This window comes from Pseudomonas petrae (genome assembly GCF_021728295.1).
Lineage (GTDB): Bacteria > Pseudomonadota > Gammaproteobacteria > Pseudomonadales > Pseudomonadaceae > Aquipseudomonas > Aquipseudomonas petrae.
This window is the reverse complement of sequence record NZ_JAKJXE010000012.1, coordinates 1-57671: the sequence shown is the minus strand read 5'-3', so window position 1 is coordinate 57671 and position 57671 is coordinate 1. Positions and strand designations below refer to the sequence as shown.

Genomic DNA, 57671 nt, shown 5'->3' with positions numbered 1-57671 from the left:
CGCCGCCGACCAGGGTTTCGTTCCAGGTGTTGCCGAATTCCTTGCCATCGCCGGTATGGCCGATGACTGGCGCGTCGTTCACGGCGGTGACCGAGATCTTGCTGCCGGCAACCAGCGAATCCTGCGTACCGGTACCGTCACCTTTCGCGCCGGAGTCGGTCACTTGAACCGTCACGGCACGGTCACCCGCCTGAGGGTTGTCGCCCGGGCTGTTGAAGGTGATCGACTGGATCAGCGCTTTGTACTGGTCAACGGTCGCGATGCCGGTGATCTTGAAGCCGTTCACCAGGCCTGCATCGTTGTGGGTTTCTACCACGCTGACGCCTTTCGGCGCAGTGCCGGTGAAGGTCAGTACGTCGCCCGCCTTCACGTCGACCGACACCACGGCCTTGCTCAGGGTGGTGTTGTCGACGTCGGCCAGGTTCAGGTTCTTGACGATCGAGACCGCCGCGTCGTTTTCAGTGAAACCAACCGATGCAGTGCTCACGGTCGGTACATCGTTGACCGTGGTGATGTGGATCGTCGAGGTCGTGGACGCGATGTTGTTGACCGTGCTGCCGTCGTCGATGCTGATGTTGATGATGCGGTCGACTTTCGACGGGTCATGGGAGGTGTTGTCGAAGGTGATCGACTGAATCGCCGTCTGGTACTGGGCGGCTGTGCCTGCGCCGAACGTGATGGTCTTGCCGGTCACTGCACCGGAAGCGTCTTTTACATCACTGACGGTGTAGGTCAGGGCGCCCGGTTTGCCGACATTCAGGACATCGCCGTCCTTGAAGTTGGTCAGCGTGACGGTCGCGCTTTTCAGCGTGGTGCTGTCAGCGTCGTTCAGGGTGAAATCGCGAGCGATCTGACCTGGGCCTTTGCCCGGCGCGGTGACATCGCCGCCGACCAGGGTTTCGTTCCAGGTGTTGCCGAACTCTTTGCCCGTCCCGGTATGGCCGATGACTGGCGCATCGTTCACGGCAATCACGTTGATCTGGCTGTTGTGGACCACAGTCAGGTTGTCAGTGCCGTTGGCATCGGCGTCAGTCACGGCGATGGTCACGCCGCGTGGCGCGGTGTTCGGGTTGTCGCTGTTGTCGGCGTAAGTAATCGACTTGATCAGGGTTTCGTAATTGGCAACCGAAGCCTTGCCGGTCAGATCGATAACGATGTTGCCGTTGGCGTCGTTGCTCAGTGTGTACTTGATGCCCAGATCGGTGGTGCCGTCAGTGCCGCCTTTGTAGTACTGGGACACCACCAGGTCTTCAGCCTGAATGCCGGTCAGCGTGATTTTCGCGCTGCTCAGCTGGGTGCTGTCGATGTCGGCGATGCTGAAGTCTTTGACAATCGCGATCGGCGCGCCGTTTTCGGTGTAGGTGATGCTGCCGAAATTCACGACCGGTGCGTCGTTCACTGGCGTCACGGTAACGGTCAGCGGCTGTTGGGTCGTCGCGGACGGGCCGTTCAGTTCGGTGGACGTCGAGTTGACGATCAGGTTGATCTGGCCGTTGAAGTTCTCCGGTGGCGTGATGGTCACCTTGGTCAGGTCCCAGCCGTCGAGCGCTGCAGTGCCGTTGCCGCCGGCAGTTGACGTGTAGCTGTGAGTGCCATCAGTGACGACGGCACCGACCGGAACGCCGGAAACAGTCAGGTGGGTCAGGCTTTCGGAACCGTCGTTATCGACCAGCGTGGTGCCGATGTTCAGGTGGATGGCCGTGTCTTCCGGGCCGGTGACGGCAGGGGCGATCACGGTCGGGGCGTCTGCAACCGCCGCCACATGGACGTTGAACGTCAGGTCTTTGCTGACCGGAGCCGCAGCGCCGTCTTGCGCGGTAGCAGTGACGGTCAGAGCGATGTCACCGCTGAAGTTGGCAGGCGGGGTGAGCTTGAGTTTGCTCAGGTCCCAATCGGTCACGTCCGTGGCGGTTGCCCCGGCGGTGGCGTTGAAGGTGTGCGTGCCGTCGCTCAGGGAAGCGCCAACCGGGATGCCCTTCATGCTGACGGTCAGGCTTTCGGAACCGTCGACGTCAGTGGTCGCTGCCTTGATGGTCGACAGCAGAATCGCGTTGTCTTCCAGGCCGCTGTTCAGGTGCTCGGTGACGCTGATGTTGTTGACCACGCCGCCCAAGGAGTTCGCGTCGCCGGCCTTGAATTCCAGCTTCGCGCTGCCGTCGGTGGTGACCGGCACGTCGAAGGTGTAGGTCTTCAGACCTACCATGGTATTGCTCAGCGTGCCGACCAGCTTGCCGCCCCAGAAGACGTTGATCAGTGAGTTGTCGACCGCGCCTGCACGGACCGAATAATCGACCGAAACGGAGTAGGTCGCGCCGGCTTTGGCATTGATGTTGGTGTACAGGTTGCTCGGGTCACCGCTGTTGCGCTCCAGCTCCAGCACTTGGCTGTTGTTGCTGTTGCCGGCAACGCCGTAGGTGCCCGGGGTGCGGATTTCAACGGTGCCGCCGCTGTTGTCGGTGTGCCACGCGCCGCTGCCGATGTTGCCGATCACGGTTGTGGTCGCGCCGTTCACGTTCAGCGAAGCAACGGTCTGGTCGTCCACAAGAGACAGGGCAGGGGTGTCGGTGACCGGGTTGACCGTGATGGTGCCGGTGGCCGGTGTGGTGTCTGCCTGCCCCTGATTGTCGACGGCGGTGTAGGTGAACTTGGTGCTGCCGCTCCAGTCGCCGTCCGGCTTGAAGTAAACGGTTGCGCTGTTGCCGGTCGCCTTGATGACGCTGGTGCCGTCCAGTGCCTGAGTGCCTGCGGTATCGGCGTAGAACGTGCCGTGCTGACCCAGGTTGACCAGGTTGAAGTGGTCGATGGTGCCGTCGACATCGGTGCCGGTCAGTTTGACCGCGATGGTGTTGTCTTCATCGCCCGTGGCCGCTGCTGGCTTGGTCACCGGCGCATCGTTGACGGCAATCACGTTGATCTGGCTGTCGTGAACGACGGTCAGGTTATTGGTGCCATTGGCATCAGCGTCAGTAACCGCGATGGTCACGCCACGTGGCGTGGTGCTTGGGTTCTCGCTGTTGTCGGCGTAGGTGATCGACTTGATCAGGGTTTCGTAATTGGCAACCGAAGCCTTGCCGGTCAGGTCGATAACGATGTTGCCGTTGGCGTCGTTGCTCAGCGTGTACTTGATGCCCAGATCGGTGGAGCCGTCGGTGCCACCTTTGTAGTACTGGGAAACGATCAGGTCTTCGCCCTTGATGCCGGTCAGCGTGATTTTCGCGCTGCTCAACTCAGTGCTGTCAACGTCGGTAATGCTGAAGTCTTTGACGATCGCGATCGGCGCACCGTTTTCGGTGTAGGTGATGCTGCCGAAGTTGACGACAGGCGCGTCGTTGACGGGCGTAACCGTGATGGTGCCGGTTGCCGGGGTGGTGGAAGCCAGGCCCTGGTTGTCGACAGCGGTGTAGGTGAATGGCGTGCTGCCATTCCAGTTCGCGTCCGGCTTGAAGTAGATCGTCGCACCGTTGTTGGTGGCGGTGATGTCATTCAAGTTGGTCAGCGGCTGAGTACCGGCCGCGTCCGAGTAGAACGTGCCGTTGGCAGGCGTGTTGACCAGATTGAAGTGGTCAATGGTGCCGTCCACGTCAGAGCCCGTCAGCTTGACGGCAACGATAGTATCTTCGTTGCCTGCACCCGACGCGGCGTTAACAACCGGCGCGTCGTTGACTGGCGCGACGTTAACGGTCAGCGACTCGGTGGTGGTCGCTTTCTGGCCGGTGAGTTCAGTCGAGGTCGAGCTCACTTGCAGGGTGATCGAGCCATTGAAGTCAGCCGGTGGCGTCAGGGTCAGCTTGGTCAAATCCCAGCCGTCGATAACGACTTTGCCGTCGCCGGTCGAAATGGACGTGTAGGTGTGGGTGCCATCGGTCAGCACGCCACCGACCGGAATGCCGCCCACGGTCAGGCCGCTCAGGCTTTCCGAACCGTCGGTGTCGACCAGTGCAGTGCCGACGCTGATCTTGATTGCGGTGTCTTCATCGCCCTGGGCGGTGGTGACGGTAACGATCGGGGCATCAGCCACAGGCGTGACGTTGATCGTGCCAGTTGCCGGAACGCCTGCTGGCAGGTTCTGGTTGTCGACAGCGGTGTAAGTGAAGTTGGTGTCACCGGCCCAGTTGGCGTCTGGCTTGAAGTAGATCGTCGCGCCATTGTTGCTGGCGGCGATGTTGCTCAAGTTGGTCAGCGGTTGGGTGCCGGCGGCGTCCGAGTAGAACGTGCCGTGCGCAGGCGCACTGACCAGGTTGAAGTGGCCGATGGTGCCGTCGACGTCAGAGCCGGACAGCTTGACGGCGATGGTGGTGTCTTCGTTGCCAGCACCCGAAGCAGCGTTGACTACCGGCGCATCGTTGACTGGCGCGACGTTGACGGTCAGCGACTCAGTGGTGGTCGCTTTCTGGCCGGTGAGTTCAGTCGACGTCGAGCTCACTTGCAGGGTGATCGGGCCGTTGAAGTCAGCCGGTGGCGTCAGGGTCAGCTTGGTCAGGTCCCAACCATCGATCACGACTTTGCCATCGCCGGTCGGGATCGAGGTGTAGCTGTTTTTGCCATCGGTCAGCACAGCGCCGACCGGAATACCGCCCACGGTCAGGCCGCTCAGGCTTTCCGAACCATCGGTGTCGACCAGTGCAGTGCCGACGCTGATCTTGATCGCCGAATCTTCAGCGCCCTGGGCGTTGGTGACGGTGACGATCGGGGCATCAGCCACCGGCGTGACGTTGATCGTGCCAGTTGCCGGAGTGCCGGCTGGCAGGTTCTGGTTGTCGACTGCGGTGTAGGTGAAGTTGGTGTCGCCCGCCCAGTTGGCGTCTGGCTTGAAGTAGATCGTCGCGCCATTGTTGCTGGCGACGATGTTGCTCAAGTTGGTCAGTGGTTGGGTGCCGGCAGCGTCGGAATAGAACGTGCCGTTGGCTGGCGCATTGACCAGATTGAAGTGGCCGATGGTGCCATCGACATCAGCGCCAGTCAGCTTGACGGCGATGAGCGTGTCTTCGTTGCCCTGGCCGGACGCGGTGTTCACGGTCGGTGCATCGTTGACCGCCGTCACGTCGATTTCACCGGTGGCGCTGCCCGACAGGTTGTTGGTGCCATTGGCATCAACGTCGGTCACTTCGATGGTCACGCCACGCGGCGTGGTGCTCGGGTTATCGCTGCTGTTGGCGTAGGTGATCGAGTTGATCAGCGTGGTGTAGTCGGCGATGGACGCCTTGCCGGTCAGGTCGATAACGATGTTGCCGTTGGCGTCGTTGCTCAGGTTGTAGCTGATGCCCAGGTCGGTGGTGCCGCTGTTGCCACCTTTGTAGTACTGGGAAACGATCAGGTCTTCGGCCTGAATGCCGGTCAGCGTGATTTTCGCGCTGCTCAGCTGGCTGCTGTCGACGTCGCCGATCTGCAGGTTGCTGACCAATGCCTGAGGTGCGCCGTTTTCGACGTAGTCAGGGTTGGTGAAGGTGACGGTCGGTGCGTCGTTGACCGGCCCGACGTTGACAGTCAGGGGCACAGTCGTGGTTGCCGATTGGCCGGTCAGCTCAGTGGAGGTCGAGCTCACTTGCAGGGTGATCGGGCCGTTGAAGTCTTTCGGCGGCGTGATCGTCAGGTTGGTCAGGTCCCAGCCATTGATGTAGACCGCGCCGTCGCCTGTCGGAATCGAAGTGTAGCTGTGGGTGCCGTCAGTCAGCACGGCGCCCACTGGAATACCGGACACCACGAACGGGCCAAGGGATTCCGAGCCATCGGTGTCGACCAGCGCAGTGCTCACGTTCAGCTTGATCGCCGAATCTTCATTACCTTGTGCGTCGGCAACGGTGACGATCGGGGCATCGGCCACCGGCGTGACGTTGATGATGCCGTTGGCTGGCGCGCCCGCTGGCAGGTTCTGATTGTCGACAGCGGTGTAGGTGAAGTTGGTGTCACCGGCCCAGTTGGCATCCGGCTTGAAGTAGATCGTCGCGCTGTTGTTGCTGGCGGCGATGTTGCTGAGGTTGGTCAGCTCCTGAGTACCGGCGGCATCGGCGTAGAACTTGCCGTGCTCGGCCATGGTGACCAGGTTGAAGTGGTCAATGGTGCCGTCAACGTCTGCGCCGGTCAGCTTGACCGCGATCGCTGTGTCTTCGTCGCCCTGGCCCAATGCTGCGTTGACGGTCGGCGCGTCGTTGACGGCGATCACGTTGATCTGGCCGTCGTGCACCGCGGTCAGGTTAGTGGTGCCGTTGGCGTCAAGGTCGGTGACCGAGATGGTCACGCCGCGCGGTACGGTGCTCGGGTTTTCGCTGTTGTCGGCGTAAGTAAGCGACTTGATCAGGGTTTCATAGTTGGCGACCGAGGCATTGCCCGTCAGGTCGATCACGATGTTGCCGTTGGCGTCGTTGCTCAGCGTGTAGGTGATGCCCAGGTCGGTAACACCCGTGGTGCCGCCTTTGTAGTACTGGGACACAACGAGGTCTTCAGCCTGAATACCGGTCAGCGTGATTTTCGCGCTGCTCAGTTGGGTGCTGTCGATGTCGGTGATGCTGAAGTTGTTGACCAGCGCGATCGGCGCGCCGTTTTCGGTGTAGGTCACGCTGTCGAAGTTGACCGCCGGACCGTCGTTTACTGGCGTCACGTTGACGATCAGGGGCTGTGTCGTGGTGGCCGAATCCTTGTTGGCGCCTTCGGTCGACGTCGAGCTCACTTGCAGGGTGATCGGGCCGTTGAAGTCTTTCGGCGGGGTGATCGTCAGGTTGTTCAAATCCCAACCGTCGATGTAAACAGCGCCGTCGCCTGTCGGAATCGAGGTGTAGCTGTGGGTGCCGTCAGTCAGCACGGCGCCGACCGGAATGCCGGACACAACAAGCGGGCCCAGGGATTCGGAGCCATCGGTGTCGACCAGCGCGGTGCTCAGGGTCAGCTTGATCGCCGTGTCTTCAGCGCCTTGGGCGTCGGCAACGGTCACGATCGGGGCATCGGCCACTGGCGTGACGTTGATGATGCCGTTGGCTGGCGCGCCGGCTGGCTGGCCCTGATTGTCGACAGCGGTGTAGGTGAAGCTGGTGTCGCCCGCCCAGTTGGCGTTCGGCTTGAAGTAGATCGTGGCGCCGTTGGCGGTGGCGGCGATGTTGCTGAGGTTGGTCAGCGCCTGGGTACCGGCGGCATCGGCGTAGAACGTGCCGTTGGCCGCCAGGGTGACCAGGTTGAAGTGGTCGATGGTACCGTCGACGTCAGTGCCGGTCAGCTTGACCGCGATGGTGGTGTCTTCGTCGCCTTTGCCCGATGCGTCGATGACGGTCGGCGCATCGTTGACCGGGGTGATGTCGACTTCACCGGTGGCGCTGCCCGTCAGGTTGTTCGTGCCGTGGGTGTCCACGTCAGTCACTTCGATCGTCACGCCACGTGGGGTGGTGATCGGGGCGTCACTGCTGTTGGCGTAAGTGATCGAGTTGATCAGCGTGGTGTAGTCGGCGATCGAGGCGTTGCCGCTCAACTGAATGACGACGTTGCCGTTGGCGTCGTTGCCCAGCGTGTAGCTGATGCCCGAAGCCGTGGTGCCGGTGTTGCCACCCTGGAAGGACGGCGAAGCGATCAGGTCTTCGGCCTGAACGCCAGTCACGGTGATCTTCGCGCCGCTCAACTGGCCGCCGTCGACGTCGCCGATCTGCAGGTTGTTGACCAGTGCCTGAGGCGCGCCGTTTTCGACGTAATCGGTGCTGGTGAACGTGACGGTCGGGGCGTCATTGACGGCGACGACGTGCACGATGCTGGTGGCCGGTACGGAATCGTTCTGGCCGTCGTTGACGGTCACGGTGATGGTGCGATCAGCGACGCTCGGGTCCTGGCTGCTGTTCTGGAAGGTGATCGACTTGATCACGGCTTCGTATTCGGCAGCGGTGGCTGCGCCAGTCAGGGTCAGTACGATCTGGCCGTTGACGGTGGCCGTAGTGACCGCGATGTTCGCGTTCGGGCTGCCCACCACCAGGGTGTCGGCGTCCTGAGCGTTGGTCAGGGTGACTTTCGCGCCTTGCAGGGTCGGGCTGTCGGCGTCGGTGACGGTCAACTGATCGGCGATCGAAACGCCGGCCTGGCCTTCGGTGAAAGTGGTTTCACTGTTGGTGCCGTTACCGCCGCCATTCGGATCGACAACCGGCAGAGAGTCGTTGTCAGTGATGGTGGTGGTGACGCTGCCGTTGGTCGCGCTGGCAACGATGTTCTCGAAGTTGCCGCCGGTGATGGCGCCGATCGCGACGGTGACGTTTTCAACGCCTTCCGGGATCGTGTCATTAAGGGTATTCAGGTCGAAGGTCACGCTGCTGCTGTTGGCAGGGATCTTCACGCTGACCACTTGCGTGTAGTCGGTGCCGTTGGCTGCGGTGCCGCTGTAGGTCAGGTTGATCGTGACTTCAGTCTGCGCCGGGTTGCTCAGCGTAATCGTGTACGTGGCGGCCTGGCCTTCAACCACCGACTGGGTGCCGGTGATGCTGGCAACGGTGGTGTCGATGGTGTCGACGATCTGCACCACGGCCGGGGCCGGGTTTGGCACCAGGCTTTCAAAGTTGCCGCCGGTCGCGCCGGTGATCGTGGTGCTGATAACGGTGTTGGTGTTGTAGACGTCATTGGCGGGAGCCGCGACGACGACCGAACCGGTGGACTCGCCCGCACGAATAGTAATGGTCGAACCGTCGGACAGGGTAACGTTGACCTGGGTCTGTGCCGGGTTGGTCAGTGTTGCGGTGTAGGTGATCGAGGTGCCTTCGACAGACGTCGGCGCAGCGCTGAGGCTGACCGTGGTGGTGTCGATGGTGTCGGTGATGGTGGTCACCGCCGGAGTCGGGTCGGTCGTCACGACCAGGCCGCCACCGCCCGTTGTGCCAGTGATCGTGGTGCTGATGACGGAAGGGTCGATGTACGGCGTGTTGATGTCAGCCACTTGAACAGTGGTGGAGCCCGACGTGTCGCCGCCACGAACGACAATGGTCGAACCGTTGGACAGGGTAATCGTCAGGTCCGACGTTGGTGCCTGAGTGACGTTCGCCGTGTAAACCAGCGCGCCGCCTGCTTCGGTCAGCGTCTGGGTGGCGGTCAGTGTCACGGTGCCAGTCGGCTGCGGGACTACGGTGTTGCCGTTGCCGTTGTCGATCGCCAGGCCGTTGCTCAGCGTAGGAGGCGGCGCGGCCGTCGTTCCCAGACCGTTGGTCGGAAAGCCGATGGTCGGACTCACTTCGCCCGCCGTCTCGGTGAGCATCACCACGCTGTGGCCGCCGCCTGCGTTGCCGCCATCACCTGGCGCTGCTTGCGGACCCGCTGCAGTGGCTTCGAGGTCTTTGGTCGGGTCGGCGCCGGCCGCAATGGCTTGCTGCAATTCAGCAACTGACGGTGCCGCTTGGGCGGTGGCTTCGGCAAGGTCGGTGGTGGAAGCCGGGGCGTCTGCGCTCCACTGGCTGTCACGGCCGATGTCCAGTTGACGGCCATCAGCAAGCTGCAGCGTGACTGCGCCTCCCGGGCCTGTCAGAACCTGCTCGCCGGTGAACAACCGGTCACCCTCGATGAGCACACGACGAATCCCTTCCGGGGAAACTGCGACGACTTGGCCAACAATGCTTTTGACGATGGCAACAACACTGCTCATGGGGGTGACTCTCCGAAATTACCGTTCAGTTGGTATCCATCATGCCGACCGGCCTTAACTAACGCCGCTTCATTACTGGAATACGTAAAGATTTGCATTTGTTCATTGCCAGATAACAAGTTAGGGAACTTATTAAGTTGCTCGTAATCTGGCGTCAATTTATTAACAGCAGGTCGGCTCAGGAATTAACTTTCTGCCAAAGTATTGACCTATTCGGCGACATCCTAAACAATCGCATCCGTAATGTCACATTGATATTTGATGAGATCGCGTATTTCTGCAGTGTGATCGCAAGCGCCCTTCAGAACACTCTCGAAACGATCACTTCAATGGCCATTTTTACGATGCGGCAGTGTGTATTGCTGCATTTTGAACAAGTACGTTCTCGGGAATCACCAAAATGCGTAAGCACCTCTTCACTGCTGTACCCCTTATCCTTTGTGCCGGCTTCGTTCAGGCCCAGACGCTACAGTCCGCCATGCAGAAAGCCATGGACGAGCATCCCGAGGTGCAGGCCGGCATTAATGCCCGTATCGCCCAGGACTACGCGCTCCGTGCTGCAAAGGGCGGCTACCTGCCGCGTGTCGACGTCACGGCGGGCTACGGCCGGGCCGGTTCCGATACGCCAAGCACCCGTGCCTCGACCGGTCGTCATGATTACCAGACGCTGGACCGTGGCGAGTCGCAAATCCGTCTTCAGCAAATGCTGTTTGATGGCTTTGCAACAAGTAACGAAGTTGCGCGTCAACAAGCCACCGCCAATTCCCGGGCGTATTCGCTGTTAAATACAACCGAACGTACAGGTTTGACTGTTGCACAGGTCTATCTGGATGTTCTTACTCAACGTGAAATGGTTCGGCTGGCCGAAGAGAATCTGAAGAGTCACGAACGTATTTACGATCAAATCAAACTGCGCACTTCCCGCGGTGTGGGTCGTATGGCCGATATGGACCAGGCTGATGCCCGTCTGGCACAGGCCCGCAACAACCTGATCACCGAGCAAACCAATCTGGCCGACGCACAAACCAACTACCTGAGCGCCGTTGGTCTGGAAGCTGACCAACTGGAAGCACCGTCGCCGTTCGCCATGATGCCCGCCGATCTGAACGAAGCCCGCCGCCAGATGCTGGAGAACAGCCCGGTGCTGCGCTCGGCCGAAGCCGACATCGTGGCCGCTGAAAAGCAGTACAGCTCGGCGCAGTCCAATTACTACCCGCGTTTCGATGCAGAACTGGGCCGCAATGCCGATAACAACATTGGCGGCGACGAAGGCCACAACAATGGCTGGGAAGCCATGGTCCGTATGCGCTTCAACCTGTACGCCGGTGGCAGCAACAAAGCTGACCTGCAGTCCAAGTCGTACCTGTCGAGCCAGGCCCTGGATATCCGTAACAACGCGTTGCGTCAGTTGAACGAAGAACTGGGCCTGGCCTGGAACGCTTACAACAACGCCAACGCCCAGGTGCCGATCGCTCAGCAGTACGTAGAGCGTGCGAACAGCGTGCGTACCTCATACCAGCAGCAATTCAGTCTGGGAGAGCGTACCCTGCTCGACCTTCTCGACAGCGAGAACGAGCTGTTCACCGCGCAACAGCGTCTGGTGCAACTGAAGAACCTGCAGACGTACACCCAATACCGCATCAAGGCGGACATGGGCACCTTGCTAAAAAGCCAGGGCGTCGTGGCGCCGATGGCATCGGTTGTGCAGAACGATGTGAAACCGACAGTTCAGCTGCCGGGCATGAACTGATTCTTGACGGAGTCAGCTTCTTTTAACCGTTAAGAAAGAGAGTGTCAGCGTGGACTTGGAATTACCTTCGGCTCAATTAGGTCATGATCCACGCAGCCAGCACGACGATCCGCTACTCGACGGGCTGTTGACACTCTGTGCCCTGCATCACAAGCCGGCGAGCCGGGCCATGCTGACCACCGGTCTGCCATTGCCCGACCAGCGCCTGAGCTCGGATCTGCTGCCTCGCGCTGCAGCCCGGGCGGGTTTGCAGGGTCGTTTGCTGCAACGCAAGCTCAACCAGATTCCCGAGATCGCATTGCCCGCCTTGCTGCTGCTGAAAGAAGGGCGCTCTGCCGTTCTGCTCGGTTGGGAGGGCGAATCGGCCCGCCTGCTGATCAGCGAAAGCAATGGCGGCGAAGTGCTGATCGAAACCGAAGCGCTGGCGCAGGATTACAGCGGTCGGGTGTTTTTCGCACAGCCGCAACATAAATTTGACGTGACCCAGGGCTCGCTCATCCCGCGCGCTCGTTCCTGGTTCAAGGACACCCTCAAGCTGTCTCGCTGGCTTTACGTCGACGCGATCGCTGCCAGCTTCGTGATCAACCTGATTGCGCTGGCGACCCCTCTTTTCGTGATGAACGTCTACGACCGTGTCGTGCCCAATCAGGCCACTGCAACACTGTGGGTGCTGGCAACCGGTATCTGTGGCGCGTTCCTGTTTGACCTCCTGCTCAAGGGCCTGCGCAGTCTGTGCCTGGACCTGGCCGGCAAGAAAACCGACCTGATCATTTCCGCCACGCTGTTCGAACGTATCGTCGGCATGGCAATGAAGTTTCGCCCGGCGCGGGTCGGCAGTTACGCCCAGAACATCCATGAGTTCCAGGGCATGCGTGACTTTCTCACGTCGCTGACCCTGACCAGCCTCATCGACCTGCCGTTCACGCTGATCATCCTGCTGGTGATTGCGCTGCTGGGCGGGCATCTGGTGTGGATTCCTATCATCGCCTTCCCGCTGGCTCTGGGCATCGGCCACTTCCTGCAAAAGCCGCTGACCTCCACCCTCGAGCGCACCATGGCGTTGGGGGCCGAGCGTCAGTCGAGCCTGATCGAAACCCTCGCCGGCCTTGATGCGGTGAAGGTCAACAACGCCGAAAGCGAGCGTCAGTACCAGTGGGAGCACACCATCGGTACGCTCAGCCGCCTGGAGTTGCGCGTCAAGGTCCTTTCCGGTCTTGCCATGAACATTACCCTGCTGATCCAGCAGTTGGCCGGCGTAGCGATAATCTGTTTCGGCGTTTACATGATCATGGACGGCGTCCTCAGCATGGGCGGCCTCGTGGCGTGCTACATGCTCAGCGGTCGAGCCCTGGGCCCTTTGGCGCAACTGTCCGGGCTGTTGACGCGTTATCAGCAAGCCAAAGTGACCATGGTCTCGGTCGATCAGATGATGGAGCTGCCGCAGGAGCGCAACTTCGACGAGCGTCCGCTCAGCCGTCAAGTCCTGCAAGGCGCCATGGAATTCCGCAACCTTGAGTTCACTTACCCGAATCAGCAGAACCTGGCGCTGCGCAACATCAATCTGGTGATTCGCCCGGGCGAAAAGGTCGGCATCATCGGCCGTAGCGGTTCGGGCAAAAGCTCACTGGCCAAACTGCTGGTCGGTTTGTATCAGCCGGACGAAGGCTCGCTGCTGGTGGATGGCGTCGACATTCGCCAGATCGACGTCAGCGAAGTGCGCCACAACATCGGCTACGTCGCCCAGGACATTCAACTGCTGTCCGGCACGCTGCGCGACAACCTGATTTCCGGCGCGCGCTACGTGGATGACGAGATGGTGCTGCAGGCCGCTGAACTGGCCGGCGTGCATGAATTCGCCAGCCTGCATCCGCAAGGCTATGAGCTGCAGGTGGGCGAGCGCGGGCAGAACCTTTCCGGTGGTCAGCGGCAGAACGTCGCGCTGGCGCGGGCATTGTTGCTCGATCCGCCGATCCTGTTGCTCGACGAACCCACCAGCGCCATGGACAACACCGGCGAAGAACGTTTGAAGCAGCGCCTGTATGGCGTTATCGAGAAAAAGACCGTGATTCTTGTGACACACCGAGCTTCGTTGCTCAGCCTGGTTGATCGCCTGGTGGTCATCGACCGCGGCCAGATCGTGGCCGACGGCCCGAAAGCCGCCGTTATGGAAGCGTTGAAGAAGGGGCAGATCAGTGTTGCTTAAATCAGGTCCAAACTCCGGCGGCGGCATCTTCGGCTACTTCAAAGGCTCGCCATCGCTGGAAGGCCAGGCACTGCCCGAAGTCAAAAAGGCACTGGTCGATGATGCTCCGCGCATCGTGCGGCTGACCATCTGGGCAGTGATCCTGTTTTTCGTCTTCTTGCTGGTCTGGGCCAATTACGCCGTGATCGATGAAGTGACGAAGGGCGAGGGCAAGGCCATTCCGTCGACCAAGATCCAGAAAATCCAGAACCTGGAAGGCGGCATCGTCGCGCAGATCTACGCCCACGACGGCCAGATCGTCGATGCCGGCGCCCCGCTGATTCGTCTCGATGACACCCGCTTTGCGTCCAACGTTGGTGAGACCGAGGCTGATCGTCTGGCCATGCAGCTGCGTGTTGAGCGTCTGAGCGCCGAGGTTGATGATCGTCCGCTGAATATCAGCGCCGAAGCGCGCAAGTTGGTGCCGAGCCAGGCGTCCAACGAGGAGTCGTTGTACAAGAGCCGTCGTCAGCAACTGGTCGACGAGATCGGTGGTTTGCAGCAGCAGTTGATTCAACGCCAGCAGGAATTGCGTGAATTCGCTTCCAAGCAGGAGCAGTACCGCAGCAGCCTGGGCCTGTTGCGCCAGGAAATCGGCATGTCCGAGCCGTTGGTTTCCCAAGGCGCTGTGTCGCCGGTGGACATCCTGCGGCTGAAACGCTCCGAGGTGGAAACCCGTGGTCAACTGGACGGCACCACGCTGGCGATCCCTCGCGCACAAGCGGCGATTGCTGAAGTGCAGCGCAAGATCGATGAGACCCGTGGCAAATTCCGCAGCGACGCGTTGACGCAGCTGAACGAAGCACGTACCAACCTTTCGAAAGCGCAGTCGACGGCCAAGGGTCTTGAAGATCGCGTCAACCGTACGATGGTGACGTCGCCGGTGCGCGGTGTGGTCAAGCAGATGCTGGTTAACACCGTGGGCGGCGTTATTCAGCCAGGCAGCGACATTGCCGAAGTTGTGCCGCTGGATGACACGCTGTTGGTAGAAGCGCGCATTCGCCCGCAAGACATCGCCTTCCTGCACCCGGGGCAGGAAGCGATGATCAAATTCACGGCCTACGACTACACGATCTATGGCGGGCTTAAGGGCAAGCTGGAACAGATTGGTGCTGACACCATTCAGGACGAAGAGAAGAAGAACACCTTCTACGTGATCAAACTGCGCACCGACCGCAGCCACCTCGGCACCGATGAGCACCCGCTGCTGATCATCCCCGGCATGGTCGCCTCGGTAGACATCATCACTGGCAAGAAAACCATCCTGAGCTACATGCTCAAACCCGTGCTGAAAGCCCGCGCCGAGGCATTGCACGAGCGTTGATGGTTGATGGCTGTGGGACTGGCCTCACTCGTTGTAGGACCGGCTTCAGCCGGGAAGGCGTCGGGTGTCACACCGCTAATCTGATGGTGTTTGAACAGGCCTCTTCCCGGCTGAAGCCGGTCCTACAGAGGAGTAGCCGAGCCGGGTCCCACATGAGAGCATCCGCGCGCGCCACTACCTCCCGCGTTTGCTATCAATCCTCACCAACCGCCCGCCTTCGAACCTCAAATACTGGTACATCCCGTTGCTCGGGCCGTAGATCCATTCCTGGACCTGCACCTGGTCCACCTGGCGGTAGTGATTGACGGTTTCCTTATAGCCGATGATGTCCTGGCTGACCGGTTGGCCGCATTTCTGCTGCACTTCAAACATCCGGTCGCCGACGCTGATCAGTTGGCTGCCACAGCGCAATGTATCCGCCTGAGCAACGCCAACCAGCGCGGTCACACCGAGAATCAACGCCATCCTCGTTATCGCATTCTTCAAAATCATTACTCGCTGTCGAGGTGCAGGGGGCTGATGACGCGGCCGTCTTTTTCCGGCTGGCCGAGGGTGGTGTCGATGAAATACACCCGCTCGTCTGCCAGTTGGCCCTTGTCGACCAAGTAGTCCTTGATGCTTCCGGCCCGAGCCTGACCGAGCTGACGCAACAGCAGCGCGCTCGAACTCCAGGATGTGAGCACCGCCTCGCGCAGCTTGTTCTGACGCTCTTCCTTGCCCAGATTCACCCAATCGGCCGGCGGTTGCTGTTTCAAGCGCGTGCGGTAAATCCCGTCAAGCATCGGCGCCTTTTCATCCGCAGGCACCGTCAAATCACTTGGCTGCGCAGGCACCTTGTCGCCGCGACGCTGGAGAATCTTGTAGTACGTGCTCTGGTATTCCCGCTCCAGTCGTTGCTGGGCAATCAACGGCCCGTCGCTCGCTTCAGCGCTGGTGCCTTCAATCTCCAGACGCAACGCCGGACGCGCTTTCAAGCCTGCCGCCAGCTTGTCCAGCGAAGCCATCGCTTCAGGGCTCAACTCGTCAACGCCCGGCGCGAAGGCCACCGTACCCAAGTCCTCCGATCCGCCACCGCCGCTGATCAATCCGCCGATGAATTTGAACGGCGCCGCCGCAGCCTTTACCAGCAGATTGCGCAGCGTCTGCCAGACAATCGGCATGACGCTGAACTGCGGATTGTTGAGATCACCCGTTACGGGCAACTCGATGGAAATCTTGCCATCGGTATCCTTGAGCAGGGCAATCGCCAGTTTCAACGGAAGATTCACCGCGTCCGGGCTGTCGACCTTTTCACCCAATTGCAGTTGCTCGACCACCACTTTGTTCTCAGCCTTGAGCTGGCCTTTGGTGATCAGGTAATGCAGATCCAGATTCAAACGCCCCTTGCGGATGCGATAACCGGCGAACTTGCCGGAGTAGGGCGTCAACGTGGTGAGTTCCACGCGCTTGAAGCTGGTGGCGATGTCCAGACTCGCCATCGGGTTGAATGGGTTCAGCGCGCCCTTGATGGTCACCGGCGCATAGCGATCAACTTTGCCGTTGATATTCACCGTCGCCGGTTTGTCCTGGCGGTTATCCAGCGTGCCGATCTTGCCGTTGAGCTGCTGAACGGCCGTGGCGAAGTTCGGCGTAAGGCTGAAGTCGGCGAAGTTGGCCGCCCCATTGGTGATGTTGACCTCGCCAATGCGAATGCCCATCGGCTTTTCGCTGCTGGCGGCAGCCTTGGCTTTCAGCGCGGCAGGCGCCTGATCAGCGGGCTGCGGAATCAGCAGGTCGTCGATATTGGTCGAGCGATCGTCAGCGATCACGAAGCGCGCATACGGCTGATCGACATTGATCGAAGCGATGGTCAGGCTATCGCCCAGCTGGAAATTCAGCCCCTCCACATTCAGCCGCTGCCACTTCACGAAGTCCCGCGACTTGAGCGTGTCGAGGGTGTGCAGCTGGTCAACCTGCGCCTTGCCGGTAATGCCCAGCGCCAACGGCTCGGTGCTTTTCAGGTCCACCGCCAGATCGCTGTTGAGCATGCCGCTGCGCACTTCCAGACGAATGAACGGGGTGACGTAAGACTGCGCGACCCGCAGGTCGATATCCCGCGTAGTGACATTGAGATTGGCGCGAACCGGCGCCAGATTCACCTCGCCCTCGGCGGTCAGCTTGCCTTGCTTGCCCACGCCGGTGTCGAGCTTGAGTTTGAAGGGCGACTTGTTGAGGCTGTCGAAGCCGGTCAGGTCCAGGTTCAGCGGGCCAACATCAATCGCGACAGGCTCCTTCGGCACTTTGTCGGCGAGATGAATCCGGTAGTCGCGCAGCTGCGTATCGCGCAGCAACACCTGCCACGGTTTGCTCGGCGCCGCTGGTTTTGCGCTGGCGGTGGTTTCAGTGCTGGTGGCGGTGGCGGGCTGCTGTTTTTCGGCCTCAACCTTTTTCGCCTGCGCTTTAGAGGGCTGGCTGGCGAACAGCTTCTGCCAGTCCAGTTCGCCGTCCGACTCCCGCGTCGCCCAGGTTTCCAGGCCGTCGCTGCGAATCTTGCCGACGGTTACCAACTGCTTGGCCAGATCGATCGACGTCTCGCTCACGCTCAGTTTTTTCAGGCGAGCCAGCGGTCTGTCATCCGGGGCATCGATGGCGAAGGGCGCAACACTCAGGGACGTGTTATCCAGCAGCAGCTCGGTTTCCTTGGCCAGGCTGAGTTTGTAATGGGTGTTGAAGTTCAGCACGCCGTCTTTGAGCACCAGCGGCAGTGCATCGCGAACGTAGGGCCACCAGACTTTCATCTTGCCATCGGTGACCTTGAGCGAGCCTTCCGACGCGATCGGCACAAGGCTGATGCGCCCGACCCAGTCGATCTGACCGCCCTCAGGCCCTGCGGCGACCAGGGTCATGTCGGCGTTGTCTTCCGGCAGCGTGCTGAGGTTTTTCAGCTCGAAATTCAGCGCGTCGTAGAGAAACTCGATGGGCTCGCTGGGACGCATGTCCTGGAAATGCACGTAACCGTCGGCCAGCTTGATCTCGCCGATGCGCAACGGAAACGGTTTGCTTGGGGGTTGGTCGGGTTTGGCCGGCTCGCTGGCCGGCAGTTTGAACAGGCCGGCCAGGTTAAGCGTGCCGTCTTTGGCGAACAGCAGCTCGGTCTTGGGTTTATCGAGTTCGACGGACTTGAGGTGCAGAGCCTTGCTCCACAGGCTGTCGATTTGCAGATTGGCGTAAAGCCGTGCGAAACCGATTTGCTCCTTGCCCGGCGCCCCGATGTTCAGGCCCCAGAGGGTGACTTCCAGACTGTAGGGATTGAGTTCGAGACGGTCGAGCCTGGCCGGCACCGTGGCGTAATTCGCCAGCTGTTGATTGATGATTCGCAATGCAACGCCTGGCAGGATCAGAAACCCCAGCGCGCTGTAAATGGCGAAGACGGCCAGCAGGGCGCCGATGGCGCGTTTCAATCCTTTGGGCATTTAGGTCGCCGACTCTCTCGATGGGAGGTCCTTGGAGTATGGCACGCCAATCTGGTTCCAAATCCAGTCGCTTCAATCCTTGTGGGAAATTTCCTTAGGCCCGATCACGCCTCACAGCTGCAAGATCAATGTCTTGAGCGGGGGCTGTTGATCCTGTGACGGAAAGTCGGCGCCCGGGGTCAGCACCTGGCAGTCGCGCACTGGCCGGCCGATCTTGCTGGCGCAACGCAGCACTTGCTCGCGCCAATCGTCCAGGCTGACTTTCGCCAGATTGTTGCAGCAGATCAGCACGCCATCTTCGGCGGTGGTCAGCAGCGCGGGTTTCAGCAGGCTCTGATAATCGCGCAGCAGATCTACCGTGCCGAAGGCGCTCTTGGCCCAGGCCGGCGGATCCAGCAGAACCAGATCGTATTGGCGTTGCTCAAGGCGCGCGTAACTCGGCAGCGTGTGGCCGCGACGGGAAGCGATGGGCAGTCCGGCCAGTTGGCGAATGGCCGGGAAGTAATCGGACTGGACGAACTGCATGGTCGGCAGATGCGGATTGAGCAGGCCGTTCTCGCGGCCGACCGCCAGATTGCCCTCGGCGAAATCCAGGTTGCACACCTCGCGCGCGCCACCCGCCGCCGCGCTCAGGCCGACACCGCAGGTGTAGGCGAACAGATTAAGCACGCTCTTGCCGGCCGCGTGTTGCTTGACCCAGCCGCGGGCGTTGCGCAAATCGAGAAACAGCAACGGATCCTGCCCGGCATGACGACCGCGCACCCGGTAATTCAAGCCCCACTCATGGCCGACCAGATCGGCCAGCGCAGCGTCTTCGGCTTTGTAGATCGGGTCTGTCCTGTCAACCCGCGAGTTGCCTTGGGAGCGGTCGTTATAGACCAGCATCAGTTCCAGGCCCAGCCGCCCATTGACGGCGGCATGCAGCGCGAGCAGCGAATCAAGATCCAGGCTGTTGTGAAAGCTCTGCACCAGCAATTGCGGGCCGTAGCGGTCGACGGTCAGCCCGCTCGCGCCTTCCTGGCTGCCGTGGAACAGGCGATAACAGTCGGTGCCTTGGGCATGCAGTTCTGCGAGCAGGGGTTGACGATTATCGAGGGCGACGCTGAGCGCCTGATTCAACGAAGACATGCTCGACCTTGGGCCAGGAATAAGGCGTGCGAGTTTATCAGCTAGGCCAATACCGGTGTTGCCGCCTCTTCGCCAGCAAGCCGGCTCCATGTACGGGATTTTTGGACCACCACAATCCCCCATCCGCTGCAAACCCCTGTAGGAGCGCGCTTGCCCGCGAATGCGTCAATTCAGGCACCTCACTTGCCTACTGACCCACCGCAATCGCGGGCAAGCGCACTCCGGCAAAGGGCGTCATCGCCCGATTCCTGAACCGCCCCTGAAGACACCCGCAATAACCCGACACCCCCGGTACTGGCGATTTACTCTCATAAAACCCGGGCGTATTCTTCGCCCGTTTTCAACCAATGCGGAGACCCACAGTGGGTACTTGTTCGAGTGACAGACGTCAGCCGGTAATGACGACCGGCCCATCCTCGGCACGATAACGCGCAGTCTTTTCACTGCCGCTATCTCGCCGACAACGTGAGAAGCGGCAGTGCCCGCGGACTCTGCTCAGAGCCCGCTTCCCTGTCCTTTCCCTGACGCCCAATCCTGCGTGATGACCGACGCGTCTGTCGTTCGTCTGCGCATCGGACGCGCGCGGCATTTGCTGCGCGGGCCAGCCTGCGGTGCCTGCTCATGAACGAGGGCGGCGCCAGAGGTTTGCCGTACCCGCTCAAGGTTCCTGTGCTTTCAGCTCCAGCAGCCTTCAGTCCAGGGGACATAACCATGAAATACACCCTCCTGAAAGAACTCCTCGCAGACTTCGTGCGCACTCGCAAACTCGGCCGGCACTTCCGTCGGCTGGCGACGCTCGACAGCGTGACCGACGCCACTGTCAGCCGCGAAGTGCCGCCGACCCTTGCGCAAACCCTGACCCGCGGCGCCAGCAGCGATGTGCCCGAATTGCTCGCACGGCTGAGCAGCCACGCCGACGGTCTCACCGAAACCGAAGCGCAAAGCCTGCGCGAGCAACACGGCCTCAACGAAGTCGAGCACGAACAGCCGCTGCCGTGGTGGGTGCACCTGTGGCACTGCTACAAAAACCCGTTCAATTTGCTGCTGACCCTGCTGGCGTTCATCTCGTGGCTGACCGAAGACATGAAAGCCGCCACGGTGATTTTCTCCATGGTCGTGCTGTCCACGCTGCTGCGCTTCTGGCAGGAGGCGCGCTCCAATCAGGCGGCTGACGCGCTCAAGGCGATGGTCAGCAACACCGCGACCGTCATGCGCCGCGCCGACAGCACTCTCGATGCTGCCGATAACGCCAGGCAAAAACGCATTGAGCTGCCAATCAAACAACTGGTGCCGGGCGACCTGATCGTGCTGTCTGCCGGCGACATGATTCCCGCAGACTGCCGCGTGCTCGGCGCTAAAGACCTGTTCGTCAGCCAGGCCGCGATGACCGGTGAATCCATGCCGGTGGAAAAATTCGCGCGGCGTCAGGGCTTCGATACGGGCAACCCGCTGGACCTGGAAAACATTCTGTTCATGGGCACCAACGTGGTGTCCGGCGCTGCGACGGGCGTCATTCTTGCCACCGGTAACAACACCTATTTCGGCGCACTGGCGCAGCGGGTCAGCGCCACCGACCGCGCGCCGACCTCGTTTCAGGCCGGGGTCAATAAAGTCAGCTGGCTGCTGATCCGCTTCATGTTCGTGATGGCGCCGCTGGTGCTGTTCATCAACGGCTTCACCAAGGGCGACTGGATGGAAGCGTTGCTGTTCGCGCTGTCCATCGCTGTCGGCCTGACCCCGGAAATGCTGCCGATGATAGTCACTTCGACGCTGGCCAAGGGCGCGGTGTTTCTGTCGCGCAAGAAAGTCATCGTCAAGCGCCTCGACGCCATCCAGAACTTCGGCGCCATGGACGTGCTGTGCACCGACAAAACCGGCACGCTGACCCAGGACAGGATTTTTCTCGCACGCCATGTCGACGTCTGGGGCGATGAGTCCGACGACGTTCTGGAGATGGCCTACCTCAACAGCTACTACCAGACCGGCCTTAAAAACCTGCTGGACGTTGCGGTGCTGGAGCATGTCGAGATTCACCGCGAGCTGCAAGTCGGCACCGCGTTCAGTAAGGTCGATGAGGTCCCGTTCGACTTCAATCGCCGGCGCATGTCGGTGGTGGTGCAACAGCAGCGCGAGCCGCATCTGCTCATTTGCAAAGGCGCGCTGGAAGAAGTGCTGAGCGTGTGCAACCGCGTGCGCCACGGCGATGCCGAAGAAGCGCTGACGCCTGAATTGCTTGAGCGCATTCTGAGCGTCACCGCAGCGTTCAACGAAGAAGGTCTGCGCGTGGTGGCCGTCGCGGCGCGTCCTATGGAGGCAGGCCGTGACACTTATGGTCTGGCTGACGAAAGCGACCTGACCCTGATCGGCTATGTCGCGTTTCTCGATCCACCGAAGGAAAGCACGGCGCCGGCGCTTAAAGCGCTGGCCGAGCATGGCGTGGCAGTGAAGGTGCTGACCGGCGACAACGAGCGCGTCACCGCGAAGATCTGCCGCGAAGTCGGTCTGGAACGTCAGGGCCTGCTGCTGGGCGGTGACATCGAGCGCATGAGCGATGCCGAACTGGCGCTCGCCGTCGAGACCACCAACGTGTTTGCCAAACTGACGCCTTCCCACAAGGAGCGCATCGTTCGGCTGCTCAAGGCCAACGGGCACGTGGTGGGTTTCATGGGCGACGGCATCAACGACGCGCCTGCGCTGCGCACGGCCGACATCGGTATTTCCGTGGACACCGCGGTGGACATCGCCAAGGAAGCCGCCGACATCATTCTGCTGGAGAAGAGCCTGATGGTGCTGGAGGAGGGCGTGCTGGAAGGGCGCCGGACCTTCGCCAACATGCTCAAGTACATCAAGATGACGGCCAGTTCCAACTTCGGCAACGTGTTCTCGGTGCTGGTCGCCAGTGCGTTCATCCCGTTTCTGCCGATGCTGCCGATGCACCTGCTGGTGCAGAACCTGCTGTACGACATTTCCCAGATCGCCATCCCGTTCGATAACGTCGATGAGCAATTGCTGAAAAAACCTCAGCGCTGGCAGCCTGCGGATGTAGGACGCTTCATGCTGTTTTTCGGGCCGATCAGCTCGATCTTCGACATCACCACCTTCGCGGTCATGTGGTACGTATTCGGCGCCAACACGCCTGAGCATCAGACGCTGTTTCAGTCCGGGTGGTTTGTTGTGGGCCTGCTGACGCAGACGCTGATTGTGCACATGATCCGCACGCCGAAAATCCCGTTCCTGCAAAGCCGCGCGGCGATGCCGTTGATGGTGATGACCGGGGTGATCATGGCCGTGGGCATCTTCCTGCCGATGGGCCCGCTGGCGCACTACTTCAAACTGCAGGCGCTGCCGCCGCTGTACTTCGCCATCCTGCCGGTGATCCTGATTGCGTACGTGGCGCTGACTCAGGCGGTGAAGGGGTTCTATGTGCGCAGGTTTGGCTGGCAGTGAGGCGCCAGTTCTTCTGAGTTGATCGTGCCCACGCTCCGCGTGGGCATGCATCCCTTGACGCTCTGCGTCACACGTGCCGGGAGGGGGAGCGTGCGGGGCGGCATTCCCACGCGGAGCGCGGGAACGATCAACACGGATTGCTTTTGATTCTGGCCGAAGGCCGTAGGAGCGCGCTTGCCCGCGAATGCTCTGGGTCAGACACCGAAGATACGCCTGATTCACCGGCCTCTTCGCGGGCAAGCGCGCTCCTACAAGAGCCTTTGCTTTAGCGCGCCAACGCCAGCGCCACGCCTTGTCCGCCGCCAATGCACAGCGTCGCCAGGCCTTTCTTCGCGTCGCGCTTGATCATCTCGTGCAGCAGGGTCACCAACACGCGGCAGCCCGATGCGCCGATCGGGTGGCCGATGGCGATGGCGCCGCCGTTGACGTTGACCTTGTTCATGTCCCAGCCCAGTTCCTTGCCAACCGACAAGGACTGCGCGGCAAAGGCTTCGTTGGCTTCGATCAGATCCAGCTCCTCCAGCGACCAACCCGCCTTATCCAGGCAGCGGCGGGTTGCGCTCACCGGGCCGATGCCCATGATCGCCGGATCGACGCCGGCGTTCGCGTAGGCGGCAATCCGCGCCAGCACCGGCAAGCCCAGTTCTTCTGCTTTTCGGGCACTCATCAGAATGACAGCTGCCGCACCGTCGTTCAGTGATGACGCATTGCCCGCCGTGACCGAGCCTTCCTTTTTGAACGCTGGCTTGAGCTTGCTCAGTAACTCAGCGGTGGTCCCTGCGCGAGGCTGCTCGTCGATGCTGAAAGAGAGCGGATCGCCTTTGCGCTGAGGGATCAGGATCGGGGTGATTTCATCCACGAAGCGACCGGCCTCAATGGCGGCGGTCGCTTTCTGTTGCGACGAAGCGGCAAATGCATCCTGCGCCTCACGGCTGATGTCGTATTTATCGGCCAGGTTCTCGGCAGTGATGCCCATGTGGTAATCGTTGAACGCATCCCAGAGGCCGTCGCTGATCATCGTGTCGACCATCGTCGCGTGGCCCATGCGCAGACCGGTTCGCGCGCCCGGCATCACATAGTTGGACAGGCTCATGTTTTCCTGGCCGCCGGCGATGATCACTTCCGCGTCGCCGCAGCGAATCGCCTGCGTCCCCAGATGCAGCGCCTTGAGGCCCGAGCCACAGACCTTGTTCAGCGTCATGGCCGGCACCGTGAACGGCAACCCCGCTTTGATCGCAGCCTGACGTGCAGGATTCTGCCCGGCGCCCGCCGTCAGCACCTGGCCCATGATCACCTCATCGACCTGCGCACCGTCCAGACCGGTCTGCGCGAGCAGTTGACGGATGACGGCAGCGCCGAGATCCACTGCGGGAATATTCGCCAGCGAGCCCTGGAAACTGCCCACCGCGGTGCGGGTAGCGGCAACGATTACGACGTCTTGCATGGTGCGAATCCTCAGTGGTGTGCGACGCGGCGCCGGCCCAGGCATGAAAAGGTGAAGAAAAAAGGACGGGCAGCCGGATCAAGGGAGAGCATGGTTACATGAATGACGATGATAATTTAAGCCCTTTGTCGCCCGGATTTCGCAGTCACGGCAATCCACCGCTTCCGGTCCATCCTTTGGCCGACCTGCGGACGTTTCCTACGGAGACATACGACAAGAAGTGTCTCAGATTCCCACGCAAACCCAGGATGCGGCTGATTTTCGATGAGGGTGACGGCAGGGACAATCGCCGGCCATTTCAGCGTCCGCGCTTCAGGAGCCCCCTTTTGTCGAACGATAACCATGGCAGTCAAAGCGGCGATCACAGCCTGAACGTCGGCGTCGGCGACTTTCGTGGCGCCAACGTGAACATCAGTCACAACGAGCGTCCCACCTTCACGCCCGAGCAGTTGCACATCGAGCGCCATCCGGCGTTTGGCGGGCGCAGCCTCGACAGCAACAACGTCTCTGTCTTTGGTTACATCACGGGTATCGCCAGCCTGATCGGGCTGTACTTCACCCTGTTTCAGCCGCCTTTGGGCGGGCAGAGCTCGTGGTCAACGTTGTTCATGTTTTCATTCATCGTTGCGGTGATGGCCGTCGGGATGTCCGCCGTGCTGCGGCGACATAAATTCGAGCATTTCTTCGGCTCCCGGCACTATCTGGAGATCAGCAAGACGGGGCGTCTGAGGGTGAATCGTCTGACTGCGCAATGCCCCTGGTGCGGGTCGTTGATGCACCTGCGGCGCGTCGGCCCCAAGGAAGGGCCGCGTGACGATCAGCTTATTTGCGTGCGCAATCCGGCGCAGCACGCCGTTCAACTCGACCCGACGGTGCTTCCCGACATAGAAGACTGAGAAACCCGCACGCACGAAACCCGCTGCCTCTTGCGAGAGAGCGGGTTTCGAGGTGTTACAGGACGGCAGATCAGCCGCGGTGACGACCGCGGAAATAGTTGATCAGGCCTTGGGTCGAAGCGTCTTCAGCGACAGTTTCGTCGGTGCCGACAAGGCGGCTGTAAACGCCTTTGCCCAGCTCCTTGCCCAGTTCAACACCCCATTGGTCGAAGGCATTCGTGCCCCAGACCACGCTTTGCACGAACACCTTGTGCTCGTACATCGCGACCAGCGCGCCCAGGCGGCGAGGGCTGATGCGCTCGACGACAATGGTGTTGCTCGGACGGTTGCCCGGAATGACCTTGTGCGGCGCGACACGCTGCACTTCTTCTTCCGGGACGCCCTTGGCGCGCAGTTCGGCTTCCGCCTCGGGGCGGGTTTTACCCTGCATCAAGGCCTGGCTCTGGGACAGGCAGTTGGCGTACAGCCACTGATGGTGGTCGGACACCGGGTTGAAGCTGACGATCGGCACGATGAAGTCGGCCGGGATCATTTGCGTGCCCTGGTGCAACAACTGGTGGTAAGCATGCTGGCCGTTCGCGCCGACGCCACCCCAGATGACCGGACCCGTGTCGGTTTTGACCGGCACGCCGTCCTGGCGAACGCTCTTGCCGTTGGATTCCATGTCCAGCTGTTGCAGGTGCTTGGTGATGTTGCGCAGGTAATGGTCGTACGGCAGGATCGCGTGGCTTTGCGCGCCCCAGAAGTTGCCATACCAGATACCCAGCAAGCCCAGCAGCACCGGCATGTTCTCTTCGAACTCGGCGTTCTGGAAGTGCTGATCCATGGTGTAGGCGCCTGACAACAGCTCCTTGAAGTTGGACATGCCGATCGCCAGCGCGATAGGCAGGCCGATGGCCGACCACAGCGAGTAACGGCCGCCGACCCAGTCCCACATCGGGAAGATGTTCTCTTCACGAATGCCGAACGCAACCGCTGCGGCATTGTTGCTCGACACCGCGATGAAGTGGCGATACAGCTCGGCTTCGGACCCGCCCTGGGCGAGGTACCAGGCGCGGGCTGCGGTGGCGTTCTTCAGGGTTTCGAGGGTAGTGAAAGTCTTGGACGAAACGATGAACAGCGTGGTTTCGGCGCGCAGCTTCTGAGTCAGCTCGTGCAGCTCGGTGCCGTCGATGTTCGCCAGGTAATGGCAGCGAACGCCTTTCTGCGCATAGGACAACAGCGCTTCGGACACCAGCTCCGGACCAAGGAACGAGCCGCCGATGCCGATATTGACCACGTCGGTGATCGGCTTTTCGGTGTAGCCGCGCCACAGACCGTCGTGGATGCGCCCGACCAGATCAGTGATCTGGTTCAGCACCTTGTGCACTTCCGGCATCACGTTGACGCCGTTGACCAGCAGCTTGTCGCCAACCGGACGACGCAGCGCGGTGTGCAGCGCAGGGCGACCTTCCGAAGCGTTGACCAGTTCGCCGTCGTACTGCGCCTTGATGGCGTCCTTCAGGCCGACTTCATTGGCCAGATTCACCAGCAACTGACGGGTTTCGGCAGTGATCAGGTTCTTCGAGTAGTCGAGAAACAGACCGGCACTGCTGAGCGTGAATTCGTTGAAACGCTTCGGGTCTGCGTTGAACGCTTCGCGCATGCTGAAATTCTGCATCGCGTCGCGGTGATCTTTGAGCGCCTGCCAGGCGGGCAGGGTAGTGACGTCATGAGGAGTGCGGTAGTACGCCATCGCTGCGGGTTTCCTTGTACTTGAACTGCCTTTTGGACACTGAAAAGCAGGATTGGACATGAATTCGTGGGTGCATCAGAGACTAGTCCCCGGCAACGCCGATGTCTGCGCCTTGCTTTACCTTTGCTCGGTACTTTTTCTCACAGAGTAGAGTTGCTGGTCTGACACGAACTGTATCGATATGGCATTGCGGGTCTGGCTAAGTTCATCGCCAGCGCCCTGCGAAGGCCAAGGCCTGCGCCGCAAAATCGGTTTCGCGCAGTGAGCATAGGCGCAGATGGTCATCCGATCACGTGACTTTTGCTTTACACGTGACCGGGCGCATCCTTCAGCCGGGTGGGCAGGTTATTCCTTGACCAGATGCAGGTTGTCGATCAGGCGCGTCTTGCCCATGAAAGCTGCGCCCAGCACCACCAGATCATGATCATCCGGCGTCGCAGGGCGAAGACTGACTGCATTGCGAATCTCAAGGTAATCAGGACGAAAGCCCGCCGCTTCGAGGGCTTTGACGCCATCGCTGATCAACTGCTGATGATCCTGCTCGCCATTCTGCAATGCCGCGCCAATGTGTTTGATCACGCGGTACAGCGCAGGCGCCGCAGCGCGCTGGTCTTCAGTCAGGTAGCCATTGCGCGAGGACAAGGCCAGGCCATCGGCGGCACGCACGGTGGGTTCGCCGATGATTTGAATGGGCATGTTCAGGTCACGCACCAATGCGTTGACGACTGCCAGTTGCTGGAAATCCTTCTGACCGAAAATCGCGATGTCTGGCTGCACCATGTTGAACAGCTTGCTGACCACCGTCGATACGCCGTCGAAATGGCCAGGACGGCTGCCGCCACACAGACCTTCGGACACCACCGGCACGCGCACGATTGTCTGATCGGCCATGCCATGGGGGTACATTTCTTCGACCGTCGGCGTAAACAACAGGTGGCAACCGGCCTGAAGCAATTGCTCCTGATCAGCGGCAAGGGTGCGGGGGTACGACGCCAGGTCTTCGTTGGGGCCAAACTGAAGCGGGTTGACGAAGATGCTGGCGATCACGAAATCAGCGCGTTGCACGGCTTTGGTGACCAAAGCGATATGGCCGCTGTGCAGGTTGCCCATGGTGGGCACCAGAGCGATGCGTTTGCCTTCGCTGCGAGCGCGGGCGACGACGGCGCGCAACTCGCGAACGGTTTTAACTGTGTTCATGCCGAGAATCCGTGTTCTGGAGCGGGGAAGCTGACGTCCTTGACCGCGCTGACATAAGCGGCGATCGCCGACTGAATGTCCGGCTGACCGGCCATGAAATTCTTCACGAACTTGGGCACACGGCCGGTGATCGACAGCCCGAGCATGTCGTGAAGCACCAGCACCTGACCGTCTGTGGCGCTGCCGGCGCCAATCCCGATCACCGGAATCTTTACGGCGTGGGTGATTTCCTGGGCCAATTCGCTCGGCACGCACTCCAGCAAAATCATCGCGGCGCCGGCCTGTTCAAGGGTAATCGCGTCGGCCCGCATCTGCCGCGCCTGCGACTCCTGACGCCCCTGCACTTTATAGCCGCCCAGCACGTTGACCGCCTGAGGCGTCAGCCCCATGTGTGCACAGACGGGAACGCCGCGTTCGGCGAGCAGCCGGATCGAGTCGGCAAGCCACGCCGCGCCCTCGATCTTGACCATGTGCGCGCCCGCTTGCATCAGCGTGGCGCTATTGGCGAAGGTCTGCTCGGGAGTGGCGTAGGACATGAACGGCAGGTCCACCAGAATCAGCGCGCCCTGGTTGCCGCGTTTGACGCCGGCCACGTGGTACGCCATCTCTGCGGTGGTGACCGGTAGCGTGCTGTCGTGGCCCTGAAGGACCATGCCCAGCGAGTCGCCGACCAGCAGCACTTCCACACCGGCCTGGCTGGCGGTGTGGGCAAAAGTCGCGTCGTAGCAGGTCAGCATGGTGATTTTTTCACCTTTTTGCTTTAAAGCCAGCAGGGACGTAACGGTGATATCGGGCATGGAAAGTCCTCATTCAGGCGCTGTGAATACTGCGGCGAGCAACGCGTGATTCATCTTGGGAGGCAGGCACATCGTCGTTTCGCGATGTTTGCAACGGCCTGATCCGCGCCTTGTGGCCGGTCGTCCGGCTTTGGGACGCTTATCTTCGTGAGGAGGGGGCGGGAAGTCAATTCCGGGTGTTGCCGGTTTCAACGTGCCCGCAAAACGGCGTCAGCTCGGCAATCGCTCCAGGCCTTCGAACGGGCACTGGGCAAGCAAATCATTCAGCGCGCGGCCGTCAGCGAGGATGATCCCCGGCGCCAGCTCGGCCAGGGGGTACAGCACAAACGCGCGCACGTGCATCTGGTAATGCGGCACCTTCAGTCTCGGCTCATCGATAAGTCGATCGCCGAACAGCAAGATGTCGAGATCCAGTGTGCGCGGCCCCCAGCGTTCGAGGCGCTTGCGGCCCTGATCGTTTTCGATGCCTTGCAACGCGTCGAGCAGCGCCAGCGGGGGGAGCGAGGTGTCCAGCGCAGCGACCGCGTTGGTGTAACGCGGCTGACCCGGCAACAGCGAGTCGCTGACATAAAAAGAGGAAACGCCTGACAGACTGCTCTGCGGTAACAGGCTCATGGCCTTGATCGCTTCGCGCAACTGCTCGGCGGGGTCGGCCAGGTTGCTACCCAGGCCGACGTAGACGCGCTCGATCATCGGGTGTTATTCCGCCCCGTCGACGCCAGCGCGTTTGCGCTTGCCGCTGCTGCTGCGACGACGTTTGCGCGGGCCTTGGCCGGTGGCATCGGGCTTGCTGCCAAGGTCACGGATCATGTCGCGGCGTCCGGAATCATTGGCGTCCTGATAGTCCGTCCACCATTCACCCAGGCCGTCGGTTTCTTCGCCAGCGGATTCGCGCAGCAACAGGAAGTCGTAGCCGGCACGGAAACGCGGGTTTTCCAGCAGCAGGTCGGCGCGTTTGCCCGAGCGGCGCGGCAGACGTTCCTGCATGTCCCAGATCTCGCGGATCGGCATGGTGAAGCGTTTGGGAATCGCGATCCGCTGGCATTGTTCGGTGATCAGCTCATGAGCCGCTTCCTGCATGGCCGGGATCGGCGGCATGCCGCGCTCTTGCAGACGCAGCACGCGGGCGGGCAGGGCAGGCCACAACAACGCGGCAAACAGGAACGCCGGCGTGACCGGTTTGTTCTGCTTGATGCGCAGATCGGTGTTGGCCAGCGCCTCGCTGATCAGCGTATGGGTGTAAGTCGGGTTTTGTTCCAGCGCTTTGGAACTGGCCGGGAACAGCGGCTCGAACAGTTCGAGATCGACGAGCATCTCAAACGTCGCCTCGGCGTAGCCCGAGAGGAACAGCTTCAGCACTTCTTCAAACAGACGCGCCGAAGGAATGTCGCGCAGCATGGGCGCCAGCGGGCGAATTGGCGTGGCGCTGTGCTTCTCGATGCCGAAATCCAGCTTGGCGGCGAAACGCACGGCCCGCAGCATGCGCACCGGGTCTTCCTTGTAACGCTGCTGCGGATCACCAATCAGACGAATCAGGCGATTGCGGATGTCGTGAACGCCATTGGCGTAATCGAGGACGCGCTCGGTGACCGGATCGTAATACAGGGCGTTGATCGTGAAGTCGCGACGCTGGGCGTCGTCTTCAAGGGTGCCATAGACGTTGTCACGCAGGATGCGCCCGCTCTCGTTGCGTGAAGACTGGTTGCTGTCTTCATCTTCGTCGTCGATCGGGTGATTGGCGCGGAAGGTCGCGACTTCAATGATTTCACGGCCGAAATGAATGTGAACCAGCTTGAAGCGGCGGCCGATGATACGGGCGTTGCGAAACTCGGCGCGGATCTGCTCGGGCGTGGCGCTGGTGGCGACGTCGAAATCCTTGGGAGTGATGCCGAGCATCATGTCGCGGACACAGCCGCCAACCAGATAGGCCTGGTAGCCGGCGGTCTGCAGACGCTCGACGATGTTCACCGCATAGCGGCTGAATTGGCTGCGTTGCAACGAATGCTGGCTGCTGCTGAGCACTTCAGGCGTTGTGCGCACATGTTGCTGCGGCTTGCGCAGTGGGGAACGGAATGACTGGAACAGCTTCTTCAGCATGGGAGGCACTGTTTGAAGGAATATTCGGCCAATTTCGAAGAGTGACCGCACGATGGGCGGGGATTCTAGCATTTAGTCGAGGGATGGTGTAGGAGGCAGCGTGATGGGTGCCTGCGCGGGCTGACTGCGGGGCGTAGCGCGGGGTGTCGGAAGGGACGGGGCTTTGTTGCAGACGGGACTTTGTTGCAGATGCTACTGGGGGAGCCGAAGCTCCCCCAAAGTGCGTGCTCTTATTTTTATTGTCTGACGGGCTTTTTATTATTGTTAACCGCCCAATTCACGGCTTTCGCCTGTGAAACCTCCCAGTCGGGAGTCAAGAGCAAACTGATTGCTTTGGTCGCTGTGCAGCAGTGATCTATCGATCCAACCAGTTCAGGCTCTACCTAAGGGTAGTTTTTGTTGTTCTCGGCCTGGTTGCGGGACAAGTCCCAAATGCAACGCCTCTCCAAAAGAATCAGTTAGCTGCGCCTCCGCCGTATTGTTTTTGTTATGCGTGAGTCGATTCGTCTTGTTTTTATTATGTTGGTGTTTCGGGTGACTGATTTTTGTTGTTCTTGTACGAATACCTATAGCAGTACCTGTGCCAACTTTTGCAAAACGCGCTGCACGCCGCTGAATTCAAGGGTGTGGCAAATTGACGCTATTTTTGCACAAGCGAAAAAAAACCGGGGTTCGTTACCGTACGCCCCGGTTTTGTTACGTCACCATTTATGAGGTAACAGTTTTTTCACATTCCCCGTCACCCGCGTGCCAGAGCCCGCGCAGGGATGCGCTCACGTTTCGCTGGCCACTCCGGTTTTGCGTCGTGGGATGCCCAGGCGCTGGCGACGCTCCCACAGGCACTTGCGGCTGACGCCCAGCTTGCGGGCCAGCTCGGTTTCGGTCATGTGGTCCTGATGCTCCAGCACGAAGTGCTGGAAATAGTCCTCCAGCGATAAGTCCTCGGTTGGCTCGCCAGCCGTGGAACTCGACGAGCCTGACGTTTGCGGTGCAAGGCCGATGAACTCGTTCACGTCGAGGTCGCTGAGCTCGATATCGATGCCCAACAGCTCCGCAGAAATGTCCGGGCTTTCGCACAGGATCACCGCGCGTTCGACCGCATTCTCCAATTCCCGCACGTTACCCGGCCACGAATAGTGTCGAATCGCTTGCTCGGCGTCCGGTGCGAAACGCAGGTCGTTACGCCCGGCCTTGAGGCTTTGCCGCGCCAGAAACGCATTGGCGATTTCATTGACGTCCGCGCCGCGTTCACGCAATGCGGGCAGTTTCAGCGCGATCACGTGAAGGCGGTAGTACAAGTCTTCTCGGAACTGGCCGACTTTGGCCAGGCTCTTGAGGTCGCGGTGAGTCGCTGCGATGAGGCGCACGTCGACTTTCTGCGACTGCACCGAGCCAACCCGGCGAATCTCGCCTTCTTGCAGCACGCGCAACAGGCGAGCCTGCGCCTCTAGCGGGAGTTCGCCGATTTCGTCGAGAAACAGGGTGCCGCCATCAGCCGCTTCAACGAGGCCGGCACGACCGGCGCTGGCACCGGTGAACGCGCCTTTTTCGTGGCCGAACAGCTCGGATTCGATGAGGGATTCCGGGATCGCTGCGCAGTTGACCGAGATCATCGGGGCCTTGGCGCGACGCGACAGGTTGTGCAGCGCGCGGGCCACCAATTCCTTGCCCGTACCGGACTCGCCCTGAATCAGCACGTTGGAGTCAGTCGGCGCGACTTTGCGGATCTTGCTGTACATGTCCTGCATCGGTGGGCATGAGCCGATGATGCCGATCTCGCCGTTGCTGTTGTCCGGGCCGGCCTTGTCACCGGTCGCAGTCTTGCTGGTGGCAGCGCGTTCTGCCTGCATGCTTTGCAGCGTCTGGCGATCACGCAGGATGCGCGAGACGGCCTGAAGCATTTCGTCGTGGTCGAAGGGTTTGGCGATGTAATCCACCGCGCCCATTTTCATCGAGTCCACGGCCGAGCGCAGGCTGGCGTAACTGGTCATGATCAGTACCGGCTTGCCCTGGCCGAGCTTGATCAGCTCTGTACCGGGGGCGCCGGGCAGGCGTAAATCGCTGACGATCAGGTCAAACGAGGGGATGTTGAAACGTTCCTGAGCTTCCTGCACGGATCCGGCTTCGCTGACCTGGTACTGATTACGTTCCAACAGTCGACGCAGGGCGGAGCGGATGATGGTTTCGTCTTCCACGATCAAAATGTGAGGCATTGATTCGGTTCTCTCGACGGTCTCAGTTCACGGCGGACGTCGCTTCGACATGTCGCGGTAGGGTCACCCGAATCCGGGTTCCGCGTTGGTGCTCGGGGTCAGCCGGGCTGTCGATGGTGATTTGTCCATAATGCTCTTCAACGATGGAATAGACCAGCGCGAGCCCCAGTCCTGTTCCTTCGCCCGGATCCTTAGTGGTGAAGAAAGGTTCGAACAAGCGGTCCATGATGGCTTTCGGAATGCCACTGCCTTCGTCTTCGACGATCAGATCGACCGTGTGTTCGGAGGCCTCACTTTTCACCCGCACCGCACTGCCGGCGGGCGATGCGTCGCGGGCGTTGGAGAGCAGATTGATCAACACCTGTGCGAGCCGCTGTGGATCGCCGTCCACCCAGTGGTTCGGGTTGCACAGGTTATAGAACTGCACTTCGAAATTGCGCCGGTTCAGCGCCAGCAGACCAATGGCATCCTGCGCCACCTCTGCCAGGCATACGGGTTCGTCGGCGTGTTGATGTCCGCCGGCGTGGGCGAAGCTCATCAGTGACTGCACGATGCGGGAAACGCGCTTGGTCTGCTCGATGATCTGGCTACTGATTTCCGTCAGCTCGCTGTCTTCTTCGCGTTCTTCGCGCAGGTTCTGCGCCAGGCAGGCAATACCAGTGATCGGGTTGCCGATTTCGTGGGCAACGCCGGCAGCCAGTCGGCCAATGCTCGCAAGCCGCTCGGAGTGCACCAGCTTGTCTTCAAGCATCTGGGTGTCGGTCAGGTCTTCAACCAGAATCACCAGCCCGCTGTTACCCGGCGCGAGCGGCTCATCGATGGCGGCCTTGTGCAGGTTGAGCCAGCGAGTCTGACCGTCGAGGCCCAGACGCTGCTTGTGCAAGTGCTCGTCAGGGACATTGATGAAACCCAGCAGCAGCTGCTTCCAGGGATCGACGATGGTCTCGAGCCGCGACCCGACGACGCGCTGAGCGCCGATGCCGGTCAGCTCTTCCATGGCCTTGTTCCACATCAGGATCTCTTGATCCTTGGCCAGGGAGCACACACCCATCGGCAGCTCTTGCAAGGTCTGCCGGTGATAACGGCGCAGGGCGTCGAGCTCGGCAGCCAGGCCGGTGAGGCGGGAGTGGTAATCCTCGAGGCGGCTTTCGATGAAGTGGATGTCTTCGGTGACGTAGTTCTCGCTGCCGGACTTGTACGGCAGGAAGGTTTCGACCATGTCCTGCGCAACACTTGGCCCCATCAGCCCGGAGAGGTTGGCTTCGATACGGTCGCGCAAACGCCGCAGCGCATAAGGCCTGCGCTCGTCGAACGGCAGATAAAGATCCCGCAGCGCCTGTTCGACTTCCTTCTGCGCAGCTTTCGCACCCAGAGGTTTGGCCAGTTGAGTGGCGAACTCCTGGGGGGAGGCCGCGTGCAGCTCGCGACGCTGTGGGCGGCGAACGTTGTCCACCGCGCAGGCCTCGGCCGCACTCGCTTCTTCGGGACTGGGATTGCTGAACAGCGAAATCAGGGTGAACACCAGCACGTTGGCCGCCAGGGAAGCGATCGCTGCCATGTGCCAGCTGGTGTCATCCAGCACGTAAATCATGTTCAGCAGCGGGATGTAAAACCCCTGGAAGTCGCCGATCAGCGGCAGCAACATGCTGACGGTCCAGACCGCGATGCCGGCGATCAGCCCGGCCATGAAACCGCGGCGGTTGGCGGCCGGCCAGTACAGCACCGACAGCACCCCGGGCAGAAATTGCAACGTTGCTACGAACGCGACGATGCCCAGATTTGCCAGATTCTGCTTGGCGCCGAGCAACAGATAGAAGCCAAAGCCGGCCATGATGATCGCGACAATCAGGCCCCGCCGGGTCCACTTCAGCCAGCGATAGATATTGCCTTCGGCAGGCGGCTGGTAAAGCGGCAGCACCAGATGGTTCAACGCCATGCCGGACAGCGCCAGCGTGGTGACGATGATCAGCCCGCTCGCCGCAGAAAGCCCGCCGATATAGCCGAGCAAGGCCAGGGTCTTGCTGTGCGCTGCAATGCCAATACCCAGAGTAAAATATTCAGGGCTGGTGGTGGCGCCCAGTTTCAAGCCGGCCCACAGCACCAGTGGTACCGCCAGACTCATCAGCAGCAGAAACAGTGGCAGACCCCAGCTGGCGCTGACCAGCGAGCGCGGATTCAGGTTTTCGGTGAAGGTCATGTGATACATGTGCGGCATCACGATGGCCGAGGCGAAGAACACCAGCAGCAGCGTCCGCCATGGGCCTTCCTGCAGTGGCGTGTGCAACGCCGCCAGTGCGCTCTGGTTTTGCAGCAGCCATTGTTCAAGGCTCTGCGGCCCGTCGAACACGCCGTACAGCGCATACAGACCGATGCCGCCGATGGCCACAAGCTTGATGACCGACTCGAAGGCGATGGCGAACACCAGCCCTTCGTGTTTTTCCCGCGTGGCGATATGACGCGAGCCGAAGAAGATGGTGAACAGTGTGATCAGCGCGCAGAAGGCGAAGGCCACGTAGTTGCGTACAGGTTCCCGGGTGAGAATGCCGATGGAGTCAGCCACGGCCTGGATCTGCAGGGCCAGCAACGGCAAGACGCCGATCAGCATAAAGATGGTCGTCAGTGCGCCCGCCCAGGTGCTGCGAAAGCGGAACGCGAACAGATCGGCCAGTGACGAGAGCTGGTAGGTACGGGTGATTTTGAGAATGGGGTAAAGCAGGACGGGGGCGAGCAGGAAAGCGCCGGAGACGCCGAGATAACTCGACAGAAAGCCGTAGCCGTATTCGTAAGCCAGCCCCACCGTGCCATAAAACGCCCACGCGCTGGCGTAGACGCCAAGTGACAGCGTGTACGTCAACGGGTGACGAATGATCCAACGCGGGATCAGGCCGCGTTCACTGATCCAGGCAACGCCGAACAGCACCGTCAGGTAGGCGGCACTGACCAGAATCATCTGGGTCAGGCTAAAGCTCATCGGCATCTCGTTGGCTCTGCAGAATGAAGGTCACTACGATCAGGATCAGCCACAGCATGTAAGGCCTGTACCAGGCGCCCGTGGCGTCGATCCACCAGTCCATGATGGCCGGGGAAAACAGATAGATGCCCACCACCAGCAGCAGGACCAATCGATAGATGTACATTTGGCCTCCCAGGTTGACTGACCAGAAGATGACGGAGCGGCATGGTAACGGATGGCGATAGGGCTGCAAGCGACGTTTCCGCCAGCTTTGTGCTGCCCGAATATGAATCGGCCGCGCGAGCTCAGTCTATTCGAGCTTCCTCAATAGCGCCGAGGCGGGGTATCGAATTGGCATCCCAGTGCGCAATGCCCCAATCCAGCACCTCTCGGGGCGTCGCGTTGTCCAGTCCACCCGGCGTCTTTTGCCCCAGGGCACGTAACCCCCGGAGCAGCAACGGCGTGGCCTGATCGGGCGGCAGCGGCGGCGAACGGTAGGATTTACCCAGTTTATGGCCGTCGGGTTGGGTGATCAGCGGCACATGAAGATAGCGCGGTTGCGGCAGCCCCAGCAGCTCTTGCAGGTACAGCTGACGTGGCGTGGAGTCGAGCAGATCAGCACCACGAACGATGTCGGTCACGCCCTGCCAGCCGTCATCGAGGACAACCGCCAACTGGTAGGCGTAAAAGCCGTCCCGTCGACGAATGATGAAATCGCCCGCGTCGCGCCCCAGATGTTGACGAAACTCGCCCTGCACCCGGTCTTCGAAGCGGTATTCCAGCTCAGGCACCCGAATCCGGATGGCCGCATCCTCGGGAGAGTGCCCCGCATTCCGGCAAAAACCCGGGTAAACGCCGTTGTAGCCCTCCAGTTGCTTGCGCGAACAGGTACACGCGTAAGCGAGCCCGTGGCTGAACCACCGATGGATGATCGCCTGGTAAGCCTCATGCCGGTCGCTTTGCCTCACCAGTTCGCCGTCCCATTCGAATCCGTAAGCTTCGAGCGTCTGGAGTATTCCCTCCTGGGCACCCGGAACCTCGCGGGGAGGGTCGAGATCTTCCATGCGCATCAGCCATTTTCCGCCGACCGAACGGGCGTCGAGATAAGAGGCCAAGGCTGCGACCAGAGAGCCGAAGTGCAAATAGCCGCTGGGGGTCGGCGCAAAGCGCCCTGTATAAGAAGGGGTTTTCATGGGCGCTGATGGTACTGGAAATAAAACGTACGAAATACCGGACGACCTGTTGCGTCGTGTGGGAAAACGCGACGCACTCGTATGGCGCTTTCCAGCCCGCACCCTTGCTTGTTGGGTCGATCAGTGCAGGGAAACAAAAAAAGGACGCCGAGGCGTCCTTTTCTACTGGATCAACAGGATCATTTACCGACCTGTTTTTCCTTGATTTCAGCGAGGCTCTTGCAGTCAACGCACATGTCTGCCGTTGGACGGGCTTCAAGGCGCTTGATACCGATCTCGACGCCGCACGATTCGCACCAGCCGTATTCCTTGTCCTGAATCAGCTGCAGCGTCTTGTCGATCTTCTTGATCAACTTGCGCTCGCGATCACGTGCGCGCAGCTCCAGCGCGAATTCTTCTTCCTGACTTGCACGGTCAGCAGGGTCAGGGAAGTTAGCCGCCTCGTCCTTCATGTGAACAACCGTGCGGTCAACTTCTACCATCAGATCCTGTTTCCACTTGGACAGGATTTTGGTGAAGTGCTTGCGCATGGGGTCGCCCATGTATTCCTCGCCCTTCGTCGCTACGTAGGGTTCGAAACCGCTGATTGCCGGGGTGCTCTTTTGCTTTTCTTCGGTGGGCATGAACGGACCGCCTCTCACTCTTCTAAGCCATTACACAGGTTAAGATCCATCGCCGACACCTGCCGGCCCTGCGGCTGCAAGCGGGCGAACTTACCAGATCGAATCGGAGCGCGCTACTCCCGGTTGTCGAGGATGGCCTGCAGTACGCACGTGGACTATGACCACAGCCTGAGCGCCCGGTTTTATCTATTTTGCAGTGCGCTCAGTTTAGTGCCTGCGGCGTGAGCCCCGTGTTTTCTGGACTGTCGGCTGTATGCCGCTGCTGCCCAGGCGGATAAACGCTGTAGCCCGCTCGGATGCATGAGTAGAATCGGCGACTTAACTCGCCACCCCTCACCAAAGGAAGGCCCATGCCACAGCCTTACAGTGCGCGCAGCCGCGCCATAGAACCCTTTCATGTCATGGCGCTGCTGGCGCGGGCGAATGAACTGCAAGCGGCGGGGCATGACGTTATCCACCTGGAGATCGGCGAGCCGGACTTCACCACGGCCGAGCCGATCATCAAGGCCGGTCAGGCGGCGTTGGCCGCTGGCAAGACCCGTTACACGGCGGCCCGTGGTCTGCCGGAACTGCGCGAGGCCATCTCGGGCTTTTACGCACAGCGTTACGGCGTGAACGTCGATGCGGGCAGAATTCTGATCACGCCGGGCGGTTCGGGCGCGTTGCTGCTGGCGGCGAGTCTGCTGGTCGATCCCGGCAAACACTGGTTACTGGCCGATCCGGGTTACCCGTGCAACCGGCATTTTCTGCGTCTGGTGGAGGGCGCCGCGCAGTTGGTGCCCGTGGGGCCGGACGTGCGTTATCAACTGACGGCCGATCTGGTTGCTCAACACTGGAACGAGGACAGCGTCGGTGCGCTGGTGGCTTCTCCGGCTAATCCGACCGGGACGTTGCTGCACCGCGACGAGCTTGCCGCGCTTTCGGCGTCGCTCAAGGCACGGGATGGTCACCTCGTGGTTGACGAGATCTATCACGGTCTGACCTACGGCACTGACGCGAGCAGCGTGCTGGAAGTCGATAACGACGCCTTCGTGCTGAATAGTTTTTCCAAGTATTTCGGCATGACCGGTTGGCGACTCGGTTGGCTGGTTGCCCCCGAGGCGGCGGTCGGTGATCTGGAAAAGCTGGCGCAGAATCTCTACATCAGCGCGCCGAGCATGGCGCAAAGCGCGGCGCTTGCCTGTTTCGAGCCGCAGACCCTGGAGATCCTCGAACAACGTCGTGCCGAGTTTGCCCGCCGTCGCGACTTCCTGCTTCCGGCGCTGCGCGAACTGGGCTTTAACATTGCCGTGGAGCCGGAGGGCGCCTTCTATTTATACGCAGACATCAGCGCGTTCGGCGGTGACGCGTTCGCGTTCTGCCATCACTTTCTTGAAACCGAGCACGTCGCTTTCACACCCGGGCTGGACTTCGGTCGGTACCGCGCCGGCCATCATGTGCGCTTCGCCTACACCCAAAGCCTGCCTCGGCTTCAGGAAGCGGTCGAGCGAATAGGCCGTGGCCTGCGGAGCTGGCAAGGCTGATGCGTTTCTCTCCTGCACTTGAAGAAGGCCGGCTGATTCAGCGCTACAAGCGCTTCCTCGCGGATATCGAGACGGCCAGCGGCGAGCGGCTGACGATTCACTGCCCCAACACGGGCTCCATGTTCAATTGCATGATGCCGGGTGGCCGCGTCTGGTTCAGCAGGTCCAATGACCCCAAGCGCAAGCTGCCGGGCACTTGGGAAATCACCGAAACACCACAGGGCCGGCTCGCCTGCGTCAACACCGCGCGCGCTAACAGGCTGGTGGAAGAAGCAATTCTGGCCGGCGTGATCACGGAATTGGCAGGGTTTACGACGCTCAAGCGCGAAGTCGCCTACGGTCAGGAAAACAGCCGCGTCGACTTCCGTCTGGATTACCCCGATGGCCCGCTGTATCTGGAAGTCAAAAGCGTGACTTTGGGCTTTGATGAAAGCCGTGTGGCTGCGTTTCCCGACGCGGTCACTCAGCGCGGCGCGAAGCACCTGCGTGAATTGGCGGCCTTGGCCCGGGAGGGGGTGCGCGCGGTGTTGCTGTATTGCGTGAACCTGACAGGCATCGATGCCGTGCGGCCCGCCGCCGAAATCGACGCTGCCTATGCCGCCGCGTTGCAAGAGGCAGCTGCGGCGGGGGTTGAAGTCCTCGCCTATGGCGTGGAGCTCACCGCTGACGAAGTGCGCATTGATCGGCGTCTTGAGATTCACCTCACGGAAGCGCGCCCGCTCAGTCCGGTACCACTGGGCTGATCCAGATGCCCTGAGCGTCTTCGCCGCAGTCGATAGCCCTCAGGGACTTACCCTCGCAGGGGCCCGCTACACACTCGCCGCTCTCAATGAGGAAAAGTGCACCGTGAGTGGCACACTGGATCAGACTGGCGCTGGCATCGAGAAACTCATCAGCCCGCCATTCCAGCGCGACCCCGCGATGGGGGCACCGATTGGCGTACGCGTAAACCTGACCCGCTCGCCGCACGGCCAGAATCTTGAGCTCATCAACGTCGAACCCGAGGCTTTTGCCTTCAATCAGCGCAGCGCTGTCGCACAGGTATTTCAGCGTGGTCTCCTTGGCGCTTGACGCTCAAATGCAAATAATTATCAAATGCCTGACCGTAGCAGGCTGCGCATTCTGCCAGCAGTCAAACCCGTCAGTCGATGAACGAAATCCATCCGGTCGCGCCTTGAGATGATCGACTGCGCTTTCATTTATAGAGGACGCACCCTTTATGCGCTTCACTTCCCAACTGATCGCGATCGTGGCAGGGCTGTTTATCACCCATCTAGCGGCCGCTTCACCCGAGCCGCAACGCTGGGTCAGTGCCGGCGGCGCCTTGACGGAATGGATCGTCGCTCTGGGCGGACATTCCCGTCTGGTAGGCGTGGACAGCACGAGCCAGCACCCGCCGTCGGTCAAATTGCTGCCGGGCATCGGTTACCAACGGCAATTGTCGGCGGAGGGCATTCTCACATTGCGTCCGAAGATTCTGATCGGCACCGAAGAAATGGGCCCGCCGCCGGTCATCCAGCAACTGCGAACAGCGGGCGTGCAGGTCGAGGTGATGTCTGCCAGTGCGGAGCTGCCTGCGCTGCGGGCCAATCTTGAAAGGCTCGGCGCGTTATTGGGCAAGGACGGCGAGGCGCGTCAGTTGAGCGACCAATACATGCAGCGGCTCGCGACGGAGCATCAGCGAGTGACACAACTGAAGCGTGCCGCGCCGGGTGTTCTGTTGCTGGTCAGCCATGCGGGCAGCGCGCCGATGGTGGCTGGCGCGGGTACTGTCGGCGACTGGTTGATCACCCAGGCGGGCGGCCTCAACCTGGCCACCCATGACGGATACAAAGTGTTTTCCATCGAGGCAATGAGCGGGCTGAATCCTGAAGTGCTGGTTGTCAGCGATCGGGCTCAAAACGGCGTTCAGGCCCGCGACGCATTGCTGCGTGAGAACCCGCTGCTCGGGGCAACCAGGGCCGTCCGGGATAACCGCGTGGTCGAGATTGATCCGACGTTACTGGTGGGCGGTCTTGGGCCTCGATTGCCGGACGCAGTCAGGTCACTGGCAGACGCGTTCTATCCTGACGCCGCACCCCTCAGCGCCAGGGTCTCGAACGCTCAATGAAGCCTGATCTCGCCCCGAAAACGCTGTTCATCGCGCTGGGCTTAGCCTGGTTGCTGGCGATATGGCTGTCCCTCGCGCTCGGGCCTGTCAGTCTGCCGATGATGGACACCTTGCGCGCGGTTCTTCATCTGGTGGGCGTGCCCGTGGCGGAGGACGACTTGCAGCAGGCGGAACTGATCGTGGGCCAGATCCGCCTGCCCCGTACGTTGCTTGGACTGGCTGTAGGTGCAGTGCTGGCGTTGTCCGGCGTGGCGATGCAGGGTTTGTTTCGCAACCCCCTCGCTGATCCCGGTCTGGTCGGGGTTTCCAGTGGCGCGGCGTTGGGGGCAGCCGTGGCCATTGTCGCCGGAGCATCGCTGGGCGGTTTACCTGAGCCTTTCCAGCCGTATCTGCTTTCAATCTGCGCTTTTGCCGGTGGGCTTGGGGTCACGGCGATCGTTTATCGGCTCGGGCGCCGCGATGGCCGAACCAGCGTCAGCACCATGCTGCTGGCGGGTGTGGCGATGACTGCGCTGGCCGGCTCGATCATCGGGCTGTTCACGTATCTGGCCAATGACGCGAGCCTGCGGACGCTGACGTTCTGGAACCTGGGCACACTCAACGGTGCCAGTTATGCCCGGCTCTGGCCTCTTTTGCTGGTTTGCGCAGCGGTGATCATATGGTTGCCGCGCCGAGCCACGGCGCTCAATGCGCTGCTGCTTGGAGAATCGGAGGCGCGCCATCTGGGCATTGAGGTCGAACGCCTCAAGCGCGAGCTGATTCTGTGCATCGCCCTTGGTGTGGGGGCCGCCGTTGCGGCGGCGGGGCTAATCGGCTTCATTGGGCTGATCGTGCCGCACCTGGTGCGACTGCTGACCGGGCCGGACCACCGCGTTGTTCTTCCCGCATCGGCGCTGGCAGGCGCTACGCTACTGCTCTTGGCAGATATCTTCGCCCGACTGGTGATGGCGCCGGCGGAGCTGCCGATCGGGATTGTCACCGTGTTCATTGGTGCGCCGTTTTTCCTTTTCCTGCTGGTTCGAGGGCGTAGCTGATGTTGATCGCCAATGACCTGGGCATCATGCGTGATGGCAAACAGGTGGTCGTCAACATCGACTTGGCATTGGCGCCCGGTCAGATGCTTGGCGTGCTGGGCCCCAACGGTGCCGGGAAAAGTACGCTGATGGCTGCCCTGTGCGGCGAGCTTGCCCCGACCCACGGCCCGGTGTTGCTGGACGACATTCCCCTCAATCAATGGTGTGGCCCCGAGCGTGCGCGGCGGCTGGCCGTACTGCCGCAGAGTTCGACATTGAGTTTCGCGTTCAAGGTCGAGGAAGTGGTTGCGATGGGCCGCTTGCCTCATGACAGCGGTCAGCAACGTGACGATGAAATCACCCAGCACGCCCTTAAGGCCGCCGATGCGCTGCACCTGCTGGGCCGCAGCTATCTGACGCTGTCGGGAGGCGAGCGTCAGCGGGTTCATCTGGCGCGGGTGCTGGCTCAGGTGTGGCCAGGCGAGGACGGTCAGATTTTGTTGCTGGACGAGCCAACCTCGGCGCTCGACCCGCTGCATCAGCACACCACGCTGTTGGCCGTTCGCGCATTCGCCGACCGTGGCGGCGCGGTGATGGTAATCCTGCATGACTTGAACTTGGCCGCCCGTTATTGCGATCGCCTGTTGCTGCTGGATCAAGGGCGCGCACATCTATCCGGTACACCACAGCAAGTGCTGACACCTGAAGCGCTGAAGTCGGTGTTCGGTCTGGATGTTCTGGTGCAGCCCCATCCCGAGCGTGGGCATCCGCTGGTGATCGCTCGCTGAAGTGGGCTCCGTATCGACCGGCATCAGCTGCCTTTATCGGTGTACCCGCCCCATTTCCGATGCTCGTGCGGGCAACGTCCTTCGGACAATTCTTGTAATCATGTAGGCCAGCTCTTTTGCGTCTTTGTGGCCGTTCAGGCACAGCCGTTCTCGATTATCGTCGCCTCAAGCAAAGGCATTGAGGGTGTGTAATGAACGACATAAATAAAGCAATTGACGTGTATGAGGTCGACGAGTCACTGGCGCAACTGGCTATTGGCCTGATGGAATTGGCTTCGTTGAACACCGACGACACGCCGGAAAAGATTATTGCGTTGTGTCATCGAGCCCTGACACCTGTGGGGTATGTTGCCGCCGTCTGCGTAATGCCCAGATTCGCAGGACTGGCGCGGCGCACGCTCGACAGCCTTCATGCGCGGGAGATCAAAGTCGTGGCCGCGGTCAATTTTCCAAGCGGTTCGCCTTCTGTCAGCTCCGTCGAGTCGGAAACCCAGGCGGCGATCCTCGCGGGTGCCGACGAAATCGATCTGGTCTATCCCTTTCACGCTTTGCTTGGCGGGGACAGGCAGATTGGCGCGGACATCATCAATGCCTGCAAAGCCAGGTGCGGTCGGGCAGCATTGACCGTTACGCTGGAAACCGGCGTGCTGCGTGATCCGCAGGTCATTCACGGCGCAAGTTGTGCGGCGATTCAGGAGGGCGCCAACTTTCTGAAAACCAGCACGGGGAAACAGATCCTCAACGCGACCCCGCAGGCCAGTCGGATTTTGATTGCGGCCATCGCTGAGTCAGGCGCGCACGTGGGCATCAACGTTTCCGGAAATGTGCGGACGCTCGATGAAGCGCGGGTTCACATGGATCTGGTCAAGGCACGATTCGGCCCACGCTGGCTTGAGCAGGGGAGACTGCGGCTCGGGGCGACCAGTCTGCTGGATGATCTATTGGTCCACTTGGGCGTAGGCGCTTAAATCGCAGGCAAAAAAAGACCCGGCAAAGAGCCGGGTCAAAAACCGTGATTAGCCTGATGAGGAGATAATCTGAGAGTCCGAACCAAGGAGCCTTTCAGGTTATCGGCCAGTCTCGCGACCGGATCTGATAATCATAGTGATTCTCATTTGTAAGTCAACAAGGTTCTGCAGACTATTTTGCTGTGCGAGCTCATCGTTCCCCGATTGCCCCGGGGCTGGCGTTCTTCAATTCGATGTCCAAATAGTCTTTGTGCTCTTGGGGCAGCTCGCTCCAAGGGCGATTCGACAACGCGCCTTCCAGTGAATACAGCAGCGCTTTGGATGCTCGGAAGCCCCTGACCTGAACGGCCCGGTAGGCCTGGATTGCGCCAAGGCGGCGCAGGTCAGCGATAGTGTGAATACCGGCAGCGTGAAGCCATTGAACCGAGGTTTTCCCTAAATTCTTCATGCCCAGTAGCTCATCGTCCATGATTGCAGCCCCATCCTGTCATTCCATTAAATAACTTCTCCGTGGACTCGACACAAAGTGAAAAGGCGAGCCTTGCCCTTGAGCGTAGACGACCTCGAATCAGTCTGATCAGGAATGTCATTAGAATGCGGCGCACGCCGCCGAACGGTAGGGGTTGGATGAGGAGGGAAGGCGAGCGCGTGCCCGGCACGGCTGCGCATGCGGGGCGAGTATGGAGCGAGGTTTGGCGGTTGCGATGACGTTAGCGGGTGCGATAACGCAGGCGCGTACCGAAATTGACCGACATGAGGATTTCGTCAGCACTCAGCTCTGGCGGGAAGTACGCCCCGGATATCTGCGCGTGGGCGATGCTTGCACCCTCGAGCTTGGTTGTCCGGAAGTCAACGCCACGCAGGTCCGCGGATCTGAAGTAGGCGTCGCTGAAATCGACCTCTTCGGCATTGAGCTCACGCAGGTCGAGACCACGAAAATCCCCACCCGAAAGATCAACAGGGCCCTGCTTGGGCCGCTCAAGGTTGAAGGCGGCGACGTCGTCCTTTCGCAGTAGCGCGAACAGGGGCGAGTCAAGGTGCTTGGGCTGGTTCATTTGACGTCTCCTTTGTTGGAATTCTGACGCCACTATAATGCCACTAGTATCGAGCCGTGAAGCGATATCCTTCACGACTCGACCACTGGTGACACGGGGTATCAGAGCCCCGGCAGATGCTGACGAATGTCGGCAACCAGCTTGTCCAGATCGCCGCTGACGTTGGTCTCGACGTGCCGGCTGCGCAATATTTCATCAGCGGTCAGCGCCTCGCGACTGGCCAGCTGCGCTTCAATGACTTCCATGGTTGCGTCGGAAGGGTCCTGATTTTGCGTCTGACGCTGGGCCAGCCAACCCTCGATAACCGCCTTTGGCGCGGCGCAGTCAACGATCAGAAACGGCACCCCCATCGCCTCGGCAATCTGCGCAGTCGCCTGACGCTGTGGCAGCTTCAAATAGGTTGCATCGATGACCACCGGCAAGCCTGCGCGGAGCACGACACCCGCCAGCTCGTTCAGGCGCTGATAAGTAGCAGCGCTGAAGTCGGCGGAATACAGATCTTCATGGTTGGCAAATACACGCTTGCGCTCGACATCTGAACGCAGACGGATCGCCCCCAGCGCTTCCACCAGCCGCATCGCAACCTGACTTTTGCCGACCGCTGAAACGCCGTGAGTGATGGCCAGAAAGTTGGAAGGGATCGCGCTGTAGCTCTCGGCCAGATTGGCGTAGTTGCGATACTGGCGCAGTGTCGCGGCGCGCTGCACCTGGTCGGCGTCGGCATTCAGGCTGAACAGCGCCACTTTGGCACGGACCAGTGCGCGGTAGGCTTTGTAGAAATTGAGCAGTTGCAGGCCTGCGTAGTCGCCGGTCAGCTCCAGGTACTGACTGACGAACCGGCGGGAAAGGCTTTTCAGGCCGCGATCCTCAAGGTCCATGGCCAGGAAGCCGATGTCCGCATAGACGTCTGTCATGCGGAAGGGCTCGTTGAATTCGATGCAGTCGAAAATCACGACCTTGCCATCGATCAGCGTGGCGTTGCCCAAGTGGATGTCGCCATGGCATTCGCGAACAAAGCCGTCCATCTTGCGCTGGTTCATCAGAGGCTTGAGGCGCTCGAAACTGGTGTTGGCCCAGGCTTCCAGCGCTTCCAGCTGAATGAGGTCAGACTTTTCGCTGAGGAAGGGCAGAATCTGCTCAAAATTCTGCGTGACCGGCGCCATAACGCTGTCGGCGCTGCCGAGTGGGTTTTCCATCGGCACTTTAGGCGACTTGAGATGAAACTCGGCGATCTGCCGGGCCATGTCATCGATGTGCGCGGTGGTCAGTTCGCCTTTGGCTTGCAAAGTGCTGAGCAATCCGTCCTGCGGGAACTGGCGCATTTTCAGCACGTACTCGATCGCTTCGCCTTCACCATTCAGCTGCGGAGCCTCGATGCTGCCGGTGACCGGCAACACTTCCAGGTACAGATCGTCCGTCAGGCGCTGGTTCAGCATCAGCTCTTGCTCACAGAAATGCTGGCGCGCCGGCAGGCTGGTGAAGTCCAGAAAACCGAAATTGACCGGCTTCTTCATCTTGTAGACGTACGGGCCGGTGAGCAGCACCCAGGAAATATGCGTCTCGATGACCTGAAACTGTTCGACCGGGTGAGGAAACAGGGCGGGGTTTTGCAGCGCGGCGATCAATGTCTGGCTCACGGACGATCCTTGAAAGGTGATAAGTCGATAGAGAAGTAGCGAAAGGCGGCCATTATGGCCGCTGGAGACATTGCTGCAAACCGCTTAAAGGGTGGTCTGTCGGGGGCTTTGAAAGTGCGTATAATCCGCCGCCATGACCCGATCCCGCACCCCGAAAAAATCCCCCAAACCCACCAACAGCCGCCTGCGCAGCCTGTTGGGCTGGGCCCTGAAACTCAGTCTTGTCGGGCTGGTGATCCTTGGCTGCTTCGCCGTTTACCTGGATTCCATCGTCCAGGAAAAATTCTCCGGCAAGCGCTGGACGATTCCGGCCAAGGTCTATGCACGGCCACTGGAGCTGTTCGTCGGCCAGAAGCTTTCACGTGATGACTTCCTTCTGGAGCTCGATGCGCTGGGCTATCGCCGCGAAGGCGTGGCCAACGGGCCGGGCGCTGCTGCGGTCAACGGCAACAATGTCGATCTCAACACCCGCGGCTTCCAGTTCTATGAGGGCGCTGATCCGGCACAGCAGATTCATGTGCGCTTCTCCGGCGATTACGTTGCGGAACTGACCGCCGCCAATGGCGCCAAGCTCGCGGTCGCGCGGCTTGAGCCTCTGATGATCGGCGGCTTGTACCCGAAGAATCTCGAAGACCGGATTCTGATCAAGCTCGATCAGGCGCCGCCTTATTTGCTCGACACCCTCGTCACCGTCGAAGATCGGGATTTCTACCATCACTTCGGTGTATCACCGAAGGGGATCGTGCGCGCTTTCTGGATCAACGCATCCGCCGGCCAGATGCGCCAGGGCGGCTCGACGTTGACTCAGCAACTGGTCAAGAACTTCTACCTGACCAACGAGCGCAGCATCACCCGCAAGCTGACCGAAGCGATGATGGCTGTTCTGCTGGAGATCCATTACAGCAAGCAGGAGATTCTCGAGGCCTACCTCAACGAAGTGTTTGTAGGGCAGGACGGGCAGCGTGCGGTGCACGGTTTTGGTCTGGCGAGTCAGTATTTCTTCAGCCAGCCGCTCTCGGAATTGAAGCTGCACCAAGTCGCCTTGCTGGTCGGGCTGGTCAAGGGGCCTTCCTATTACAATCCGCGCCGCAACCCGGAGCGTGCGCTGGAAAGGCGCAATCTGGTCCTCGATCTGCTCGAACAACAGGGTGTCGCGACGCCGGAAGTGGTTGCGGCGGCGAAGAAAATGCCGCTGGGCGTGAGCAAAGTCGGGTCGCTGGCCGACAGCTCGTTCCCGGACTTCCTTGATCTGGTCAAACGCCAACTGCGTCAGGACTACCGCGACGAAGACTTGACCGAAGAGGGCCTGCGGATCTTCACCAGTTTCGATCCGATTCTGCAGATGAAATCCGAGGCTGCCGTGCGCGAAAGCTTCGCCAAAATTTCTGGCCGCAAAGGCGCGGACGAGATGGAAACGGCGATGGTCGTGACCAATCCGGAAACCGGCGAAGTCCAGGCCCTGATAGGCAGTCGACAAGCAGGCTTCGCGGGTTTCAACCGGGCGCTGGATGCCGTTCGGCCGATTGGGTCCTTGGTCAAGCCGGCCATCTACCTCACCGCCCTCGAACGCCCGCAGCAATACACTCTGACCAGTTGGGTACCCGATGAACCCTTCCAGGTGAAAGGCGCCGACGGCCAGATCTGGAAGCCGCAGAACTACGATCACAAAGCCCACGGCAATATTTTCCTGTATCAGGGCCTGGCGCATTCCTACAACCTGTCCAGCGCGAAGCTGGGTCTGGATCTGGGCATACCGAATGTCTTCAAAACCCTGACCAAGCTGGGCGTCACCCGCGAGTGGCCCGCCTTCCCGTCGATGCTCCTGGGGGCTGGTGCGCTGACGCCGATCGAAGTGGCGACGATGTACCAGACCATAGCCAGCGGCGGCTTCAATACGCCATTGCGCGGGATTCGCAGCGTACTGACCGCTGAAGGGGAGCCGCTCAAGCGCTACCCGTTCCAGATTCAGCAACGCTTCGACCCGGGTTCGATCTATCTCCTGCAGAACGCCATGCAGCGGGTGATGCGCGAAGGTACGGGTAAATCGGTATACAACGTGCTGCCGAGCACGCTGAATCTGGCGGGCAAGTCGGGCACCACCAATGACTCGCGCGACAGCTGGTTTGCCGGCTTCAGTCAGGACTTGCTGGCGATCGTCTGGATGGGCCGCGACGACAACGGCAAGACGCCGTTCACTGGGGCTACCGGCGCATTGCAGATCTGGACCAGCTTCATGAAGAAGGCCGATCCGCTGCCACTGGACATGGCGATGCCCGACAACGTCGTCCAGGCCTGGGTCAATGCCAGTACTGGCGAAGGCACCGATGCCAGCTGCCCGAACGCCGTGCAGATGCCGTATATTCGCGGCAGTGAGCCGCAACCCGGCCCGACCTGCGGTGGGCCTGCAGCGCCTGCCGATTCGGTAATGGACTGGGTTAAAGGCTGGTTGAATTAAGCAAAGAGGATGTGACGTGAACAAGTGGTGGATTCCGGCTGTAACGGCTCTGGCTTTGCTCAACGGTTGCGCGTCCCAGACGCGCAGTGCGATTCCGGTGGTGGATTCAGGGTCACGCGTCTCAAACGGCGAGCGCGTTTCGTCGACACGCACCAATACCTACCGAGCGCCGGTGCAGACGCCAGCGCAGTCGCAGACAATTCAGGAAGATTCCGGTGTCACGGTCATGGTGCCCGGCGGCGCCAACGCCAGCGGTGCGCCTATTTCCACATTCGTGCCTCCCGCCACGGCTCCGATCAGCACTGCACCGATCAATACGGCGCCGGTTAATCAGGCCCCGGTGAACAACACATACACACCGCCGCCAGCGACCAGTAACACCTACAACATGCCGGCGTCGGCGCCGACTGGCATTCCGTCTGCGTCCAGCGGCGGATTGTCGGAAGACGAGCAACTGGATGGGCCGGTGCTGGCGTTGCTGACCACCGCTCAGCAACAGCAATCCGGTGGTGACCTCAACGGCGCAGCGTCCAGCCTTGAGCGAGCGCAACGCGTTGCTCCCCGTGAGCCCCAGGTCCTTTACCGTCTGGCGCAAGTACGTCTGGCTCAGGGCGATGCGCCTCAGGCTGAGCAACTGGCGCGTCGTGGTCTGACCTACGCCAACGGTCGCGCCAGCCTTCAAGCCAGTCTTTGGGGATTGATTGCCCAGTCGCGTGAAAAACAGGGTGACGCAGCCGGTGCAGCGCTTGCGCGGCAGAAAGCCAATGGATAAACGCTTTCCGAAAATCGCCGACCAGTTGCTGTTGATCGAGCGCGAATTGCGAGTGCTGGGATGGTGGAAGGAAGTGCCGCCCAGCGATGAGTCGCTGTCCAGCCGTGAACCCTTCTGCGTCGACACGCTGGATTTTGATCAGTGGCTGCAATGGATCTTCCTGCCACGCATGAAGATCATCCTTGAGCAGGATCTGCCGTTGCCCACGGCATCCGGCATCCTGGAAATGGCAGAGATGGTTTACGCCAGCCGTATCCGCGAAGCGCGCCACCTGCTGGTGCTGCTGAAAGACTTTGACCGGTTAATCACTGAGTCCGTCTGACCTTCAATTGCATTGGTCGTCGAGGTATTTCTTGACCTCGGCGATGCGTGCCTGCCTCTCTTCTTCCGTGAACCGCCTGAACTCGCCATTCACTTCCTGTCGCACCCGCGGGTTGTTCTGCAATTGGGCAAGGTTGGTGCGCTGTTCGTCACACGCCTCTTTGCGCTTCGCTTCCTGAACGGCGACCTGCTTCCTGACCTTGGCATCGACCGCCTCCTGCTCCCGCACGCCATCTTGATTCTGCGGCGGCGGGGCAGGTGGGGCTGCGACGGGTTTCCCTGTATCGATCTCTTGTGCTGTCTGCCCGGCAGGCGGCTGGGCGTCGAAATGCGTGACACCCTGAGCGTCGACCCATTTGTATATCTGCGCGGCCTGGCCGACCGCCGGGGCGACGGCAAGTGTCAGCGTCGCTGCAAGAATCATCCAGCGCATTCCCGGTTCCTTACTTCTGTGGCAATGGCCGGAAACCTATCACAAGCGTGGCGCAACGACCTCATTCGGTGCCTTTTGACGAGTGGGGGACGAAGAAAGCGCATCGATGACTTGACTTGAGAGGGGCGAATCCGAACAATCCAAAGTTCGCTGTAGAGGGACTGCCAGAAGCAGACCGTCTCGGTAGATCATGAGGCGCACACCCGCGCCGACCCGTAACACCCGCAACGCGTTACCTCGCGCTGGGTGGGAAGACCCCGAAACACTTAAAGGGGCGATCCCAATACTTGCTCAGTCAGTGCTGACGTAGTCGGCGACCACCGTCGCTCATGCTCTGCTTTGCAGTAAACCTATTAAGACCCGTCTCCTCGCTTGTGTGGACGGTATTCTGGCGTTTTAGAGGTGAACAACGTGGAGCTTTTATCTGGCGCTGAAATGGTCGTCCGCTTTTTGCGCGACGAAGGCGTTGAGCATATCTACGGGTACCCTGGCGGTGCCCTCCTGCATATATACGACGCGCTGTTTAAAGAACCGGCTGTGAGTCACATCCTCGTTCGTCACGAACAGGCCGCGACTCACATGGCTGACGGTTACGCCCGCGCCACCGGCAAGGCAGGCGTTGTGCTGGTGACTTCGGGTCCCGGCGCAACCAACGCCATCACCGGTATCGCGACCGCCTACATGGATTCGATTCCGATGGTGGTGCTGTCCGGTCAGGTCCCGAGCAACATGGTCGGCACCGATGCGTTCCAAGAGACCGACATGATCGGTATCTCCCGGCCAATCGTGAAGCACAGCTTCATGATCAAGCATCCGTCGGAAATCCCGGAAGTCCTGAAGAAAGCGTTCTACCTCGCTCAATCCGGTCGTCCTGGTCCTGTCGTCGTCGATATCCCGAAAGACATGACCAACCCGGCTGAAAAGTTCGAATACATTTTCCCCAAGAAAGCCAAGCTGCGTTCCTACAGCCCGGCGGTCCGTGGCCACTCAGGCCAGATCCGCAAGGCTGTGGAAATGCTGGTCGCGGCCAAGCGCCCGATCATCTATGCCGGTGGCGGCGTAATCATGGGCAACGGCTCGGCGCAACTGACCGAACTGGCGCAGCAATTGAACGCTCCGGTCACCAACACGCTGATGGGGCTCGGTGCCTACCCTGGCACTGATCGCCAGTTCGTCGGCATGCTGGGGATGCATGGCAGCTACACCGCCAACCTCGCGATGCACCACGCCGATGTGATTCTGGCGATTGGCGCACGTTTCGACGACCGTGTGATCAACGGCCCGGCCAAGTTTTGCCCGAATGCCAAGATCATTCACGTCGACATCGACCCGGCTTCTATCTCCAAAACCATCAAGGCGGACGTGCCTATCGTCGGTCCGGTGGAAAGCGTCCTGACCGAAATGGTTGCAACCCTCAAAGAGCTTGCTGAAACCCCTAATAAGGATTCGGTCGCGACGTGGTGGAAGCAGATCGAAGAGTGGCGCGCCGGCGGTGACCTGTTCCCGTACAACCGTGGGGACGGAAGCGTCATCAAGCCGCAGACGGTCATCGAAACGCTGTGTGAAGTGACCAAAGGCGATGCCTACGTCACCTCCGATGTGGGTCAGCATCAGATGTTCGCGGCTCAGTACTACCGCTTCAACAAACCCAACCGCTGGATCAACTCCGGCGGTCTCGGCACCATGGGCTTTGGCCTGCCTGCCGCGATGGGCGTTGCGCTGAGCTTCCCGAATGACAATGTCGCCTGCGTTACTGGCGAAGGCAGCATTCAGATGAACATTCAGGAACTGTCGACCTGCCTGCAGTACAACCTGCCGGTGAAGATCATCCTGCTCAACAACGGCGTGCTCGGCATGGTCCGTCAGTGGCAGGACATGAGCTACAGCGGCCGTCACTCGCACTCCTACATGGAGTCGCTGCCTGACTTTGTGAAGCTGGTCGAGGCTTACGGGCATGTCGGCATGCGCATCACCGATCTGAAGGACTTGAAGCCGAAGATGGAGGAAGCGTTCGCCATGAAGGATCGTCTGGTGTTCCTCGACATCCAGGTTGACGTCGGCGAGCACGTCTATCCGATGCAGATCAGAGACGGGTCCATGCGTGACATGTGGCTGAGCAAGACGGAGCGGACATAACCATGCGCCACATCATTTCGCTATTGCTGGAAAACGAACCGGGCGCGCTGTCTCGTGTGGTCGGCCTGTTTTCGCAGCGCAACTACAACATCGAAAGCCTGACGGTGGCGCCAACCGAGGACCCGACTCTCTCGCGTCTGACGCTGACCACCGTTGGCCATGATGAAGTGATCGAGCAAATCACCAAGAACCTCAACAAGCTGATCGAGGTGGTCAAGCTGGTCGATCTATCGGAGAGCGCCCACATCGAGCGCGAGCTGATGTTGATCAAGGTGAAAGCCACTGGCGCACAGCGTGCCGAGATCAAGCGTACCACCGACATTTTCCGCGGCCAGATCGTCGACGTCTCCAGTAGCGTCTATACCGTGCAGTTGACCGGGACAAGCGACAAGCTGGACAGCTTCATCCAGGCGATTGGCACCACTGCCATTCTGGAAACCGTACGAAGCGGCGTCACGGGAATTGCACGCGGCGACAAAGTGCTGAGCATCTAACCTAATTTTGCAAATGGCCTTGCGGCCAAGTTATCAGGGGAATTTCATGAAAGTTTATTACGACAAAGACTGCGACCTTTCGATCATCCAGGGCAAAAAAGTTGCCATCATCGGTTACGGTTCTCAGGGCCACGCTCAAGCGTGCAACCTGAAAGACTCCGGCGTTGATGTCACCGTTGGCCTGCGCAAGGGTTCGGCTACTGTCGCCAAAGCTGAAGCTCACGGCCTGAAAGTGACTGACGTTGCTTCCGCCGTCGCCGCTGCAGACCTGGTCATGATCCTGACCCCGGACGAATTCCAGTCCCAGCTGTACAAGAACGAAATCGAGCCGAACATCAAGAAGGGCGCAACACTGGCCTTCTCCCACGGCTTCGCGATTCACTACAACCAGGTTGTTCCTCGTGCCGACCTCGACGTGATCATGATCGCGCCAAAAGCACCGGGCCACACCGTGCGCACCGAGTTCGTCAAAGGCGGTGGCATCCCTGACCTGATCGCCGTTTACCAGGACGCCTCGGGCAACGCCAAGAACGTCGCTCTGTCCTACGCTTCGGGTGTTGGCGGCGGCCGTACCGGCATCATCGAAACCACGTTCAAGGACGAGACCGAAACTGACCTGTTCGGCGAACAAGCGGTTCTGTGTGGCGGTACAGTTGAACTGGTCAAAGCCGGTTTCGAAACTCTGGTTGAAGCCGGCTACGCCCCGGAAATGGCCTACTTCGAGTGCCTGCACGAACTGAAGCTGATCGTTGATCTCATGTACGAAGGCGGTATCGCCAACATGAACTACTCAATCTCCAACAACGCCGAATACGGCGAGTACGTGACCGGTCCGGAAGTCATCAACGCCGAATCCCGTCAGGCCATGCGCAACGCTCTGAAGCGCATTCAGGACGGCGAGTACGCCAAGATGTTCATCGCCGAGGGCGCCAGCGGCTACCCTTCGATGACCGCCAAGCGTCGTAACAACAAGGCGCACGGCCTGGAAATCATCGGTGAGCAACTGCGCTCGATGATGCCTTGGATCGCGAAGAACAAGATCGTCGACCAAGCCAAGAACTAAGATCACAGATCCGGTTCTTGCATGAAAAAACGCGGCCCTCGGGTCGCGTTTTTTCGTTATGGGGGCTCATCTGGTATAAAGCTGCATCGTTTGACGGCCGACCGGTCGCAAGCATTTGTCGAAATTCTTCAGCTGCAAGGTATTGTCCATGAGCGAACGTCCCGAAGAGCCGAACAAGGCTTCTGACGCCGAAAGCCTGCTACCGATTGATGAACACATTGAAGAGGGTCATGACGACGAGGGGCGCAAGGTGCGCCATCGCGGCATCTACCTGCTGCCCAATCTGTTCACCACCGCGAATCTGTTCGCCGGCTTCTACGCAATCATCAGCGCCATGAGTGCCCAGAGCGCTCTGAGCGCGGGTGACCAGCTGAGCGCGAGCAAATACTTTGCGTTCTCCGCCATCGCTATCTTTGTTGCCATGGTGCTGGACGGTCTTGATGGCCGCGTCGCGCGCATGACCAACACCCAGAGCGCATTCGGCGCAGAGTATGACTCGCTGTCCGACATGGTCGCTTTCGGCGTGGCGCCGGCGTTGTTGGCGTTTGGCTGGGCGCTGGGTGACATGGGCAAGGTCGGCTGGATGGTCGCCTTCATCTATGTCGCGGGCGCAGCGTTGCGTCTGGCCCGCTTCAACACTCAGGTGGGCAAGGCGGACAAGCGTTACTTTATTGGCCTGGCAAGTCCTGCTGCTGCTGGCGTTGTCGCGGGCACGGTCTGGGCCTTCAGCGATTACGGCATCCAGGGGTCGAAATTGTCGTTCCTCGTCGCGCTATTGGTTGCTGCTGCCGGGATGCTGATGGTCAGCAACATCAAGTACAACAGCTTCAAAGAGCTGGATCTGAAGGGGCGCGTGCCGTTTGTTGCGATTCTGGCCGTTGTTTTGGTGTTCGCCGTGGTGTTCAGTGATCCGCCGCGCATTCTGTTGCTGATTTTCCTCGGCTACGCAGCGTCTGGTCCCATCCAGTACCTGCTGCGTCTGCGTCGTCAGAGGTAGTTAGTCGTCCTGCATTTCCCGCATACTCCGCAGCTATAGATGCTTCAGTTCTCTATAACTGCGGAGTCATCATGCTGATCAAGATCCCCTCCACATCCGATTCCAAAGAGTCGGATGTCACGCCTGAATCCCTTTATCTTTCCCGTCGCGCATTGCTCGGCAGTTCACTTGCAGGGCTCGCCGTCAGTGCGATGCCCCGTTGGGGGCAAGCAGACGAAGCCTCCCGCTACGCTGACGTCGAAGCCGGCGCTGCGCCTGACTGGTTCAAAGGCAAATTGCCTACGACGAAGTGGCAGGCCGTTACCGTCAAGGACGAGACGATCACGCCGTTCAAGGATGCGACCCACTACAACAACTTCTACGAGTTCGGCACGGACAAGGGCGATCCAGCGCAAAACGCAGGCTCCTTGAAAACTGAGCCTTGGACCGTAGTCATCGACGGGGAGGTGGCCAAGCCTGGTCGCTACGCACTCGAAGACTTCATGAAGCCTTATCAGTTGGAGGAGCGTATCTATCGCCTGCGCTGCGTAGAGGCGTGGTCGATGGTGATTCCGTGGCTGGGTTTCCCGATCTCCGAGCTGCTCAAGCAGGTTGAACCGACGGCGAACGCCAAATACATCCGCTTCGAAACGCTGCAGGACCCGAAGACCATGCCGGGCCAGCGCTCTGGCTTTGCGTTGATCGACTGGCCTTACGTAGAGGGGCTGCGCCTGGATGAGGCGATGAACCCGCTCGCGATTCTGGCGGTGGGTATGTATGGACGGGAGCTGCCCAATCAGAACGGCGCACCGCTGCGTCTGGTGGTGCCTTGGAAATACGGGTTTAAAAGCGTGAAGTCCATCGTGCGCATCAGCCTGACAAGCGAGCAGCCGAAGACCACTTGGCAAAGCATTGCGGCGAGCGAGTACGGTTTTTATGCCAATGTGAACCCGACGGTTGACCACCCACGCTGGACCCAGGCGCACGAGCGACGTCTGCCTAGCGGGCTGTTCAGCCCGAATATTCGCCAGACCGAGATGTTCAACGGGTATGGGGAACAGGTTGCTTCCCTTTATGCGGGCCTGGATCTACGGAAAAACTATTGATGCGCTTCATTTACTGGCGAGTGTCGGTGTTCATCGCGGCAGCTTTAGTCCCCATGTATTGGCTCTACCAGGCGTGGATTTTTGCTTTGGGACCTGATCCCGGGAAAGTGCTTGTTGATCGCTTGGGTCTTGGAACATTGACCCTGCTTTTGATCACGCTGGCCATGACCCCATTGCAGCGCACGACAGGCTGGCCCGGCTGGATCTCGGTCCGCCGGCAGCTGGGGCTGTGGTGTTTTACTTATGTGTCGCTGCACCTGTTGGGGTATGGCTTCTTTATCCTGGGGTTCGACTGGGCGCAATTGGGCGAGGAGCTGGTCAAGCGGCCCTACATTATTGTCGGTGCGCTGGGGTTTCTGGGTCTGTTGTCGCTGGCGGTCACGTCCAATCGCTATAGCCAGCGCCGTTTGGGCGTGCGCTGGAAGAAACTGCATCGGCTCAGTTACCTGATTCTCGGGCTGGGGTTGCTGCATATGCTGTGGATTGTGCGAGCTGATCTGAAGGAGTGGGCTATATATGCAACCATCGGCGTGTTGCTTCTAGTACTTAGGATTCCCGTAATTGCTGGGCGTATTCAGCGTCGCAAGGTCAAGAGCAGCCACGTTGCCACTAAAGTTTAAATAAGTGCTTGACGCCCCTCTGGATCTGTCTATAATTCGCCCCACTTCCGGCGCAGACGAAACGGAAAACTCCTTGATAATCAAAGGTTTGGACGAAGTAAGCAGCGAGGAATGCTTA

40 protein-coding genes (1 of these 40 running past the window's edge) are annotated in these 57671 nt (G+C 60.3%); 20 read left to right on the top strand and 20 right to left on the bottom strand.

All coding sequences use genetic code 11. The features are described from left to right. Positions 1 to 9592, bottom strand: the 5' portion of a protein-coding gene (locus L4G42_RS20055) for a retention module-containing protein (protein ID WP_237261144.1). Its footprint begins 3317 nt before the window's first position; only the first 9592 of its 12909 coding nucleotides appear in the window; the start codon lies at positions 9590 to 9592; the stop codon falls past the left edge of the window. A gap of 400 nt (positions 9593 to 9992) precedes the next feature. On the opposite strand from L4G42_RS20055, the gene L4G42_RS20050 reads away from it, so the two are divergent. The 3 genes from L4G42_RS20050 to L4G42_RS20040 are packed head-to-tail and all read left to right on the top strand — an operon-like array spanning position 9993 to position 14908. Next, a complete protein-coding gene (locus tag L4G42_RS20050; protein WP_237259872.1) occupies positions 9993 to 11342 on the top strand; it encodes a TolC family outer membrane protein in 1350 nt (449 codons plus the stop codon). Positions 11343 to 11391: 49 nt separating this feature from the next. Beyond that, on the top strand, positions 11392 to 13545 hold the full coding sequence (locus tag L4G42_RS20045) for a type I secretion system permease/ATPase (protein ID WP_237254915.1): 2154 nt from the start codon (positions 11392 to 11394) through the stop codon (positions 13543 to 13545). Then, on the top strand, positions 13535 to 14908 hold the full coding sequence (locus L4G42_RS20040) for an HlyD family type I secretion periplasmic adaptor subunit (RefSeq protein ID WP_237254914.1): 1374 nt from the start codon (positions 13535 to 13537) through the stop codon (positions 14906 to 14908). The genes L4G42_RS20045 and L4G42_RS20040 overlap by 11 nt, the downstream gene beginning before the upstream one ends. A gap of 174 nt (positions 14909 to 15082) precedes the next feature. On the opposite strand, the gene L4G42_RS20035 is transcribed toward L4G42_RS20040, so the two are convergent. From L4G42_RS20035 to L4G42_RS20025, 3 genes are all read right to left on the bottom strand, one after another. Then, a complete protein-coding gene (locus tag L4G42_RS20035; RefSeq protein ID WP_237254913.1) occupies positions 15083 to 15373 on the bottom strand; it encodes a DUF2845 domain-containing protein in 291 nt (96 codons plus the stop codon). 26 nt (positions 15374 to 15399) lie between these two features. Then, positions 15400 to 18360, bottom strand: coding sequence for a DUF748 domain-containing protein (locus L4G42_RS20030; RefSeq protein ID WP_237259873.1), 2961 nt, complete (start codon positions 18358 to 18360; stop codon positions 15400 to 15402). A 111-nt stretch (positions 18361 to 18471) separates the two neighbouring features. Then, the gene (locus L4G42_RS20025; RefSeq protein WP_237259874.1) at positions 18472 to 19488 is read right to left on the bottom strand and encodes a class I SAM-dependent rRNA methyltransferase; all 1017 of its coding nucleotides are present in this window, start codon (positions 19486 to 19488) and stop codon (positions 18472 to 18474) included. Positions 19489 to 20199: 711 nt separating this feature from the next. On the opposite strand from L4G42_RS20025, the gene mgtA reads away from it, so the two are divergent. Further along, positions 20200 to 22935 carry a magnesium-translocating P-type ATPase gene (gene mgtA, locus L4G42_RS20020; protein ID WP_237259875.1) on the top strand — a complete coding sequence of 912 codons (2736 nt, stop codon included), beginning with the start codon at positions 20200 to 20202 and terminating at the stop codon, positions 22933 to 22935. 265 nt (positions 22936 to 23200) lie between these two features. Here the strand turns inward: mgtA and L4G42_RS20015 are convergent, their stop codons facing one another. After that, on the bottom strand, positions 23201 to 24379 hold the full coding sequence (locus tag L4G42_RS20015) for an acetyl-CoA C-acetyltransferase (protein WP_237259876.1): 1179 nt from the start codon (positions 24377 to 24379) through the stop codon (positions 23201 to 23203). A 326-nt stretch (positions 24380 to 24705) separates the two neighbouring features. Here L4G42_RS20015 and L4G42_RS20010 point away from each other — a divergent pair, with 326 nt between their 5' ends. Then, on the top strand, positions 24706 to 25275 hold the full coding sequence (locus L4G42_RS20010) for a hypothetical protein (protein ID WP_237259877.1): 570 nt from the start codon (positions 24706 to 24708) through the stop codon (positions 25273 to 25275). A 70-nt stretch (positions 25276 to 25345) separates the two neighbouring features. Here the strand turns inward: L4G42_RS20010 and pgi are convergent, their stop codons facing one another. The 10 genes from pgi to dksA form a co-directional block, all read right to left on the bottom strand. Further along, on the bottom strand, positions 25346 to 27010 hold the full coding sequence (gene pgi / locus L4G42_RS20005) for a glucose-6-phosphate isomerase (protein ID WP_237259878.1): 1665 nt from the start codon (positions 27008 to 27010) through the stop codon (positions 25346 to 25348). A gap of 345 nt (positions 27011 to 27355) precedes the next feature. After that, positions 27356 to 28207 (bottom strand): pantoate--beta-alanine ligase, encoded by an 852-nt coding sequence (gene panC, locus L4G42_RS20000; RefSeq protein WP_237259879.1) that lies wholly within the window; start codon positions 28205 to 28207, stop codon positions 27356 to 27358. Further along, complete coding sequence (gene panB / locus L4G42_RS19995; RefSeq protein ID WP_122536960.1) at positions 28204 to 29004, bottom strand: 3-methyl-2-oxobutanoate hydroxymethyltransferase; 801 nt, start codon at positions 29002 to 29004, stop codon at positions 28204 to 28206. The genes panC and panB overlap by 4 nt, the downstream gene beginning before the upstream one ends. A 210-nt stretch (positions 29005 to 29214) precedes the next feature. Continuing rightward, the gene (gene folK, locus L4G42_RS19990; RefSeq protein ID WP_237259880.1) at positions 29215 to 29697 is read right to left on the bottom strand and encodes a 2-amino-4-hydroxy-6-hydroxymethyldihydropteridine diphosphokinase; all 483 of its coding nucleotides are present in this window, start codon (positions 29695 to 29697) and stop codon (positions 29215 to 29217) included. Positions 29698 to 29703: 6 nt separating this feature from the next. Beyond that, the gene (locus L4G42_RS19985; RefSeq protein ID WP_237254886.1) at positions 29704 to 31101 is read right to left on the bottom strand and encodes a polynucleotide adenylyltransferase PcnB; all 1398 of its coding nucleotides are present in this window, start codon (positions 31099 to 31101) and stop codon (positions 29704 to 29706) included. A 773-nt stretch (positions 31102 to 31874) separates the two neighbouring features. Next, on the bottom strand, positions 31875 to 33314 hold the full coding sequence (locus L4G42_RS19980) for a sigma-54-dependent transcriptional regulator (protein ID WP_237254885.1): 1440 nt from the start codon (positions 33312 to 33314) through the stop codon (positions 31875 to 31877). A gap of 22 nt (positions 33315 to 33336) precedes the next feature. Next, a complete protein-coding gene (locus tag L4G42_RS19975) occupies positions 33337 to 36291 on the bottom strand; it encodes a sensor histidine kinase (protein WP_237259881.1) in 2955 nt (984 codons plus the stop codon). Further along, entirely contained in the window at positions 36275 to 36451 is a 177-nt protein-coding gene (locus L4G42_RS19970; RefSeq protein WP_002552060.1) for a hypothetical protein, read from the bottom strand. The genes L4G42_RS19975 and L4G42_RS19970 overlap by 17 nt, the downstream gene beginning before the upstream one ends. 121 nt (positions 36452 to 36572) lie before the next feature. Further along, positions 36573 to 37460, bottom strand: a complete 888-nt coding sequence (gene gluQRS, locus L4G42_RS19965) for a tRNA glutamyl-Q(34) synthetase GluQRS (RefSeq protein ID WP_237259882.1) — start codon at positions 37458 to 37460, stop codon at positions 36573 to 36575. A 179-nt stretch (positions 37461 to 37639) separates the two neighbouring features. Next, positions 37640 to 38083, bottom strand: a complete 444-nt coding sequence (gene dksA / locus L4G42_RS19960) for an RNA polymerase-binding protein DksA (protein ID WP_237259883.1) — start codon at positions 38081 to 38083, stop codon at positions 37640 to 37642. A 350-nt stretch (positions 38084 to 38433) separates the two neighbouring features. On the opposite strand from dksA, the gene L4G42_RS19955 reads away from it, so the two are divergent. After that, entirely contained in the window at positions 38434 to 39606 is a 1173-nt protein-coding gene (locus tag L4G42_RS19955; RefSeq protein WP_237261142.1) for a pyridoxal phosphate-dependent aminotransferase, read from the top strand. Then, positions 39606 to 40349 carry a DNA/RNA nuclease SfsA gene (sfsA, locus tag L4G42_RS19950; protein WP_237259885.1) on the top strand — a complete coding sequence of 248 codons (744 nt, stop codon included), beginning with the start codon at positions 39606 to 39608 and terminating at the stop codon, positions 40347 to 40349. The genes L4G42_RS19955 and sfsA overlap by 1 nt, the downstream gene beginning before the upstream one ends. Here sfsA and L4G42_RS19945 read toward each other — a convergent pair. Next, the gene (locus L4G42_RS19945) at positions 40327 to 40656 is read right to left on the bottom strand and encodes a Rieske (2Fe-2S) protein (protein WP_237259899.1); all 330 of its coding nucleotides are present in this window, start codon (positions 40654 to 40656) and stop codon (positions 40327 to 40329) included. The genes sfsA and L4G42_RS19945 overlap by 23 nt on opposite strands. A gap of 169 nt (positions 40657 to 40825) precedes the next feature. Here L4G42_RS19945 and L4G42_RS19940 point away from each other — a divergent pair, with 169 nt between their 5' ends. From L4G42_RS19940 to deoC, 4 genes are all read left to right on the top strand, one after another. Further along, entirely contained in the window at positions 40826 to 41716 is an 891-nt protein-coding gene (locus L4G42_RS19940; RefSeq protein ID WP_237259886.1) for a heme/hemin ABC transporter substrate-binding protein, read from the top strand. A gap of 50 nt (positions 41717 to 41766) precedes the next feature. Next, complete coding sequence (locus L4G42_RS19935) at positions 41767 to 42750, top strand: FecCD family ABC transporter permease (RefSeq protein WP_237259900.1); 984 nt, start codon at positions 41767 to 41769, stop codon at positions 42748 to 42750. Next, positions 42750 to 43517, top strand: coding sequence for a heme ABC transporter ATP-binding protein (locus L4G42_RS19930; protein WP_237259887.1), 768 nt, complete (start codon positions 42750 to 42752; stop codon positions 43515 to 43517). The genes L4G42_RS19935 and L4G42_RS19930 overlap by 1 nt, the downstream gene beginning before the upstream one ends. 191 nt (positions 43518 to 43708) lie before the next feature. Beyond that, positions 43709 to 44485 carry a deoxyribose-phosphate aldolase gene (gene deoC / locus L4G42_RS19925; RefSeq protein WP_237261140.1) on the top strand — a complete coding sequence of 259 codons (777 nt, stop codon included), beginning with the start codon at positions 43709 to 43711 and terminating at the stop codon, positions 44483 to 44485. A 190-nt stretch (positions 44486 to 44675) separates the two neighbouring features. On the opposite strand, the gene L4G42_RS19920 is transcribed toward deoC, so the two are convergent. The 3 genes from L4G42_RS19920 to L4G42_RS19910 form a co-directional block, all read right to left on the bottom strand. Then, entirely contained in the window at positions 44676 to 44954 is a 279-nt protein-coding gene (locus L4G42_RS19920) for a TfoX/Sxy family protein (RefSeq protein WP_237259889.1), read from the bottom strand. 241 nt (positions 44955 to 45195) lie between these two features. Next, positions 45196 to 45540 (bottom strand): pentapeptide repeat-containing protein, encoded by a 345-nt coding sequence (locus L4G42_RS19915; RefSeq protein WP_237259890.1) that lies wholly within the window; start codon positions 45538 to 45540, stop codon positions 45196 to 45198. Positions 45541 to 45641: 101 nt separating this feature from the next. Continuing rightward, a complete protein-coding gene (locus L4G42_RS19910) occupies positions 45642 to 47177 on the bottom strand; it encodes an AAA family ATPase (protein WP_237259891.1) in 1536 nt (511 codons plus the stop codon). A gap of 133 nt (positions 47178 to 47310) precedes the next feature. On the opposite strand from L4G42_RS19910, the gene mrcB reads away from it, so the two are divergent. Genes mrcB through L4G42_RS19895 form a run of 3 tightly spaced genes read left to right on the top strand, consistent with a single transcriptional unit; the run spans position 47311 to position 50726 of the window. Next, a complete protein-coding gene (gene mrcB / locus L4G42_RS19905) occupies positions 47311 to 49632 on the top strand; it encodes a penicillin-binding protein 1B (RefSeq protein ID WP_237261138.1) in 2322 nt (773 codons plus the stop codon). Positions 49633 to 49648: 16 nt separating this feature from the next. Then, the gene (locus tag L4G42_RS19900; RefSeq protein WP_237259893.1) at positions 49649 to 50404 is read left to right on the top strand and encodes a tetratricopeptide repeat protein; all 756 of its coding nucleotides are present in this window, start codon (positions 49649 to 49651) and stop codon (positions 50402 to 50404) included. Continuing rightward, positions 50397 to 50726 carry a YqcC family protein gene (locus L4G42_RS19895; protein WP_237255061.1) on the top strand — a complete coding sequence of 110 codons (330 nt, stop codon included), beginning with the start codon at positions 50397 to 50399 and terminating at the stop codon, positions 50724 to 50726. The genes L4G42_RS19900 and L4G42_RS19895 overlap by 8 nt, the downstream gene beginning before the upstream one ends. A gap of 3 nt (positions 50727 to 50729) precedes the next feature. Here L4G42_RS19895 and L4G42_RS19890 read toward each other — a convergent pair whose 3' ends face one another. Next, a complete protein-coding gene (locus tag L4G42_RS19890) occupies positions 50730 to 51158 on the bottom strand; it encodes a DUF4124 domain-containing protein (RefSeq protein WP_237259894.1) in 429 nt (142 codons plus the stop codon). Positions 51159 to 51569: 411 nt separating this feature from the next. Here L4G42_RS19890 and L4G42_RS19885 point away from each other — a divergent pair, with 411 nt between their 5' ends. The 6 genes from L4G42_RS19885 (at position 51570) to msrQ (ending at position 57553) form a co-directional block, all read left to right on the top strand. Continuing rightward, positions 51570 to 53294 carry an acetolactate synthase 3 large subunit gene (locus tag L4G42_RS19885; protein WP_237259895.1) on the top strand — a complete coding sequence of 575 codons (1725 nt, stop codon included), beginning with the start codon at positions 51570 to 51572 and terminating at the stop codon, positions 53292 to 53294. Between the two features lie 2 nt (positions 53295 to 53296). After that, on the top strand, positions 53297 to 53788 hold the full coding sequence (ilvN, locus tag L4G42_RS19880) for an acetolactate synthase small subunit (RefSeq protein ID WP_074892648.1): 492 nt from the start codon (positions 53297 to 53299) through the stop codon (positions 53786 to 53788). A 46-nt stretch (positions 53789 to 53834) separates the two neighbouring features. Beyond that, positions 53835 to 54851 (top strand): ketol-acid reductoisomerase, encoded by a 1017-nt coding sequence (gene ilvC, locus L4G42_RS19875; protein WP_037018564.1) that lies wholly within the window; start codon positions 53835 to 53837, stop codon positions 54849 to 54851. 148 nt (positions 54852 to 54999) lie between these two features. Then, complete coding sequence (gene pssA / locus L4G42_RS19870) at positions 55000 to 55848, top strand: CDP-diacylglycerol--serine O-phosphatidyltransferase (protein ID WP_237259896.1); 849 nt, start codon at positions 55000 to 55002, stop codon at positions 55846 to 55848. A 71-nt stretch (positions 55849 to 55919) separates the two neighbouring features. Next, positions 55920 to 56933, top strand: coding sequence for a protein-methionine-sulfoxide reductase catalytic subunit MsrP (gene msrP, locus L4G42_RS19865; protein WP_237255082.1), 1014 nt, complete (start codon positions 55920 to 55922; stop codon positions 56931 to 56933). After that, a complete protein-coding gene (gene msrQ, locus L4G42_RS19860) occupies positions 56933 to 57553 on the top strand; it encodes a protein-methionine-sulfoxide reductase heme-binding subunit MsrQ (RefSeq protein WP_237255081.1) in 621 nt (206 codons plus the stop codon). Before msrP ends, msrQ begins: the two co-directional genes overlap by 1 nt. Positions 57554 to 57671 lie beyond the last annotated feature (118 nt).

Coding starts and splice junctions, on each gene's coding strand:
- L4G42_RS20050 (WP_237259872.1), top strand. CDS start 9,993: ATGCGTAAGCACCTCTTCACTGCTGTACCCCTTATCCTTTGTGCCGGC.
- L4G42_RS20035 (WP_237254913.1), bottom strand. CDS start 15,373: ATGGCGTTGATTCTCGGTGTGACCGCGCTGGTTGGCGTTGCTCAGGCG.
- L4G42_RS20030 (WP_237259873.1), bottom strand. CDS start 18,360: ATGCCCAAAGGATTGAAACGCGCCATCGGCGCCCTGCTGGCCGTCTTC.
- L4G42_RS20025 (WP_237259874.1), bottom strand. CDS start 19,488: ATGTCTTCGTTGAATCAGGCGCTCAGCGTCGCCCTCGATAATCGTCAA.
- mgtA (WP_237259875.1), top strand. CDS start 20,200: ATGAAATACACCCTCCTGAAAGAACTCCTCGCAGACTTCGTGCGCACT.
- L4G42_RS20015 (WP_237259876.1), bottom strand. CDS start 24,379: ATGCAAGACGTCGTAATCGTTGCCGCTACCCGCACCGCGGTGGGCAGT.
- pgi (WP_237259878.1), bottom strand. CDS start 27,010: ATGGCGTACTACCGCACTCCTCATGACGTCACTACCCTGCCCGCCTGG.
- panC (WP_237259879.1), bottom strand. CDS start 28,207: ATGAACACAGTTAAAACCGTTCGCGAGTTGCGCGCCGTCGTCGCCCGC.
- panB (WP_122536960.1), bottom strand. CDS start 29,004: ATGCCCGATATCACCGTTACGTCCCTGCTGGCTTTAAAGCAAAAAGGT.
- folK (WP_237259880.1), bottom strand. CDS start 29,697: ATGATCGAGCGCGTCTACGTCGGCCTGGGTAGCAACCTGGCCGACCCC.
- L4G42_RS19985 (WP_237254886.1), bottom strand. CDS start 31,101: ATGCTGAAGAAGCTGTTCCAGTCATTCCGTTCCCCACTGCGCAAGCCG.
- L4G42_RS19980 (WP_237254885.1), bottom strand. CDS start 33,314: ATGCCTCACATTTTGATCGTGGAAGACGAAACCATCATCCGCTCCGCC.
- L4G42_RS19975 (WP_237259881.1), bottom strand. CDS start 36,291: ATGCCGATGAGCTTTAGCCTGACCCAGATGATTCTGGTCAGTGCCGCC.
- L4G42_RS19970 (WP_002552060.1), bottom strand. CDS start 36,451: ATGTACATCTATCGATTGGTCCTGCTGCTGGTGGTGGGCATCTATCTG.
- gluQRS (WP_237259882.1), bottom strand. CDS start 37,460: ATGAAAACCCCTTCTTATACAGGGCGCTTTGCGCCGACCCCCAGCGGC.
- dksA (WP_237259883.1), bottom strand. CDS start 38,083: ATGCCCACCGAAGAAAAGCAAAAGAGCACCCCGGCAATCAGCGGTTTC.
- L4G42_RS19955 (WP_237261142.1), top strand. CDS start 38,434: ATGCCACAGCCTTACAGTGCGCGCAGCCGCGCCATAGAACCCTTTCAT.
- sfsA (WP_237259885.1), top strand. CDS start 39,606: ATGCGTTTCTCTCCTGCACTTGAAGAAGGCCGGCTGATTCAGCGCTAC.
- L4G42_RS19940 (WP_237259886.1), top strand. CDS start 40,826: ATGCGCTTCACTTCCCAACTGATCGCGATCGTGGCAGGGCTGTTTATC.
- L4G42_RS19930 (WP_237259887.1), top strand. CDS start 42,750: ATGTTGATCGCCAATGACCTGGGCATCATGCGTGATGGCAAACAGGTG.
- deoC (WP_237261140.1), top strand. CDS start 43,709: ATGAACGACATAAATAAAGCAATTGACGTGTATGAGGTCGACGAGTCA.
- L4G42_RS19920 (WP_237259889.1), bottom strand. CDS start 44,954: ATGGACGATGAGCTACTGGGCATGAAGAATTTAGGGAAAACCTCGGTT.
- L4G42_RS19915 (WP_237259890.1), bottom strand. CDS start 45,540: ATGAACCAGCCCAAGCACCTTGACTCGCCCCTGTTCGCGCTACTGCGA.
- mrcB (WP_237261138.1), top strand. CDS start 47,311: ATGACCCGATCCCGCACCCCGAAAAAATCCCCCAAACCCACCAACAGC.
- L4G42_RS19895 (WP_237255061.1), top strand. CDS start 50,397: ATGGATAAACGCTTTCCGAAAATCGCCGACCAGTTGCTGTTGATCGAG.
- L4G42_RS19890 (WP_237259894.1), bottom strand. CDS start 51,158: ATGCGCTGGATGATTCTTGCAGCGACGCTGACACTTGCCGTCGCCCCG.
- ilvN (WP_074892648.1), top strand. CDS start 53,297: ATGCGCCACATCATTTCGCTATTGCTGGAAAACGAACCGGGCGCGCTG.
- ilvC (WP_037018564.1), top strand. CDS start 53,835: ATGAAAGTTTATTACGACAAAGACTGCGACCTTTCGATCATCCAGGGC.
- pssA (WP_237259896.1), top strand. CDS start 55,000: ATGAGCGAACGTCCCGAAGAGCCGAACAAGGCTTCTGACGCCGAAAGC.
- msrP (WP_237255082.1), top strand. CDS start 55,920: ATGCTGATCAAGATCCCCTCCACATCCGATTCCAAAGAGTCGGATGTC.
- msrQ (WP_237255081.1), top strand. CDS start 56,933: ATGCGCTTCATTTACTGGCGAGTGTCGGTGTTCATCGCGGCAGCTTTA.